Annotated in this window: 49 protein-coding genes (1 of these 49 running past the window's edge); 27 read left to right on the forward strand and 22 right to left on the reverse strand. The window is 66.5% G+C overall.

The window, feature by feature from the left end; all coding sequences use genetic code 11:
- Positions 1–99: 99 nt before the first annotated feature.
- Complete coding sequence (locus tag N7590_RS07115; RefSeq protein WP_164241460.1) at positions 100–645, reverse strand: WG repeat-containing protein; 546 nt, start codon at positions 643–645, stop codon at positions 100–102.
- The gene (locus N7590_RS07120) at positions 642–2,348 is read right to left on the reverse strand and encodes an alkaline phosphatase (RefSeq protein WP_164241461.1); all 1,707 of its coding nucleotides are present in this window, start codon (positions 2,346–2,348) and stop codon (positions 642–644) included. The genes N7590_RS07115 and N7590_RS07120 overlap by 4 nt, the downstream gene beginning before the upstream one ends.
- A gap of 153 nt (positions 2,349–2,501) precedes the next feature.
- Here N7590_RS07120 and N7590_RS07125 point away from each other — a divergent pair, with 153 nt between their 5' ends.
- Positions 2,502–3,836, forward strand: coding sequence for a dicarboxylate/amino acid:cation symporter (locus tag N7590_RS07125; protein WP_133935241.1), 1,335 nt, complete (start codon positions 2,502–2,504; stop codon positions 3,834–3,836).
- 196 nt (positions 3,837–4,032) lie between these two features.
- Here the strand turns inward: N7590_RS07125 and N7590_RS07130 are convergent, their stop codons facing one another.
- Together N7590_RS07130 and N7590_RS07135 are read right to left on the reverse strand one after the other, a co-directional pair.
- Positions 4,033–4,740: a C40 family peptidase gene (locus tag N7590_RS07130; RefSeq protein WP_230078916.1), complete on the reverse strand. Its 708-nt coding sequence runs from the start codon at positions 4,738–4,740 to the stop codon at positions 4,033–4,035.
- A 197-nt stretch (positions 4,741–4,937) separates the two neighbouring features.
- Positions 4,938–5,477 (reverse strand): C40 family peptidase, encoded by a 540-nt coding sequence (locus tag N7590_RS07135; protein ID WP_053509406.1) that lies wholly within the window; start codon positions 5,475–5,477, stop codon positions 4,938–4,940.
- 111 nt (positions 5,478–5,588) lie between these two features.
- On the opposite strand from N7590_RS07135, the gene N7590_RS07140 reads away from it, so the two are divergent.
- The 7 genes from N7590_RS07140 to N7590_RS07170 all read left to right on the forward strand — a co-directional run bounded on the left by N7590_RS07140 (position 5,589) and on the right by N7590_RS07170 (position 12,234).
- Positions 5,589–6,071 carry a peptidylprolyl isomerase gene (locus N7590_RS07140; RefSeq protein ID WP_008266927.1) on the forward strand — a complete coding sequence of 161 codons (483 nt, stop codon included), beginning with the start codon at positions 5,589–5,591 and terminating at the stop codon, positions 6,069–6,071.
- Positions 6,072–6,170: 99 nt separating this feature from the next.
- Entirely contained in the window at positions 6,171–7,415 is a 1,245-nt protein-coding gene (locus tag N7590_RS07145; protein WP_053509365.1) for a DUF418 domain-containing protein, read from the forward strand.
- Between the two features lie 3 nt (positions 7,416–7,418).
- Positions 7,419–8,669, forward strand: a complete 1,251-nt coding sequence (locus tag N7590_RS07150; RefSeq protein WP_164241462.1) for an FAD-dependent oxidoreductase — start codon at positions 7,419–7,421, stop codon at positions 8,667–8,669.
- The gene (gene gorA, locus N7590_RS07155; protein ID WP_164241463.1) at positions 8,666–10,024 is read left to right on the forward strand and encodes a glutathione-disulfide reductase; all 1,359 of its coding nucleotides are present in this window, start codon (positions 8,666–8,668) and stop codon (positions 10,022–10,024) included. Before N7590_RS07150 ends, gorA begins: the two co-directional genes overlap by 4 nt.
- A gap of 186 nt (positions 10,025–10,210) precedes the next feature.
- Positions 10,211–11,131 carry a DMT family transporter gene (locus N7590_RS07160; RefSeq protein ID WP_049457775.1) on the forward strand — a complete coding sequence of 307 codons (921 nt, stop codon included), beginning with the start codon at positions 10,211–10,213 and terminating at the stop codon, positions 11,129–11,131.
- Positions 11,128–11,466, forward strand: a complete 339-nt coding sequence (locus tag N7590_RS07165) for an MGMT family protein (protein WP_230078917.1) — start codon at positions 11,128–11,130, stop codon at positions 11,464–11,466. The genes N7590_RS07160 and N7590_RS07165 overlap by 4 nt, the downstream gene beginning before the upstream one ends.
- A 93-nt stretch (positions 11,467–11,559) precedes the next feature.
- The gene (locus N7590_RS07170; RefSeq protein ID WP_008267505.1) at positions 11,560–12,234 is read left to right on the forward strand and encodes a rhomboid family intramembrane serine protease; all 675 of its coding nucleotides are present in this window, start codon (positions 11,560–11,562) and stop codon (positions 12,232–12,234) included.
- A 170-nt stretch (positions 12,235–12,404) separates the two neighbouring features.
- On the opposite strand, the gene N7590_RS07175 is transcribed toward N7590_RS07170, so the two are convergent.
- The 9 genes from N7590_RS07175 to N7590_RS07215 form a co-directional block, all read right to left on the reverse strand.
- Entirely contained in the window at positions 12,405–13,988 is a 1,584-nt protein-coding gene (locus N7590_RS07175; RefSeq protein WP_164241464.1) for an NAD(P)/FAD-dependent oxidoreductase, read from the reverse strand.
- Between the two features lie 76 nt (positions 13,989–14,064).
- Positions 14,065–14,559 (reverse strand): VOC family protein, encoded by a 495-nt coding sequence (locus N7590_RS07180; RefSeq protein WP_053509374.1) that lies wholly within the window; start codon positions 14,557–14,559, stop codon positions 14,065–14,067.
- A 125-nt stretch (positions 14,560–14,684) separates the two neighbouring features.
- On the reverse strand, positions 14,685–16,694 hold the full coding sequence (locus tag N7590_RS07185) for a M13 family metallopeptidase (protein ID WP_164241465.1): 2,010 nt from the start codon (positions 16,692–16,694) through the stop codon (positions 14,685–14,687).
- 159 nt (positions 16,695–16,853) lie between these two features.
- The gene (locus N7590_RS07190) at positions 16,854–18,956 is read right to left on the reverse strand and encodes a M13-type metalloendopeptidase (protein WP_053450416.1); all 2,103 of its coding nucleotides are present in this window, start codon (positions 18,954–18,956) and stop codon (positions 16,854–16,856) included.
- A gap of 194 nt (positions 18,957–19,150) precedes the next feature.
- Complete coding sequence (locus N7590_RS07195) at positions 19,151–19,981, reverse strand: hypothetical protein (protein WP_279935275.1); 831 nt, start codon at positions 19,979–19,981, stop codon at positions 19,151–19,153.
- 135 nt (positions 19,982–20,116) lie between these two features.
- Positions 20,117–22,126, reverse strand: coding sequence for a prolyl oligopeptidase family serine peptidase (locus tag N7590_RS07200; protein ID WP_239544277.1), 2,010 nt, complete (start codon positions 22,124–22,126; stop codon positions 20,117–20,119).
- A gap of 107 nt (positions 22,127–22,233) precedes the next feature.
- Positions 22,234–25,143, reverse strand: coding sequence for a TonB-dependent receptor (locus N7590_RS07205; protein WP_053509378.1), 2,910 nt, complete (start codon positions 25,141–25,143; stop codon positions 22,234–22,236).
- A gap of 466 nt (positions 25,144–25,609) precedes the next feature.
- Positions 25,610–28,432 carry a TonB-dependent receptor gene (locus N7590_RS07210; RefSeq protein WP_053509380.1) on the reverse strand — a complete coding sequence of 941 codons (2,823 nt, stop codon included), beginning with the start codon at positions 28,430–28,432 and terminating at the stop codon, positions 25,610–25,612.
- Positions 28,433–28,793: 361 nt separating this feature from the next.
- Positions 28,794–31,601, reverse strand: coding sequence for a TonB-dependent receptor (locus tag N7590_RS07215; RefSeq protein ID WP_053509382.1), 2,808 nt, complete (start codon positions 31,599–31,601; stop codon positions 28,794–28,796).
- A gap of 213 nt (positions 31,602–31,814) precedes the next feature.
- Here N7590_RS07215 and apbC point away from each other — a divergent pair, with 213 nt between their 5' ends.
- Both apbC and dcd read left to right on the forward strand, forming a co-directional pair.
- The gene (gene apbC / locus N7590_RS07220) at positions 31,815–32,669 is read left to right on the forward strand and encodes an iron-sulfur cluster carrier protein ApbC (RefSeq protein WP_006459367.1); all 855 of its coding nucleotides are present in this window, start codon (positions 31,815–31,817) and stop codon (positions 32,667–32,669) included.
- A 78-nt stretch (positions 32,670–32,747) separates the two neighbouring features.
- Entirely contained in the window at positions 32,748–33,320 is a 573-nt protein-coding gene (gene dcd / locus N7590_RS07225; protein WP_006459366.1) for a dCTP deaminase, read from the forward strand.
- A gap of 75 nt (positions 33,321–33,395) precedes the next feature.
- On the opposite strand, the gene N7590_RS07230 is transcribed toward dcd, so the two are convergent.
- The 4 genes from N7590_RS07230 to N7590_RS07245 all read right to left on the reverse strand — a co-directional run bounded on the left by N7590_RS07230 (position 33,396) and on the right by N7590_RS07245 (position 35,504).
- A complete protein-coding gene (locus tag N7590_RS07230) occupies positions 33,396–33,563 on the reverse strand; it encodes a DUF5668 domain-containing protein (RefSeq protein WP_005410498.1) in 168 nt (55 codons plus the stop codon).
- Between the two features lie 15 nt (positions 33,564–33,578).
- A complete protein-coding gene (locus tag N7590_RS07235; RefSeq protein WP_006459301.1) occupies positions 33,579–34,001 on the reverse strand; it encodes an HIT family protein in 423 nt (140 codons plus the stop codon).
- A complete protein-coding gene (locus N7590_RS07240; RefSeq protein WP_053509384.1) occupies positions 33,998–34,669 on the reverse strand; it encodes a dienelactone hydrolase family protein in 672 nt (223 codons plus the stop codon). Before N7590_RS07240 ends, N7590_RS07235 begins: the two co-directional genes overlap by 4 nt.
- A gap of 160 nt (positions 34,670–34,829) precedes the next feature.
- Positions 34,830–35,504: a S24 family peptidase gene (locus N7590_RS07245; protein WP_164241467.1), complete on the reverse strand. Its 675-nt coding sequence runs from the start codon at positions 35,502–35,504 to the stop codon at positions 34,830–34,832.
- A 448-nt stretch (positions 35,505–35,952) separates the two neighbouring features.
- On the opposite strand from N7590_RS07245, the gene rimO reads away from it, so the two are divergent.
- Entirely contained in the window at positions 35,953–37,314 is a 1,362-nt protein-coding gene (rimO, locus tag N7590_RS07250) for a 30S ribosomal protein S12 methylthiotransferase RimO (protein ID WP_006459296.1), read from the forward strand.
- Positions 37,311–38,138 (forward strand): DUF3025 domain-containing protein, encoded by an 828-nt coding sequence (locus N7590_RS07255; RefSeq protein ID WP_164241468.1) that lies wholly within the window; start codon positions 37,311–37,313, stop codon positions 38,136–38,138. Before rimO ends, N7590_RS07255 begins: the two co-directional genes overlap by 4 nt.
- Before the next feature lie 114 nt (positions 38,139–38,252).
- Here N7590_RS07255 and greB read toward each other — a convergent pair whose 3' ends face one another.
- Positions 38,253–38,759, reverse strand: a complete 507-nt coding sequence (greB, locus tag N7590_RS07260) for a transcription elongation factor GreB (RefSeq protein ID WP_049458814.1) — start codon at positions 38,757–38,759, stop codon at positions 38,253–38,255.
- Between the two features lie 79 nt (positions 38,760–38,838).
- Entirely contained in the window at positions 38,839–40,344 is a 1,506-nt protein-coding gene (locus tag N7590_RS07265; RefSeq protein ID WP_053509390.1) for a helicase HerA-like domain-containing protein, read from the reverse strand.
- 124 nt (positions 40,345–40,468) lie between these two features.
- On the opposite strand from N7590_RS07265, the gene N7590_RS07270 reads away from it, so the two are divergent.
- Both N7590_RS07270 and N7590_RS07275 read left to right on the forward strand, forming a co-directional pair.
- A complete protein-coding gene (locus tag N7590_RS07270; protein ID WP_279935280.1) occupies positions 40,469–42,076 on the forward strand; it encodes a transglycosylase SLT domain-containing protein in 1,608 nt (535 codons plus the stop codon).
- A gap of 22 nt (positions 42,077–42,098) precedes the next feature.
- Positions 42,099–42,446 carry a ribonuclease E inhibitor RraB gene (locus N7590_RS07275; RefSeq protein ID WP_053509394.1) on the forward strand — a complete coding sequence of 116 codons (348 nt, stop codon included), beginning with the start codon at positions 42,099–42,101 and terminating at the stop codon, positions 42,444–42,446.
- A 90-nt stretch (positions 42,447–42,536) separates the two neighbouring features.
- On the opposite strand, the gene asd is transcribed toward N7590_RS07275, so the two are convergent.
- Together asd and N7590_RS07285 are read right to left on the reverse strand one after the other, a co-directional pair.
- Positions 42,537–43,379: an archaetidylserine decarboxylase gene (asd, locus tag N7590_RS07280; RefSeq protein WP_053450406.1), complete on the reverse strand. Its 843-nt coding sequence runs from the start codon at positions 43,377–43,379 to the stop codon at positions 42,537–42,539.
- Positions 43,376–44,026: an SCO family protein gene (locus tag N7590_RS07285; RefSeq protein WP_053509398.1), complete on the reverse strand. Its 651-nt coding sequence runs from the start codon at positions 44,024–44,026 to the stop codon at positions 43,376–43,378. Before N7590_RS07285 ends, asd begins: the two co-directional genes overlap by 4 nt.
- Before the next feature lie 122 nt (positions 44,027–44,148).
- Here N7590_RS07285 and prmB point away from each other — a divergent pair, with 122 nt between their 5' ends.
- The 8 genes from prmB (at position 44,149) to N7590_RS07325 (ending at position 52,288) form a co-directional block, all read left to right on the forward strand.
- Positions 44,149–45,078 carry a 50S ribosomal protein L3 N(5)-glutamine methyltransferase gene (gene prmB, locus N7590_RS07290; protein ID WP_053509400.1) on the forward strand — a complete coding sequence of 310 codons (930 nt, stop codon included), beginning with the start codon at positions 44,149–44,151 and terminating at the stop codon, positions 45,076–45,078.
- The gene (gene aroC, locus N7590_RS07295; protein ID WP_164241470.1) at positions 45,075–46,178 is read left to right on the forward strand and encodes a chorismate synthase; all 1,104 of its coding nucleotides are present in this window, start codon (positions 45,075–45,077) and stop codon (positions 46,176–46,178) included. The genes prmB and aroC overlap by 4 nt, the downstream gene beginning before the upstream one ends.
- Positions 46,171–47,208, forward strand: coding sequence for a D-glycerate dehydrogenase (locus N7590_RS07300; protein ID WP_164241471.1), 1,038 nt, complete (start codon positions 46,171–46,173; stop codon positions 47,206–47,208). The genes aroC and N7590_RS07300 overlap by 8 nt, the downstream gene beginning before the upstream one ends.
- Before the next feature lie 92 nt (positions 47,209–47,300).
- Positions 47,301–48,329: an aspartate-semialdehyde dehydrogenase gene (locus N7590_RS07305; protein WP_164241472.1), complete on the forward strand. Its 1,029-nt coding sequence runs from the start codon at positions 47,301–47,303 to the stop codon at positions 48,327–48,329.
- Positions 48,330–48,433: 104 nt separating this feature from the next.
- Positions 48,434–50,443, forward strand: a complete 2,010-nt coding sequence (locus N7590_RS07310; RefSeq protein WP_164241473.1) for a FimV/HubP family polar landmark protein — start codon at positions 48,434–48,436, stop codon at positions 50,441–50,443.
- 26 nt (positions 50,444–50,469) lie between these two features.
- The gene (locus N7590_RS07315) at positions 50,470–50,832 is read left to right on the forward strand and encodes a VOC family protein (protein WP_053450400.1); all 363 of its coding nucleotides are present in this window, start codon (positions 50,470–50,472) and stop codon (positions 50,830–50,832) included.
- Positions 50,833–50,864: 32 nt separating this feature from the next.
- Entirely contained in the window at positions 50,865–51,635 is a 771-nt protein-coding gene (gene truA, locus N7590_RS07320; protein ID WP_053450399.1) for a tRNA pseudouridine(38-40) synthase TruA, read from the forward strand.
- On the forward strand, positions 51,632–52,288 hold the full coding sequence (locus N7590_RS07325; protein ID WP_006458876.1) for a phosphoribosylanthranilate isomerase: 657 nt from the start codon (positions 51,632–51,634) through the stop codon (positions 52,286–52,288). Before truA ends, N7590_RS07325 begins: the two co-directional genes overlap by 4 nt.
- A gap of 46 nt (positions 52,289–52,334) precedes the next feature.
- On the opposite strand, the gene N7590_RS07330 is transcribed toward N7590_RS07325, so the two are convergent.
- Entirely contained in the window at positions 52,335–53,222 is an 888-nt protein-coding gene (locus tag N7590_RS07330; RefSeq protein ID WP_164241474.1) for a LysR family transcriptional regulator, read from the reverse strand.
- Between the two features lie 97 nt (positions 53,223–53,319).
- Between N7590_RS07330 and trpB the strand changes: the two genes are divergently transcribed.
- The 5 genes from trpB to glmM form a co-directional block, all read left to right on the forward strand.
- Positions 53,320–54,537, forward strand: a complete 1,218-nt coding sequence (gene trpB / locus N7590_RS07335) for a tryptophan synthase subunit beta (protein ID WP_279935285.1) — start codon at positions 53,320–53,322, stop codon at positions 54,535–54,537.
- A complete protein-coding gene (locus N7590_RS07340; protein WP_053511613.1) occupies positions 54,534–55,223 on the forward strand; it encodes a hypothetical protein in 690 nt (229 codons plus the stop codon). The genes trpB and N7590_RS07340 overlap by 4 nt, the downstream gene beginning before the upstream one ends.
- Position 55,224: 1 nt before the next feature.
- Complete coding sequence (gene trpA / locus N7590_RS07345) at positions 55,225–56,034, forward strand: tryptophan synthase subunit alpha (protein ID WP_053511614.1); 810 nt, start codon at positions 55,225–55,227, stop codon at positions 56,032–56,034.
- 214 nt (positions 56,035–56,248) lie between these two features.
- Positions 56,249–57,124, forward strand: a complete 876-nt coding sequence (gene accD, locus N7590_RS07350; RefSeq protein WP_005410473.1) for an acetyl-CoA carboxylase, carboxyltransferase subunit beta — start codon at positions 56,249–56,251, stop codon at positions 57,122–57,124.
- Positions 57,124–57,671 carry the 5' portion of a phosphoglucosamine mutase gene (gene glmM, locus N7590_RS07355; protein WP_164241475.1) on the forward strand. Its footprint extends 814 nt past the window's final position, so 548 of the gene's 1,362 nt are visible here — the first part of the coding sequence; its start codon is at positions 57,124–57,126; its stop codon lies beyond the right edge, outside the window. Before accD ends, glmM begins: the two co-directional genes overlap by 1 nt.

The raw sequence follows: 57,671 nt of genomic DNA on the forward strand, positions 1-57,671 counted from the left end.
CCCACACCGGCCCGCCAAACCCACAGAAAACCAGAGCCGCTTTGGCTGTTGCTGTTGCTCTGGCCTGCAGCAGGTGCAGGGCGCAGCCCTGCCGAATCCCTACTTCACTCGACGACCCGAACGGTCGATGCGGAACCGCTCTCCGCCTTCCATCGGGGTGTGCCCATCCGCATCCGGCGTGCCCCGACGGCATCCGTTGCAGACCTCGGCCACGCCATCGCGGAACGGCCAGCCGAAATCGAAGGTGCCCGGAACCGCCTGACGGAACTTCAGATCGAAGTAGCCCACGCGGTTGCCGACGCGGGCCCGCAGCAGGCCCTCCTGCGGTGTCTCCGGCCCGTTGTCCCAGGTCAGCACCGGCAGGCTGCGGCCCTTGCGGTTGACGTAATGGAAACCCTGGTCGGCATACACCACGGCCAGGCCGTGGTCGTCGAAGTTCAGGTCTTTCAGCGTGTCGGGGTGGATCCTGGGCCGGTGATCGACCACCTCGCAGTTGGGCAGCGGCCACAACCCGTGCTCGTCGGTGAGCAGCTTGCAGGCCGGTGCCTGTGCCAGCGCAGTGCTGCTGGCCAGCATGCCGAGCAGGACCACCGACCGCGCGAGGCGGCCGCTGGCGGGGGCAGGGCGGGCCTGCCGCGCGATCACTTGGCCTCGGCCTTGCGCTCGAAGGCGGTCGGCGCCGGCAGCTGCACCGGCACGCCCTTGTCGTCGCAGGTGCCGGCCTGGCACAGGCGTTCGCGCAGGGCCGGGGTGGCCTGCACGATCATGTGGTAGATCGCGTTCTGTTCCAGCGTGCCGCGGATCGCCTTGCTGCCCGGGCCACGGGCCCAGATGCCGACGTCCTCGCCACCGTGCGATTCGGACTTCATCGGCACCAGCGCTTCCTGCATGTAGTCCGGGTGCTCGGTGTCGACCTCGCGCAGGTTCGGGCGGCCATTGGCCGGTTCGAAACTGCTCGGGTTGTGCGGGTAGCGCTTGGCGCCGGCCGGCTGCTGGTTGCTGGCGCCGGTGTGCCCCGGACCATTGGCGTAGGTCAGGGTGGTGTACGGCTGGCCGCTGCCGTCCAGCGCGTAGTCCAGCTTGCCGGCGCCGTCTTCGCCGCCCTTGTCCTTCACCTTGCCCAGGATCGGGTTGCCGCGTGCCGGGTAGCCGACGAAGTTCAGGGTGTGCGAGTGGTCGGCGGTGACGATGATCAGGGTGTCGTCGGCCGAGGTCAGTTCGTTGGCCACGCGCACCGCGTCGGACAGCGCCACGGTCTCGGTCAGGGCACGGTAGGCGTTGCCGCTGTGATTGGCGTGGTCGATGCGCGCGCCCTCGATCATCAGCACGTAGCCCTCCTGGTGCTTGGCCAGGTTCTTGATCGCCGCGGCGGTCAGTTCGGCCAGGCTCGGCTCGCCGCCCGGATCCTGCGGGCGCTCATACTCGTAGCGCATGTGGTCCGGCTCGAACAGGCCGAGAATGGCCGGTGCATTGGCGGCGGCGGCCAGCTGCTTGCTGTTCCAGACGTAGGCACCCTGCGGGTGCGCCTGCTGCCATTCCTGCACCAGGCTGCGGCCGTCCAGGCGCTGGCCGACCTTGTCGTCATACTCCGGGTCGCGCTCTTCCACGGTGGTGAATTCACTGCGACCGCCGCCGAGGGCGACCAGCGGGCCACGGCCATAGCGCGAGGTCGACAGCAGCTGCTGGGCGATGTCCTTGCAGCCGGCCGCCTTGGCCGCTTCGGTCAGGTCGGTGTCGTTTTCCCAATTGCGCTCGGGCGAGTTCGCGTAGGTGGCGGCGGGGGTGGCGTGGGTCAGGCGTGCGGTGGACACCACGCCGGTGGCCAGGCCGGCGCTGTCGGCCAGCTGCAGCCAGGTCAGCAGGCCCTTGGACAGGCTGTCGGCACAGTCGGTGCGGCTGCCGGCGCTGACGCCGATCGCACCCATGTGGGTCTTCACGCCGGTGGTGATGGCGGTCATGGTGCCGGCCGAATCCGGCGTCTGCGAATCGGTGTTGTAGGTCTTGCTGAACGCCGTGGCCGGGAAGCGCTCCCAGGACAGCAGGTTCTCTTCGCCCGAACCGCCCTTCTGCTGGCCCTCGTAGATGCGCGAGGCGGCCACGGTGGTCAGGCTCATGCCGTCGCCCAGGAACAGGATGACGTTCTTGGCCTTGCCGGACATCGCGCCGTTGGCGGCCGCCTGGGCGGCACCGCTGCGGTACCACCACTGCGGGGTCTCACCGGCCGGGTGGGCGACGGGATCGACGGCGACCTTGAGGCCGGCCGGGGCAGAGGCGGGGGGGGTGCTGGCGCAGGCGCCCAGCAGCAGGGTGGTGGCGCAGGCGGCCAACAGGGAGACGGAACGGCGCATGGACGCTGGGATCTCACAAACTGTAACGGGACGTTCATTATGCCCGGCCCCGCAAGGCACGCCGATGACACACTGATTTGCCGGCCGGGCGGTCGTTCTGCCGGCCGCCTTGGGCTATCGTTCCAGCATCCCTTCTTCCCCTCTGGATTGCCTATGAAGCTGGTCTCTGCCTGGCTGCGGATTCCATTCTGGCAGCGCGTGGTCGGTGGCTTCGTGCTCGGCGCGCTCGCCGGCTGGGCGCTGGGCCCGGCCGCAGAAACGTGGTTCGGCCCGCTCGGCGAGCTGTACGTCACCCTGATCAAGATGATCGCGGTGCCGCTGGTGTTCTTCGCGGTCATCAATGCGATCTCGTCACTGCACGGCCAGAAGTCGGTTGCCGCGCTCAGTGGCCGCACCTTCCTGTGGTTCGTGATCACCGCCGCGCTGGCGGTGTGCGTCGGCCTGGGCGTGGGTACCGTGCTGCAGCCCGGCGCCGGTGGCCTGCAGCTGTCGATGGCCAGCAACTACGTGCCGCGCGAAGTGCCCAGCGTGGTGCAGGTGCTGCTGGACGTGGTGCCGGCCAATGTCTTCTATGCGCTGTCCGGCATCGGCACCAAGGTCAATGCGGCCGGTGAAACCGTGCTGGCCGCCGGTCGCGGCTCGATCCTGCCGGTGATCTTCTTCGCAGGCCTGGTCGGCTTTGCCATCGTCAAGCTGGGCGAGAAGGTGACCGAGGCGCGCAAGCTGGTCGGCCAGATGAGCGACATCATGATCCAGGTGACCCGTTTCGTGCTGGAAGTCACCCCGATCGGTACCTTCGGCCTGATCGCCGGCCTGGTCGGCAGCTACGGGTTCGAGAAGCTGCTGCCGCTGGGTCATTTCGTACTGGCACTGTACGTGGCCTGTGCCCTGCACATCGTGGTGGTCTACAGCGCGCTGCTGCTGGCGCACGGCCTGAACCCGCTGAAGTTCTTCCGTGGTGCGGCACCGGGCATGCAGGTGGCGTTTGTCAGCTCGTCCAGCTTCGCGGCGATGCCGGTGGCGCTGCGCTCGATCACCCACAACCTGGGCGTGAACAAGGACTACGGTTCGTTCGCGGTGCCGCTGGGCGCCAGTATCAAGATGGATGGCTGCGGCGCGATCTACCCGGCGCTGTGCGCGGTGTTCATCGCGCAATACAGCGGCGTGCCGCTGACTCCGGAGCAGTACGTGGTGGTGCTGATCGCCTCGGTGCTGGGCAGCTTCGGCACCGCCGGCGTGCCGGGCACCGCAGTGATCATGGCCACGGTGGTGCTGAGCGCAGCCAACCTGCCGCTGGAGACCATTGGCTACCTGTATGCCATCGACCGCATCCTGGACATGATGCGCACGATGACCAATGTGACCGGCCAGATGCTGGTGCCGGTGATCGTGGCCAAGGAAACCGGCCTGCTGGATCAGGCGGTGTACGACAATCCGTCCGGCAATGTGGGCGTGGACGACCCCGACCCGACACCACCACGCGGCTGAGGTTGCGTAGCGATGAAAGGCCCGCCCTGACCGGCGGGCCTTTTGTTTGGCAGGCGGCTGATGCGGTACCGACCAACGGTCGGTACCCACCGGGGGGGGCCGGCGCCTATCCGTTATTGCGGGCCCAACAAAAAAAAGCCGCTGCAGGGCAGCGGCTTTCTCGTGTCAGGCGGCGCGGTCGCGCCAACCGGTCAGGTCAGAGATCGACCCGGCGGGCCTGCATGAACTTGTTGCCCCAGTAGCCACTGAGCAGGGTGTCCACGCGCACGTCCTTGCCCGAGCTCGGGGCGTGCAGGAAGCGGCCGTCACCGACGTAGATGCCGACGTGGTCCACGCGGCCCTTGCGGCCGAAGAACACCAGGTCGCCAGCGGCCAGCGCGGTGCGGTCGTTGATCAGTTCGGCGTTGTCATCGTGGGCCATCTCGCGCGAGACGCGCGGCAGCTCGATGCCGAGGGCGGAGCGGAACACGTAGCCGACCAGGCCACTGCAGTCGAAACCGCTGTCCGGGTTGCTGCCACCCCAACGGTACGGGGTGCCCAGCAGGGTCATCGCACGGCGCAGCAGCGACTGCACCTTGCCGTTGTCGGCGGCGGTACCGACAACGCTGCCATTGGCGGCGCTGCTGGTGTCGTAGTTGGCGAGCAGGCGGCTGAGATCGCCGGCCACCACGGCCGAGCGGTCCATCAGCGGAATGGTGTCGTTGGCGGCCAGGTGCGGCAGCAGGGCGGCCAGGGTCGCGCTGGCGGCGGCATCGACGCGGCTGCGCTGCGGAGCGGCAGCCTCGGCCTTGGCGGCCGGTCGGGCGGGGCTCTCGGCCACCGGGGCCGGCGTCACATCGGAACGATTCGGAGCAGTCTGCGACCATGCCGGAAGGCTGGTCAGACACAGTGCCAAGCCAAGCAACAGCGGGCGGGCACTACGTGAAGATACGGAAGTCTGGCCTTCGCTTTTCAGGTCGTCAGTCGTCACGCGTCGGTCACAGGAAAAAAACGATGGGGCATCATGCCTTGTAAAAGCGTCAATAAGTTAAAAATTCCGTTAGTAATCCGTTAGTTCTATAGTGATGTGCGTCACAGTTTTGAGCATATCGCCTGTTCATTTTAGCGAAGGACACGTTTCGCGCCGGTGTAGTGGTCCTTCCAGTAGGGCCCGCTGAGCGAGTCGAGCCGGACGGTGCCGCCGGTGCTCGGCGCGTGCACGAAACGACCTTCGCCGACATAAATGCCGACATGGGTGACGTTGCCGCGGCTGCCAAAGAACACCAGGTCGCCGGTCGCCAGGCGCTGTGGGTCGATCTTCGGGCCCTGTACCGCCGCCAGGTCACGCGAGGTGCGCGGCAGCTTCAGGTCCAGCATCTCGCGGTAGACATAGGCGACCAGACCGCTGCAGTCGAAGCCCGAATCGGGGGTGTTGCCGCCGTAGCGGTAGGGCGTACCGACCAGGCTGATGGCACGCATCAGCACCGAGTTGGCGGCCTCGGGGTTGTCCGGCACGGTCTTGGGCCAGTGGGCGGTCGGCGGGGGGGCCGAGGGCCGGGTGGCCTTGCCGCCGCCACAGGCGGTCATCAGCAGGGGCAGGGCCAGCAGCAGGGCCGGGGCAAGGAGCCGGCGCAGGCCGGACGAAACTGGCGTGATGTGCATGATCTCCGGATAATGCGCCACCTTGGATTGGCCGTCATGATGGCGGCGTCCCCGCCGGGCGACAACCCGCCCCAACCCGCCTGCCTCCGGCAGATCCAGACAGAGTTGCGCATGAAGATCGAAAAAGACCGCGTTGTCCGCTTCCACTACACCGTTTCCGAAGTCGGCCAGGAGCCGATCGAATCGTCCAAGGACCGCGGCGAGCCGCTGGCGATCCTGATCGGCCACGGCAACATCATTCCGGGCCTGGAAAACGCCATGATGGACAAGGAAGCCGGCGCGACCTTCAGCGTCGACGTCACTGCGGCCGACGCCTACGGCGAGCGCCGCGAGGGCCTGTCCCAGCGCGTGCCGAAGAAGCACTTCGGCAACACCAAGCTGGCCCCGGGCCAGCAGGTCGTGCTGCAGACCAACTTCGGCCCGCGTGCGGTGACCGTGCAGAAGGTCGGCATGAGCGTGGTCGACGTTGACCTGAACCACCCGATGGCCGGCAAGGACCTGCATTTCGACGTGGAAATCGTCGATGTGCGCGAAGCCGGCCAGGAAGAGATCGATCACGGCCACGTCCACGGCGACGGCGGCCACCACCACTGATCGCAGCGCGATCGTGATGGCAGCAACGGCCCGCTTCGGCGGGCCGTTGCGTTTCTGGAACACGGCGCGGGCCTCCATGGCGCGTGGGCCGGCGGCATAATGGCGGACCTGCCCGACGGATGCCCCGTGAACGCCGCTTCTCCCTCCCTGCAGCCGATGGCTTCCGGCGAACGCATCGCCGTGCTGGACATCCTGCGTGGTGCCGCCCTGCTGGGCATCCTGCTGATGAACATCGAGGCCTTCAGTGGCCCGTTGGACCTGGCGTTCACTGGCATCGACGTGCACTGGCAGGGCATCGACTACTGGGCCGATGCCTTTGTCTATGTGTTCGTGCAGGGCAAGTTCTTCACCCTGTTCTCGCTGCTGTTCGGCGCCGGCTTTGCGGTGATGGCGCAGCGCGCCGACGTGGCCGGACGCAATTTCACTCCGTTCTACCTGCGCCGCAGCGCCGGGCTGCTGCTGATCGGCCTGTGCCACGCGCTGCTGGTTTGGTCCGGCGACATCCTGGTGATGTACGCGCTGATCTCGCTACCGTTGCTGGCCTGCCGCGAGGCACCGCGCAGCTGGCTGCCGTGGATGGGCGTGATCGTCTACCTCGGCGGCGTGGCGATGATGCTGCTGGTCGGCGCGATGGTGTCGATGGCCTCGGCCGAAGAGGTGCAGGGTATGCTCGGCGAAGCGCAGCAGAGCATCGCGCTGCAGCGTCAGGTATACGGGCAGGGCAGCTGGGCGCAGGCCACCGTGCAACGCTTGAGCGAGTTCGGTACCTCGATGGGCGCGCTGCTGATCACCGGCCCGGAAGTGCTGGGCATGTTCCTGATCGGCAGCTGGTTCGCCGGCAGTGGCGCGCTTGCCGCGCCGGAGCGCTTCCCACGCCTGTACGCTTCGCTGCGCTGGATCGCGCTGCCGCTGGGCCTGCTGGTCACGGTGCTGGGTGTTGCCTGGAAACCGTACCTGGCACCGGGTGCTTACGATCTGCCGGTAACAGCCGCAATGGCACTGGTGACGATCGGCGGCCTGCCGATGTGCCTGGGCTACCTGGCGTGGATCGTGCACTGGCACACGCGGCTGGCATGGCTGGCGCCGGTCGGCCGCATGGCGTTGACCCACTATCTCGGCCAGTCGTTGCTGTGCACCTGGGTCTTTTACCACTACGGACTGGGCAGGTTCGAGATGATGCCGCGCAGTGTGCAGATGCTGTTCGCGCTGCTGCTGTTTGCCGTGCAGGTCGGTATCTCGCACGTGTGGCTGCGCCACTTCCGCTTCGGACCCATGGAATGGTTGTGGCGTGCGATGACCTACCGGCAGTGGCCGCCGATGCGGCGCGGAGCCGGGCTGGGCTGATCGATGCCGAGGGCGCGCGAGGACGTGATCGTGGTCGGCGCCGGGGCCATCGGCCTGGCCAGTGCGCTCGCGTTGCGCGCGCAGGGCCGGCAGGTGCGCGTGATCGACCGGGGGCGCGTCGGGGGCGCGACGTCGCATGGCAACTGCGGCACCATCACCCCCAGCCACGCACCGCCACTGGCGGCGCCCGGGGTGCCGCTGCGCGCGTTGCGCTGGATGCTCGATCCACGCGCGCCGCTGTACGTGCGTACGCGGCTGGATCCCACGCTGTGGCGCTGGCTGCTGCAGTTCGGCGCACGCTGCAATGCCCGCCGCTGGCTGCAGTCCACGCGTGCACGTGGCGCACTGCTGGATGATTCGCGGCGGCGCCTGGCCGAGTGGGTGCAGGCACATGCGCTTGACTGCGAATTTGATGCGCGCGGGCTGGACTACGTGTTCGGCGATGCACGCAACTTCGACCACCATGTGGCTGAATGCGAGGCACTGAACGCGCAGGGCATCGCCACGACCTGCATTGGTGGTGGCGACTATGCGCGCGCGAATCCGGCCTTCCACGATCGCCTGGCCGGCGCGATCCATTTTCCTGGTGACGCGCAGCTGCGGCCGGATCGCTACACCGCCGAGCTGGCACGCGTGCTGCGCGCGCAGGGCGTGGTGATCGACGAGCAGATGGACGTACAGGGATTCAGCGATGACGCACAGGGCGTACGCGTGCAGGCGGGTGGGCAGTCGCTGGCCGCGCGCGAGCTGGTACTGGCCACCGGGCCGTGGTCGCGGCACTGGGCCCGGCAGCTGGATCTGCGCGTGCCGATCCAGCCTGGCAAGGGCTACTCGCTGACCTGGTCGCGGCCGGCGCTGGTGCCGCAGCGGCCGGTGGTGCTGAAAGATCATTCCGTGTTCGTGATCGCCTGGCGCGAAGCGCTGCGGCTGGGCGGTACCATGGAATTCGCCGGTGCCGATCCAAGCTTGCGCGCGACCCGCCTGCGCGCGCTGCAGCAGGCCGCCGACCACTACCTGCGCGCGCCACGCGGTGCGCAGCTGCAGGAGCAGTGGTGCGGTTGGCGACCCATGAGCGTGGACGACGTGCCGTTGATCGGCCGTGCGCCCGCGCATCCTCACGTCTGGCTTGCAGCGGGGCATGGCATGCTCGGCATCAGCACGAGCGCCGGCACCGGCCAGCTGATCGCCGATCTCGTCTGCGGCCGCACCCCAGCGATCGATCCTGCCCCTTACCGACCCGAGCGATTCCGATGAGCACTGCACCCTATGATTACGACCTGATCGTCCTTGGCGGCGGCTCCGCCGGCCTGGCCGGTGCGATCCGCGCCGCGCAGCATGGCAAGCGGGTGGCAATGCTGGAGCCGGGCGAACTCGGCGGTACCTGCGTCAATGTCGGCTGCGTGCCGAAGAAGGCGATGTGGCTGGCGGCCGACCTGCACGAACGCATCGGCCTGGCCAGTGCGATGGGCTTCGATGTCGAGGCCCGCCCGGCGCTGTCGTGGAAGGAACTGGTGATCCATCGCCAGGCCTACATCAGCAACATCCACACCAGTTACCACAAGCGCCTGGACGAGACCGGCGTGGTGCGCATTCCGGCGCGCGGCCACCTGCTCGATGCGCACACGGTGGCCTGCAGCGATGGCGTGCGCTACAGCGCCGAGCACATCCTGATCGCCACCGGCGCGCACCCGCTGCGGCCGGACATTCCGGGCGCCGAACTGGGCCTGGTGTCTGATGACTTCTTCGATCTGCGTGCGGCACCGGCCGAGGTCGCGATCATCGGCGGTGGCTACATCGCGGTGGAACTGGCGGGCCTGCTGCAGGCGCTGGGCAGCCGCGTGAGCCTGCTGGTGCGCGGCAAGCGCCTGCTGGAACGCTTCGACTACGAGCTGACCGATCAGCTGGCCGAGAACCTGAAGCAGCAGGGCGTGCGAATTCATTTCGACTACCGCCTGCGCGAACTGCAGCGCGATGGCGAGCGCGTGCGCGCCTTCGGCCACGACGGTCCGCTCGACAGCGTGTTCGATGCGGTGTTCTTCGCCACCGGCCGGCGCGGAAACAGCCGTGATCTGGGACTGGAGGCACTTGGCATCGGCATCGGCGAACACCAGCAGGTGCAGGTGGATGAGTGGCAGACCACCAGCGTGCCGAGCGTGCATGCCGTGGGTGACATCGCCGGCAGGGTCGGCCTGACCCCGGTGGCAGTGGCGGCATCGCGGCGGCTGATGGACCGCCTGTTCGGTGGCCGCCCGCAGTCGAAGATGGACTACGAGAATGTGGCCAGCGTGGTGTTCTCGCACCCGCCGTTGGGCGCGGTGGGCATGAGCGAGGAAGAAGCGCGCGCGCGTTTCGAGCAGGTGAGCGTGTACCACAGTCGTTTCCGCCCGATGCTGCAGGCGCTGGCCAATGGTACCCAGCGCAGCCTGTTCAAGATGGTCTGCGCCGGCCCGGAGGAACGGGTGGTGGGCATCCACCTGCTGGGTGAAGCGGCTGATGAAATCCTGCAGGGCTTCGCGGTGGCGGTGAAGATGGGCGCGACCAAGGCCCAGTTCGATGACACCGTGGCGATCCATCCGACCTCGGCCGAGGAAGTGGTGCTGATGCGCTGAGCCGGGCCGTTGTAGAGTCGAGCCATGCTCGGCTGCCGTGCGAAAGCAGTCGAGCATGGCTCGACGCTACAGAAGGCGGCATTCGGGCACGCTCAGCGCTACCGGGGCGGGCACCGGTCGCCCCCATGCGACAATGGCCGCCCCCACGCCTTCCCGGGCCGCCCCGCGCGGCCTGCCGTCGTCCTGATGTCCAGCCCTGCTTCCCGTATCGCCACCGCCTCCCCTCGCATCGCGCTGGGGGGCATTGGCCTGGCCGCGATCGGCGCCATCGCCGCCTCCGGCAAGGCAATCATCGTCAAGCTCGGGCTGCGCCACGGCGTGGATGCCACCACGCTGCTCGCGCTGCGCATGCTGATGGCATTGCCCCTGTTCGTGCTGATGGCGCTGTGGGCCGCGCGCCGGGCCGAGCCGTTGTCATGGGCCGACCGCGCCCGGGTGCTGTGGCTGGGTTTCACCGGCTACTACCTGTCCAGCCTGCTCGACTTCCAGGGGCTGCAGTACATCAGCGTGACCCTGGAACGGCTGATCCTGTACTTGAACCCGACCCTGGTGCTGCTGATCAATGTGCTGCTGGCACGCCAGCGACCCGGCCGATGGCAGGTCGGCGCGCTGGTGCTGAGCTATCTGGGCGTGCTGCTGGCGTTCGGCCACGACCTGCAGCGCGAGGGCGGGCAGATCATCATCGGCAGCCTGCTGGTGCTGGGCAGTGCGCTCAGCTACGCACTGTACCTGTTCGGCAGCGGCCAGGTGGTCGCGCGCATCGGTGCGGTACGGCTGACCGCCTACGCCAGCTGCGTGGCCAGCGTGCTGGTGCTGCTGCATTTCGCGGTCACCCATCCGCTGCCGCTGCTGTGGCAGGCGCCGGCGCCGGTGCAGTGGCTGTCGCTGGTCAACGCGACCGTGTGCACCGTGTTGCCGGTACTGGCGATCATGCTGGCGGTGCAGCGCGTGGGTTCGTCGCTGGCCGCACAGGTCGGTATGCTGGGCCCTGTTTCCACCATCGTGATGAGCCTATGGCTGCTCGACGAACCGATGGGGCCGGCGCAGATCGCCGGCACCGTGCTGGTGCTGATCGGCGTTCTGCTGGTGACCCGCCTGCGGCGCTGACGCCGGAGCAGGCGCGCGCGCGCATCCTGGCGGTGATCCGTGCGATTCCGGCGGGACAGGTGATGGGCTACGGGCAGGTGGCGATGCGTGCCGGCCTGCCCGGGCGGGCACGGCTGACCGCGCGCATCCTCGGCCAGAACGACGACCCGGACCTGCCCTGGCATCGCGTGCTGCGCTCGGATGGGCGCATCGCCATGGAAGAAGGCTCGGCCGGCTGGCACGAACAATCACAGCGGCTGCGCGCCGAAGGCGTGGTGGTGGAGAACGGCCGGGTGCGGATGCCGGCCACCGATCCGGCCGCGGCGCTGGATGCGGCGGTGTGGGGACCCGGCTGAGCGCGGCTGGCGACTGAACAGGCCGTGCCTGGCGGTCGCCAACAAGGCCGGGTGCTGCGGCTATGATGGAGGCCGATCCATGCCGGTGCTCCCATGTTCCCGCGACTGCCAACCGTCACCAAGGCCCTGCTGATCGCCAACGCGATCCTGTTCCTGCTGCAGCAGCCGTTCCTGCTCGGCATGCAGACCTTCGAGCCGTTCATGCTGCAACCGTTGCAGCAGGGCTTCGATGCGTTCTCGCCGGGCGGCAACTTCCAGCCGTGGCAGCTGCTGACCTATGGCTTCCTGCATGGCAGCTTCGGCCACCTGTTCTTCAACATGCTGGCAGTCTTCATGTTCGGTGCGCCGCTGGAGCAGACCTGGGGCGAGAAGCGCTTCCTGCTGTACTACCTGGTCTGCGTGGCCGGCGCCGGTGTCTGCCAGCTGCTGGTAGGAACCCTGCTGGAAAACCCGGCCACCGTGCTGGGTGCGTCCGGCGGAGTGTTCGGCCTGCTGCTGGCCTACGGCATGCTGTTCCCCAACCAGCGGGTGATGCTGCTGTTCCCGCCGATCCCGATGAAGGCACGGACCTTTGTGATCCTGTTCGGTGTGGGTGAACTGGTGCTGGGCATGACCGGCTGGCAGCCGGGCGTGGCCCACTTCGCGCACCTGGGCGGCATGCTGTTCGGCTGGTTGCTGATCCGCTACTGGCGCGGGCAGCCGCCGTTCAACAAGCGCCGCCCGCCGGGCCCACCGAATCGACCGAACCACCTGCGCAGCGTCAAATGATCCGAAGGATCATTTGACGCTGTAGGTGCCGACCGTTGGTCGGCACACCTTGTCCCACGCGGGTAGGTGCCAACCTTGGTTGGCACGCTTTGAATGGGATCATTTGACGCGGTAGATGCCAACCTTGGTTGGCGTTCGCTCTGCCGCTCTGTGCCAACCAAGGTTGGCACCTACCCATCCTGCAACACCACCTGCGCGGCATTGTGCCCCGGTGCACCGGTAACGCCGCCGCCCGGATGGGTGCCCGAACCGCACAGGTACAGCCCGGGCAGGGCGCCGCGGTAGCCGGCCTGGCCGACCATCGGCCGCGCCGAGAACAACTGGTTGACACTGAGCGCACCGTGGAAGATGTCGCCACCGATCAGGCCGAAGGTCCGTTCAAGATCCAGCGGTGACAGCACCTGGCGGCCCAGCACGCTGCCGGCGAACCCTGGCGCATAGCGTTCGACGGTGGCGATCATCAGGTCGGCTACGGTGTCCCGATGATCATCCCAGTGGCGGCCGTCGGGCAGCACCGGTGCCACGTGCTGGCAGAACAGGCTGGCCACATGCTGCCCGGGCGGTGCCAGCGAATCGTCCAGCGTACTCGGAATCAGCATCTCCACGATCGGTTCGCGTGACCAGCCCTCGCGGCGCGCATCCAGCCAGGCGCGGTCCATGTAGTCCAGGCTGGGCGCCATGATGATGCCGGCGCTGAGGTGATCGCCGGGGCCGGGCAGGGCGCGGAACTCCGGCAGCCGCGACAGCGCCACGTTCATCCGGAACGTGCCGGACCCGCAGCGCCAGTTCGCCATGCGTTCGCGTGTGGCGGGCGGTACGTGCGCCGGTTCCAGCAGATGTTCGTAGAGCAGTTTCGGGTTGACGTTGGCGATCACCGCGCGTGCGCGCAGGGTTTCGCCGTTGGCCAGTTCCACGCCCACCGCGCGGCCCTGCTCGATCAGAATGCGCTGCACGCCGGCCTGCACGCGCAGTTCCGCACCGGCCGCGCGCGCCGAGGCGGCGATGGCCTGGCTGATCGCACCCATGCCACCGATCGCGTGGCCCCAAGCGCCCTTTACGCCGTTGCACTGGCCGAACACGTGGTGCAGCAGCACGTAGGCACTGCCCGGGGTATACGGGCTGGCGTAGTTGCCGACGATGCCATCGAAACCGAACAGCGCCTTGATCGGCTCGCTCTGGAACCAGCGATCCAGATACTCCGCTGCCGACAGCGTGAACAGGTCCAGCAGTTCCTGCCGCAGCGAGGGATCCAGCGTCGACAGTTCGCGCCCGAGACGACCCATCTGCCACAGGGCGGGCAGGGCACGCCAACCACCTGCAACGCCAATATCCGGCGGTGCGCGCAGGGCCCACGCGCGCAGGACGTCGGCGAAGATCTCCAGACGTGCCTCATATTCAGGCAGGCGCTGCGCATCCCGCTCGGAGAACTTCGCGACCTCGGCCTGGGTGCGGCCCGGTGCCGACAACAGATAGCGGCCATCCGGCAGCGGCAGGAAGTTGTTGGCCGGACGCGCGACGATGCGCAGCCCATGCGCATGCAGTCGCAGGTCGTCGATCACCTTGGGCTGCAGCAATGACACCGTGTACGACGCGACCGAGTTGCGGAAGCCGGGATGGAATTCCTCGGTGACCGCCGCACCGCCGAGAACGCCCCGACGTTCCAGAACCAGCACCTTCTTTCCGGCGCGCGCCAGATAGGCCGCGCAGACCAGGCCGTTGTGGCCACCACCAACGACGATCGCATCCCAGGTCATCAGCGCCTCGGAAAAAGGGGACGGAGGGGATCAAGTCGCAATTCGCATTGCAGCGCAGGCAGTGGGGGAAAACGACTTAATCCCCTCCGTCCCCTTTTTTGATCGCCGCCTCAATGGTGGCGATGTCGATCTTCTTCATCGGCATCATCGCGTTGAAGGCGCGCTTGGCCAGCGCCTTGTCCTGGCTGGTCACCGCTTCGATCAGCATGCGCGGGCTGATCTGCCAGGAGATGCCCCAGCGGTCCTTGCACCAGCCGCATTGGCTCTCCTGGCCGCCGTTGCCGACGATCGCGCTCCACAGGCGGTCGGTCTCGGCCTGGTCTTCGGTCTGGATCTGGAAGGAGAACGCTTCGCTGTGCTTGAACGCGGTACCGCCGTTGAGGCCGACGCAGGGAATGCCACAGACGGTGAACTCGACGGTAAGCACATTGCCTTCCTTGCCGTCGGGATAGTCACCGGGCGCGTGATGCACGGCGGTCACCGCGCTGTCGGGCAGGATGCTGGCGTAGAAGGTGGCGGCCTCGAGCGCGCCGTTGTCATACCAGACACAGATCGTGTTCTTGTGTGCCATGTCGGGCTCCACGATGGACGAGGCAGCAGCGATAGCATGCCCGGTGTTAACCCCGGATCGTGCTGCACCCGCAAAAAAAAAGGGCGCCCGAAGGCGCCCCCTGTGTTACCGGTTCATCAGCAGGCTCAGCGCCAGACCTTGATCTGCTCGGCCTCGCTGCGCTGCATCGGCTGGCCGGCCTTGCAGCTGAAGGTGGCACCGAAGGCCGGCAGGTTGGCCAGCGTGCCATTGCTGCGCCACAGGCCCGGCGCGCGGATGTCGGCGGTCAGGCGGCGCACGGCTTCGTTCGGCGACAGCTGCTGTGCCCACAGCGCCGACCAGGCGCGGAAGAAGCCCTGCTGCTGTGCCTGCTTGGCCTTCGGTTCCTGTGCGGTGTACGCGGCCCAGGCCAGTTCCAGGCCGGCGATGTCGGCCAGGTTCTCTTCCTGGGTGAGTGTGCCGTTGACTTTGGCACCCTTCACGCCCGGGAAATCATAGGCGCCGTACTGTGCGGCCACGCGGTTGCCGAGCAGGGTCCAGGCGGTCTTGTCGGCCGGGGTCCACCAGCTGCGCAGCTCGCCCTTGGCATCGACCAGTGCACCCTTGGCATCGATCGCACGGGTCAGCTCGTGGCCGACCAGGCCACCGAAGCTGCCGAACTTGTCGGCGGCGTCAGCCTTGGCGTTGAACACCGGGCCCTGCAGGATCGCGGCGGTAACGATCAGGCGGTTCTGCGCCAGGTCGTAGGCCAGCGACGGCTGCTGCGGCAGCACGTCCCAGCGACGGTCGGCGTTGCCCTTGCCGATGCGCTTCATTTCCTCGCGATGGCGCCAGGTCGAAGCGATCAGCATGTTGCCGCCGAACGAGCCACGGCCCATCGGCTGCACGCTGTAGTCCAGGTCGCGCAGCGGGGTGCCGATCTCGATCTTCAGCGCGGCCAGCTTGGCCTGCGCTTCGGTCTTGGCTTCGGCGCTCATCCAGCTGCTGTTCTTGACCGCCTCGATCTGCACTTCGCGGACCTTGTCGACGATCCACGCCGCCTGGCGACGGTCTTCGGCCGACAGGTAACGCGCGGCGTACTCGCGGCCGACCATCGGGCCGGCGGCCACGTTGATCGCATCCAGCACGTCTTCCCAGCGCTGCGGCGGCAGGGTTTCGCCACGCAGCACGCGGCCGCGGAATTCGAACTCGGCATCGCGGTAGGCCTTGGACAGGTACGGCGCCATTGCGTCACCCACGCGCCAGCGCAGGTAGGCCTTCCACTGGTCCGGCTTGAGCTTGGTGACCATGCCGTCGAGCTGCTTGAACAGGCTCGGGTCGGCCAGCGAGACCAGGTCGTCATCCACGCCCTGGGCCTTCAGGAAGGCATCCAGCTGCAGGTTGCGGTAGCGGCTGTTGAGCTCCTTGGTGGAGATCGGCGCGTAGTTGTTGAACGGATTGTTGATGCCGGCCAGCGACTGCGCGTTGCGCGCCAGCTCGGTTTCCAGCGCGATCACCGACTGCGATTCGGCATCCAGCTTGGCGGCCGGGGTGCCGGTCAGCGCCAGGATCTGCTTGACGTAGGCGCGGTAGCGACCCATCAGCGCCACGGTATCGGCGTCGGTACGGGTATAGAACGCCGGGTCCGGCAGGCCCATGCCGCCCTGCATGAAATAGCCGATGTGACGGTCCAGCGCCTTCAGGTCCACGTCGGGGCCGAAGTTGAAGGCCACCGGGATGCCGACCTGGTGCAGCGCGGCGATCGACGCCGGCACGTCCTTGGCCTTCTTGATGGCGTTGATGCGGGTCAGCAGCGGGGCGATCGGGTTGGAACCGTCGGCTTCCACCGCGGCTTCGTCCAGGCCGCTGGCCCAGAAGTCACCCAGCAGCTTCTGCACGTTGCCCTGCGGCGACTTCATCGCGGCATCGAGCAGTTCGCGCTGCTGCTGGCGGCTGCGATCGACCAGCTGTCCCAGTGCGGTGGTGGCACCGGTCTGCGGTACGGGGTTGGCCTTCAGCCAGCCTGCGTTGGTGGCGTCGTAGAAGTCGCTGCACTGGGCACTGACAGCCGGGGCGCGGGCGGCCTTCTTCTTGGCGGCGGCAAACGCATCGTGGGTCGGGACCAGGGTCGCCAGGCTGATGCCCAGGGCGATGGCAAGCGGACGGAAGTTGGGCATGTGGAACGAATCCGTGATGGATTGAGGGCGCGCGCACTATAGCAAGCCGGGCATCGACGCGGCATGCAGGCATCACGCTGCGTTCGCAGGGCGCCGCCAAAAAACAAAGGCCCGGGAAATCCCGGGCCTTTGCAGGTCTGCCGCAGCGTCAGCCGTGGCTTACCAGATCACCACCTGCTGTTCGCCAGCGCGGGCCATCGGCGAACCGGCCTTGCACTGGAACGCAGCGGCGAAGGTCGGCAGGTTCGACGGCGCACCCATGGCGCGGAACTGCGCCGGGGCATGCGGGTCGGTGGCCAGGCGGACCTTGGCGTTTTCCGGGGTGTACTTGGTGCGCCACACGGTGGCCCAGTTGAAGAAGAAGCGCTGGTCGCGGGTGAAGCCGTCGACCTTCGGATCTTCCTTGCCGGCGGTGGCCTTCTGCAGGGCGTCGTAGGCGGTGGCCAAGCCACCCAGGTCGGCGATGTTCTCGCCCAGGGTCAGGTGGCCGTTCACGGCCTGGCCGTCGACCTTGTACTGGTCGAACTGCTTGACCAGCTTGCCGGTCAGGCCTTCGAAGTTCTTCTTGTCGGCCGGGGTCCACCAGTCTTCCATGTTGCCGGTCGGCCCGAAGCGCGCGCCCTGGTCGTCGTAACCATGGGTCATTTCATGGCCGATCACCGCACCGATGCCGCCGTAGTTCAGCGCGTCGTCGGCCTTCGGATCGAAGAACGGCGGCTGCAGGATGGCGGCCGGGAACACGATCTCGTTCTGCAGCGGGTTGTAGTACGCATTGACCGTCTGCGGGGTCATGCCCCACTCGGTCTTGTCCACCGGCTTGCCGATCTTGGACAGGTTGAACTTGTAGTTGAACTCGCTGGCCGCGCGCACGTTGCCCAGGTAGCTGTCGCGCTGGGTCTGCAGGCCCGCCCAGTCACGCCACTTGTCCGGGTAGCCGATCTTCGGGGTGAAGGTTTCCCACTTGGCGATGGCCTTGGCCTTGGTTTCCTCGCTCATCCAGCTCAGGCCCTGGATGCGTTCCTTCAGCGACGCAGCCAGGTTCTTCACCAGTTCTTCCATCTTCGCCTTGGCTTCCGGCGAGAAGGCGACCTTCACATACAGCTGGCCGAAGGCTTCGCCGGCATCGTTCTCGATGGTGCCCAGCACGCGCTTCCAGCGCGGCTTCTGTTCCTTCTGGCCGTTGAGGGTCTTGCCGTAGAACTCGTAGTTCTCCTGCACGAAGGCGTCGGCCAGGTACGGCGAAGCGCTGTCCACGGTGTGGAAGCGCAGGTAGGCGCGCCATACCGACGGATCGGTGTCGCCCAGCGCCTTGCTCACCTCCTCATGGAACGCCGGCATGGCCAGCGAGAACTTCTCCGGCGCGGCCACGCCCTGCGACTTGAAGAACTCGGTCCAGCTGAAGTTCGGGGTCAGCTTGTCGGCGTCGGCCAGGGTGACCGGGTTGTAGAACAGCTCGACGTTGCGCGACAGCTCGACGCGCGACTTGGAGGCCTTGGCCAGGCGGGTTTCGAACTTGACCACGTCCTCGGCCTGCTTGGCCGCATCGGCCGCGGCGACGCCGGACAGTTCCAGCACCTTGGCGACGTGCGCCTGGTAGGCCTTCAGCTTGTCGGCGTTCTTGGCATCGGTGTAATAGGTGGTGTCCGGCAGGCCCAGGCCGCCCTGGCTGGCGTAGGCCATGTTCACGGCCGAGTTCTTGAAGTCGGCTTCGGCGCCGAAGCCGAACAGCACGTTGTCGCCCTTGGCCGCGCTGGTGCGCAGGTAGTTGGCGATGGCGGCCTTGTCCTGCAGGCCGTCGATCGCGGTCAGGTCGGCCTTCAGCGGCTCGATGCCCTGCGCGTTGATCTTGGCTTCGTCCATGCCGGTGGCCCACAGGTCGCCGACGATCTTCTCGATGTGGTTCGGGTTCTTCACCTGCGCGACCTGCTCGGCCAGCTGGTGCTGCACCGCCACCGAACGCTCGTCGAGGATGGTGAAGGCGCCCCAGCTGGTGCGGTCGCCCGGAATTTCATTGGCGGCCAGCCACTTGCTGTTGACGTAGTCGCCGAAGGCGCCACAGGCGTCCTTGCTGGTATCCAGGTCGCTGGGCTGGAAGGCGTTGTAGGCCGGCAGCTTGCTTTCGTCCAGGGTGTACTGGGTGGCCTGGGCGGGGGCCGGCGTGGAGGCAGTGGCGTCCTTGGCCGGGGCCTCAGTCTTGCCGCAGCCGACCAGCGCGGCCGAAACGGCCAGGGTCAGCAGCACGATCTTGGGAGTACGGGTCACTTGAATGGCCTCCAGGCCGAGTGAGTCAGGGAAGGGCCGCAGGGCGGCCGTGGGCCGAACGATACGCCGCCAGCCTGCCCCGCAAGGGTGTCGAAGGTCATGGCGCTTGGCAAGGGTGCCTGTACAGGCACCGGTAGGGCAGCAACCGGGCAGGATCGGCACACTGGCCGCGCCTGCCCGCGCTGGCAGGCGGGTCAGTGTTGTCCCGGGATCGGTAGCGGCTGAGCATCGTCGGTCTTCGGCTCCGGGGCATCCGGCTGCGGAGCCACCTCCGGAATGCGGGACGGGCGGCCGGTTTCCGCAGGCAGCTGTGTCACGCTGCCGACGTCGACACGTGCCACCCGCGGCGTCGACCAGATGGTGTCCTGCCACTGGCGGTACTGCGCGGGATCCCAATAGCGGCTGTCGTAGAACTTGGTGCCATCGATCTGTTCGGTGGTGCCGTTCGGACCGGGCACGAGGATCTTCACATTGCCAGCAAAGCCGGTGCGGCTGCCGGTCATGCGCTTCTGCTCGCGGCGCATGGCCAACGCCAGGCGGGGTTCCGCAGCGGCATCGCCGAAGCGCGCATAGACGGCTTCGCCCTCGGTCACCGCCTGGACCTGCTCGGCCTCGCTGAGTGCGGCCCAGTAGCGTTCACGCAGCTCGAGGAAGCCCTTGTAGCCACGCTCCGCAGCGAGATCCATCCAGGCATAGGCCAGTGGGCGGTTCACCGCGGTGCCCGTGCCGTTCCACAGCATTTCGGCAACCATTGCCTGTGACACCTTGTCGCCGTAGAAGCCCGCACGCTGGAAGAAGCCGAAGGCCGCCTGCAGGTCGTTGGCACGTTGCTTTTCCATGCCCAGCATGCGGAAGCGCAGGTCGGGATGGCCATTGAGGAATCCTGCGCTGATCAGCAGCGGGTCTTCGGTGGGATCGGACGGCAACGCCGAAGGTGCCTGGGTGGCCGGAGGCGCGGCGAGCGACGTGACAGGCACAGCCAGCGCGAGCAGCAGCGGTGCCAGCAGCGAGGAGCGGGATTTCATGTTCATCTTTCCTTGATCGAATCGTAGAGGCCCATGGATGAAAGGTCCTTCCAGTGCGGGACACTCTGCATGCGGCGTTGGTCACTATGCCAAAAGCAAGGGGGAGGGGGCGGGCGGCCCCCTCCTCCCGGTGCGCTAGGGGCTGCTGGCCCCGGCAGCGGCGCCGCTGCCGATATGGCGACCAAAGAAGTCCAGCATCTTCGTATACAGGTTCACGCGTGCCGGCACCTCGTAGAAGCCGTGCATTTCGCCAGACTGGATGATCACGCCCTCCGGGGCATTGCCGACCTCGGTGAGGGCCTTGGCCATCAGCTCGGTCTGCTCGGGCACCGCACGCACATCACGCGCGCCGGCGGCCAGGAACACCGGAATCTTCACTTCTGCGGCGCGGCGGGCCGGAGAGGCCTTGGTCCACTCGGCGACGTCGGTGCCATGGGTTCGACGCAGGTAACGCAGTCCGGATTCGCGCTGCGGAATGTCGCCCTTCTTGAACAGCATGTCCACGTCGTATACGCCGACGTAGCCAAAAGCGCACTTGAACAGGCCAGGCTCACGGATCGGCGCCATCAGCGCCGAGTAACCGCCGAAGCTGCCGCCGTAGATGCACAGTCGATCCTTGTCGGCCACGCCCTGGTCGATCGCCCAGTGGGTCGCATCGAGGATGTCGTTCTGGATGCCGTCGGCCCATTGCTTGTGGCCGGCTTCCTCGAAGGCCTTGCCATAGCCGCCCGAGCCACGGAAATTGACCTGCAGCACCGCGTAGCCGCGGCTGGCCAGCAGCTGCGCTTCGGGATTGAAGCCCCAGTTGTCGCGCGGTCCGATCGGGCCGCCGTGCGGGTTGACGATCATCGGCAGGCGCTTGCCTTCGCTTCCCTTGGGCAGGGTCAGATAGCCGTGCAACTGGCGGCCGTCGCGCGCCTGGACCGTGAACGGTTTGACCGTGGCCATGCGCTTCGGATCGAGCCAGTCGCGTCCCTGCAGCAGGAACCGAGCCTGGCCGCTGGCGCGGTCGAACAGGTACAGCTCGCCCGGATTGGTGTCGCTGTACACCGAGAGCAGGATCTTGGCGCCATCGTCGGTATAGCTGGAAAACTGCACCATCTGCCCGGGGAACGCGTTGGCCAGCGACTGGTACAACGCCGCATCCGGATGGTCGTCCTGGACCAGCGTGACCTTCGGGCTGCCGGCCTGATTGACCACGCCGATCAGCTGCTTGTCGTCGGTGCTCCACATCAGCTGCGAGACTTCGGTGACCGGGTCCTGGAACAGTCGCTTGAACTGGCCGGTGGCCGTATCCAGCGTACCCACGGCGGCCGGTGCCTTGCCATCATCCTGCTCAGCGTAGACCGTGCCGTCAGCGGTGGTGCGCAACACGCGCAGGTGCTGGCCATCGGACTTGGATGCGTTGATCAGCGTCCAGTTGCTGCCATCGCGCCGATAGAGTTCGCTTCGTTCATCGTATTCGCCGCTTTCGTCGCGGCTGGAACTGCACACGGCGAAACGCGGCTCCTTGCCGGCATCCAGTGCGATATCGCAGTTCTCCTTGGGCGCGCGTGCCAACGGGGTACGCCGGCCGCTGATGGTGTCCACGCTGACCACCTGGGTCCCCGCGCCCTCGGACGAGCGCGGGTAGCGCACCTGCATGATCACGTTCTGGTCATCGCCGCGCAGGGTATCGAGCAGCGAGTACGATTCGTTGCCCACGCTCTTGCTGCGTTGGGTGGCATCGCGGGTGCCGTAGAAGATTACCGGCCGTGCCTGGCTGCCGTCGGCGTTGACGGCGAACCATTCGCCGGTGGGGAAGGGCTGCGCATACCCGCCCTGCTTCTTCACGGCATTGAACATCAGCCGCTGGGGAGAGATCCAGTGGAACGCACCGACACTCTTCTTGTCGGGCAGCTGGTTGACCTTCAGTACCTTCAGATCGCTGGTGCGCAGGATGGTCAGCACATCCTGTTCGCCCAGGTCGACGCTGATTGCCAGGTAGTCGCCATTGGGCGAGATCCGGGCGGAATTGAACGTCGCGTGCTTGACGAAGTCTTCGATCGAGTAAGGCGTGGACGACGGCGCGGCAAACGTGGCCGGTGACAGCAGCGCCGCCATGGCAATGGCAAGTGGGGTGAACAGCTTCGACATCTTCTGCATGGGCAGGTTCCTTGTCCGCTGCGGTGATCGCGTTCACCGCATTCAAAAAAAGGAAAGCCCGGTACATGCCCGGGCTTTCCATCCGTGCTTACATCATCAGCAGATGATCAGAACTTGTACTGCAGGCTCATGTAGAAGCGACGGCCCAACGGGTCGGCGCCAATGAACGGGTCATAGAACGGATAGGCGATACGGCTGTTGTCCTTGCGGTACTGGTTGTCGAACACATTGACCACCTGGAAGGTTGCCAGCACGTTCTCGCCGAACTTCTTGCCAACGCTCAGGTTCCACAGGAAGAACGGCGGCAGGCGACGCGGATAGTAGCCACCCGCGCTGTTGGTACCGGAGGTGTCGAGGCTGCTGAATGCCGAGCCGTAGCGGGTACCGAACACGGTGGTTGCCCAGTCACCCTTGGACCAGGTGACGCTGCCGCGGGCGCGGCTGCGTTCCGGGTTCCAGTACTCCGGCGGCAGATCGCGGTAGTCGATCAGCGGCTCTTCCTTCAGCTGCTTGTACTTGTTGGTCAGGGTCAGCGAATAGCCCAGGTCGAAGTTGAAGCGACCCCAGCGATCGGTATCCAGGTTGTATTTGTAGCTGGCATCGATGCCGCTGGTGTCCTGCAGCGCGGTGTTGATGTAAGCATTGTTGATGCGGCTGATGCGGCCGTTGTCCGGAGCGTCCGGCTGGTTGACGCGGGTGATCAGGGTCGACAGCTGCGAGCACAGCGCAGCGCTCGGCATCGGGCGAGACGGGTCGCTGGTGCTGCCCAGGCGGCAGGCGGCGTCGGCGCGCAGCAGGTAGTCGTTGCTGAGCTGCGCAGCGGCGTCTTCCAGGCGGATGCGGTAGTAGTCAACCGTCAGCGACATGCCATCGGTCACGTCCCACACGAAGCCCGCGCCCCACGACTTGCCCTTTTCTTCGGTCAGGTTGGGGTTGCCTGCCACCAGGGTCTGTACCGAGTACTTGGTCGGATCGTTGGCGGTGGCATTACATGCAGCACGGGTACGCGGACCCTGTGCTGCGCCGGCACCGGTACCCGAGCGGCACGCATACTCGTCGAGCTCGGTGGTGTAGGACGCCGCACCCTGTGCGTAGATCAGCTGCATGTCCGGGGCACGGAAGCTGGTGGCGTAGCTGCCGCGCACCAGCAGGTTGCTGAACGGACGCCATTCCAGGCCGAGGTTGTAGGTGGTGGCCGCATCGACCGACGAGATGTCGTCGTACTTGTCATAGCGGGCCGCGGCATTGGCGCTGAGGCTGCTGAAGATCGGCACGCGGAATTCCGCACCAATGGCGTAGCGGTCGCGGGTACCGTGGGTTTCGCCCGAGCTGGTCAGGTTGTAGATGGTCTGGTTGTCGATCGGACGCAACTGATCGGTGCGCGGATCGCTGACCATGTCCATCTTCTGCCGGTTCCATTCCAGCACGCCCGCGAAGCCGAGGGCGCCAGCCGGCAGATCGAACAGATCGCCACTGATGTTGAAGTTGGCGTTGGCGACGCTGGTCTCCGAGCGGTTGATCACGCGCGTGGAGAACGAGCGATAGATGTCCGGCGTGATCGGCGACGTCCAGCGATCCTGGTTCAGCGCGTAGACCGGGTAGATCGCATTGCCGGTGGTACCGCCGGTGGAGTTGACATAGCCCAGGCGCGAACCCAGGAAGTAGTCATGCACGGCCTGTGCGAGCAGGCGCGGACGATCCATCTTGTAGTCGTAGTAGCCGTAACCTGCGCTGGCTTCCCAGTCGAAGCGATCGGCGAGGTTGCCACGGACACCGACGTTGAAGTCGTAGGTGTATTCGTCATACAGGGTGCTGGCTGCTTCGTTGCCGCCCAGCTCCTGCGGAGTGAAGATGCGCTGCAGCGACACCAGGTCCTTCAGGTTGGGATCCCAGAAGTACTGGGTGGCTGCACCGGTACGGGTCTGGTTGAAGCGGTCGCCCGACGTCGCCCAGAACTCGGTACCCGCGCTGGCCTTGGCCTTGGTGGTGTAGTAGTTGACGCTGGCGAAGCCCTGGGTGGTATCGGTGAAGTCGAAGGTGCCGTAACCGTAGGCCGAGTAGAACTGGCGCTTGTTGGAGATAGAACGGGCGGAGTTGCTGGTGTATGAGCCGCAGTACTTGCCGCGGGACGCGGTGGTGACCGTGTCGAACCCCAGTGCTTCACACTTCTCTGCGCCCGGATACAGGGCGTTGTGGTTGAGCGGGCCGTTGGCGTTGGCCACGCCACGAATGACGGCCATCGAAAGGTTCGGGGTCGCCGCACTGCCCAGCGGGCCTTCGCGCAGGTCGGACAGCCACTTGCGCTGGCTGGCGAACACCGGCTCGCGGTCGCTGTACTGCAGCGCCCACACCGCGCTCCAGCGGTCACCGGTACGGCCACCGGTCAGTTCCACGTTGACCGTGTCACCGCCGCCTTCGGCAGTCGTGCCGGCGGTCACGCGCACCAGGTTGCCGTCGTAGTGCTCACGCAGCACGATGTTGACCACGCCCGCCACGGCGTCGGAACCGTAAATGGCCGATGCACCACCGGTCAGCACTTCCACGCGCTCGACGATGCTGCTCGGGATCGAGTTGATGTTGGCGACGTTGTTGTCGCGGTTGTACGGCTGCGGGTACTGCGCCGGGCGGCGGCCGTTGACCAGGGTCAGCGTGTAGCCGGGGCCCAGGTTGCGCAGGTTGACCACCTGGGCATTGGGGGTGAAGCCGGTAACGGCCAGGTCGCCGGTGAAGGACGACGTGGTGTTCTGGGTCAGCGTCTGCAGCATGTCACCGACGGTCTGGAAACCTTCGCGGTCGATGTCGGTGCGGGTGATCACGGTCACCGGCGCCGGGCCTTCGACATCAGAGCGCTTGATGCGTGAGCCGACCACCGAGACGCGGTCGAGATTGGTTGCGTTCTTGCCGCCTGCTTCGTTGCCAGCTTCCTGGGCGAAGGCCGGAGCGATGCCGGTGGCCAGCAGGGCCGTGGTGAGCGCAAAGCTCAGCGGGTGGCGGCTGAGCGCCTTGCGGATGGTCATGTGTAGATCCCCTGATGAATCAAACATCGGTCGGCTCCCTGGAGGCTTGCCGCCGTCCCTGATGGGCTGTTGCCCACTTCTCACCGGCTTCACAAGCCGATGAGCCAAAGTTAACACAGACTTAACTTGACCTGTCAACTGTTCATGCGGCCGTCATGAAGCCAAGGTAGGCAAAGCCTTGATTTCTCCGCATTTTCTTTGCAACTCATTGATATGAAAGAAGTTGCAAGGACTTCCTGAACGGGCGGCATGGACCGTCGCTTGCTTGGATGCGGGAACGTTTCGTTCAGGGAGCAGCAGGGAAAAGGGGCCGCTGGCAAGAAGACTCGCGCCTTGGGCAGGGGGCAGGGCGGGTAGACGGTCTCTGTCGCCACCCGGTACGAACAGTGATGCACTGCGCACTTGCCGGGTGCAGGAAAGGGTAGACCCCGCCGAAGCGGGGTCTACCCTGGCACGGCAGGGGGCCTTACTTCGCGCCGAAGTCGTACTGCGCCTGCACGTAGATCGCGCGCCCGTAGGCGTTGTACAGGGAGTTGTTGTACGGAACGTCGATGTTGCCGGCGTAGGAGTGCTGCTGATTGTCCGGCACCTTGTTGAACAGGTTGTTGACCATCAGCGAGAACGTCAGGTTGTCCATCGCGCGGTAGTTCACGCTCAGGTTGTACGTGGTGTACGAGCCCCACTTGCCGGCCTTGTAGCCGGAGGTCGGGTCAACGTAGTCGTAGCCCCGTCCCACGTAGGACATGTAGTTAGGCGTGCGGCCGATGTAGTTGAAGTACAGCGTGGTGGTGAACCTGTCGATTGCCCAGCCCACCGAGCCGTCGGCCCGGACCTTGGCATAGGAGTCGTACACCCACATCGCATACGGGTTGCCCAGCAGGTCCAGGAACGGGTCGTTGAGCTGCGGCTGCAGTTCACGCTTGAGCATGTTGGTGTAGTTGCTGGAGAACTGCAGCGAGCCGAAGCGGCCGATGTCCTGCACGTACTTGAAACTGGCGGTCACCGCTTCCAGGTTCTGCCGTGCCACGTTCAGCTTCGGCGTGTAGATTTCCTCCAGCGCGCCGGTGGCATCACGGGTAACCCAGTTGGCCACATCCTCGCAGGTGGCACCGGCGGTGTTGGACAGGCCGTTGCGGCAGTAGTACTCGGCCAGCAGCAACTGGTCGGAACTGAGGGTGTTGACCTCGTTCTTGATCTTCCAGTTGTAGTAGTCCAGCGACACTGACAGATTGCTGATCGGCGCCCAGACCAGGCCCGCGTTCCAGACGTCGGCAGTGATCGGCTTCAGCTCCGGATTGCCCGACTGGGTGCCGAACACCGACACGCTGCCGTAGCGGCAATCGACCGTGTTGGACGGATCGAAACCGAGCTGGCCGCAGCGGTAGTAATCCTTGGAGCCGTTGGCGTAGTAGCCGCTCTTGCCCTGGAAGGCGTCGGGCAGGGAGGGTGCGCGGAACGCGGTGCCGTACTTGCCGCGGACCAGCAGGCTTTCAAACGGACGGAACTCCAGGCCGATGCTGTAGGTCGGCTTGTCGACGGTATGCCCGGCAATCTTGAAGTTGTCGTAGCGACCGGAGGCGGTGACCGTCAGCATGTCATGCAGGGGCAGGCGCAGTTCGCTGGTGACGGCGTAGTTGCTGCGATGGCCGTTGCCGGCCACCGAGGTGGTACCGAATACCGTGCCGTCGGTCAGGCGTACATCCGGCGTGTAGTCCCAGCCTTCACTGCCGCCCTCGACAACCGCAGCGAAGCCGGCGTCGCCGCCGGGCAGCTTGAACAGCGAACTGTTGGTGAGCTGGGCGCGGGTCTGGGTCTGCCAGGTGCGGCTGCGGCTGGTGGTGAAACCGGTGAAGCTCTGGAAGGCGCCCTCCGGCAGCTTCGAATAGAAGGCACCCCAGTTCGGGTTGTAGATGTTGTAGCCGTCGTCGGTCTCACCCAGCACCGGGCCCAGCACGTTGTCGGCGAACCAGTTGTTGATCGGGTCGTTCCAGCGCGCGTAGCCACGCTCGTTCAGCTTGTACTCGCCGCGGGTGATGCTGGCCTCGTAGTCCCAGTTGCTGCCGATCGCACCGCGTGCGCCCAGCGTGACCTGGTAGGACTTGCTGCGGTCGGTATTCATGATGTCGCGGTAACCGCCACCGCCGATGTCTTCGGGGGCGAACACGCGCTGCAGGCCGAGATAGCGGCCACTGGACTGATCGAAGAACGGACCCATGCTGATGTCCGTGCCCCAGTAGTTGTAGCCGGAACCGGTGTTGTACTTGACGGTCTCGTAGCTGTAGAGCACATCGCCGAACAGCTGCAGGTTGTCATTTACATCGTAGGTCAGCGCCGAATAGAACTGGCTGCTTTCCTTGCTGTTCTTGATCGTCTTGTAGCCGGCGCCGAACGCTGAGCCGCAGGACTGGCCTGCCCGGCGCGTGCCTAGGATGGTGGTGCCATCGAACTGCCCGGCAACGCTGGCGCAGTTGCTCGGATCCATCATCAGGAAGTCATCGGTGTCAGCATCGAAGACCAGGAAGTCGTTCGAGGGCAGCTGGCGGGTATAGCCGCGCGGATTGTTCTGCTTGGTGATGTCGCGCTGGTAGCCCCAGATCGGGTTGGTCTTCTCGTACTGCACGTTGACCAGCGCGCGGAAGCGATCATCGCGGCTGTTGAAGCCATTTGCCCCGCTCACCCGGAAGCTGGCGCCGCCACCATCCGAATAGGCGCCGCCACGGACATTCAGCGTGCCGCCGTCCATGCGCTCCTTCAGGATGATGTTGACTACGCCGGCAATGGCGTCCGAACCGTACAGCGAGGACTGGCCGCCCGGCAGGACTTCGATGCGGTCGACGATATCGATCGGGATGCCGCTGATGTTGTTGAACGCGTCGCTGCCGTTGTACAGCGCCGGGTAGGACAACATCGGGCGGCCATTGATCAGGTACTTGGTGTAGCCCGGGTTGAGGCCGAACATCCCGGCCGCTTCGGCGCCCTGGGTGAACGATGCGGAGGTCTGGCCGCCCTGCAGGCCGCCAGTAGTGAGCGAGGACTGCTGCAGCACTTCGGCAACGCTGGAGAAGCCGCGCGCCTGGATCGCCTCGGCGCTGATGGTCAGCACCGGCGTCTGGTTTTCGATCTGGGTCTGCGGGATCAGCGAACCGGTGACGGTGACCCGGTCGAGGTTGGTGGCTGCACTCTTGCTGTCCTGCGCGAGCGCGCCGGTGCTGGCGCTGGCAAGGAACAGGCCGCTGAGCACGGCGCAGGTGAGCGGATGGCGTGGGAACAAGAAGCGACTGCGAGACATGCGATTACTCCGTGTGATCGTAAGAACGCGTTTCCCCTTCCCGGGGCTCGATTTATGTCCGGCCGCTCTGCAGGCATGCGGGGCGGTGTGCCTGAAACCTAACATGGGCTTAACTTGAAATGCGCAGATGTGTAACCGCATTTGACTGGCTTTGTCACAGTTCTGTAGATGTGTTCTTTGAAAACAACAATTTGCGGATGTTGTACTGTTTTGCTGAATCTGGCGAAATGAATGAATGCAAAATGATCGGTCATTAACAATCGGGACGCCCTTTCATTTTCTGACCGGTTTTCCCAGGCAAAAAAAAAGGCCCCGCCGAAGCGGGGCCTGGTCCAGACACGAAGTCCGGAAAACGACGGGATCAGAAGTTGTACTTGACCTGGGCCGAGATCTGGCGGCCGTAGACGCTGTAGAAGCCGTCATTGAACGGGGTCGATTCGTTACCCGGGTAGTTGTAGCGCTGGCCTTCCGGCAGCTTGTTGAACACGTTGTTGACCATCAGCGACAGCACCAGATCGTCCTGTGCCTGGTAGTTCATGCTCAGGTTGTAGGTGGTGTACGAACCCCACTTGCCTGCCTTGGCGCCGGAAGAGTGGACGTAGCCGTAGCTGCGGCCGGTGTAGGCCAGGTAGTTCGGGGTGCTGCCGACGTAGTTGGCATACACGGTGGTGGTGAACTTGGCGATGTTCCAGGCCACCGACAGATCGCCACGGACCTTGGCGAAGTTGTCGTAGTACCACATGTTGTACGGATCGCTCAGCAGATCGAGCTTGGCGGCGCCCGGCATCGGCTGCACTTCACGCTTGAGCATGTTGGTGTAGTTGCCGGAGAACATCAGCGAGCCGAAGCGGCCGATATCCTGCTGGTACTTCGCCGCCACGGTCACCGCTTCCAGGTTCTGGCTGGCAACGTTCAGCTTCGGCGTGTACACGCGGGTCAGGTTGCCACCGGCATCGCGGGACACCCAGTCGGTCACGTTCTGGCAGCTGGCCGAGGTGTTGTTCGGCAGGCCGTTGCGGCACTGGTACTCGGCCAGCAGCAGCTGGTCGGTGCTCAGGGTCTTGACCTCGTTCTTGATCTTCCAGTTGTAGTAGTCGGCCGACAGCGAGAAGTTGCTCACCGGGGCCCACACCACGCCTGCGCTCCACACGTCGGCGGTGATCGGCTTCAGGTCCGGGTTGCCGGACTTTTCGCTGTACACCGAGGTGGTCTTGTAGAAGGAGCAGGCCTCGTCACGCAGCGCGTAGCCCAGCTGGCTGCAACGGTAGTAATCGTTCTGGCCGGACGAGTACGAGCCGCTCATGCCCTGGAACGCATCGGACAGGGTCGGTGCACGGAAGGCGGTGCCGTACTTGCCGCGCAGCAGCAGGCTTTCGATCGGACGGAATTCCAGGCCGATGCTGTAGGTGGCCTTGTCGACGGTCTTGTCGGCAATCTTGAACGCGTCATAGCGGCCCGAGGCGCTGACGGTCAGCTTCTCGAACAGCGGCATGCGCAGTTCGCTGGTGACCGCGTAGTTGCTGCGGTGACCGGCGCCGGCGACGGCGGTGGTGCCCCACACGTTGCCATCGATGAAGGCCTGGTCCGGCGAGTAGTCCCAACCTTCGCTGCCACCTTCCAGGACGACGGCCAGGCCGGCGTCACCGCCCGGCAGGCTGAACAGCGAGCCGTTGGTCACCTGCACGCGACCCAGGTTCTGCCAGGTCTTGCTGCGGTGGGTGCCGTAGCCGGTGAAGCTGGCGAACTGGTCCGGGGTGATCGGCGAGTAGAACGCAGCGTAGTTCGGGTTGTAGATGCCGAACGTGGCGGTCGGGTCCTTCGGATCGGTGTAGGTGCCCAGGCGCGGGCCCAGCACGGTCTGGCCGAAGAAGTCCTCGATCTTGTCCTTGAAGCGCACGAAGCGGTTCTGGTCCAGGCGGTATTCGCCGCGGGTGAAGCTGGCGCTGTAATCCCAGTCGCCGACCATGCCCTTGCCGCCCAGGGTGACCTGGTAGGCGCGGCTCTCATCGGAGTTCAGGATGTTGTTGTAGTGGCCCGGGCCGATTTCTTCCGGTGCGAAGGCGCGCTGCAGGTTGACGACCTTGCCGATGCCCTGGTCATAGAAGCCACCCATGACCGACTTGGTGCCCCACCACAGGGCGCTGGAGCCGGAGGTGAACTCGGTCTTTTCCTTGCTGTACAGCACGTCGGCGAACAGCTGGAAGTTGTCGTTCACGTCGAAGGTCATCGACGAGTAGAACTGGCCGCTGTTCTTGCCGTTCTTCAGGGTCTTGTAGCCGGCGCTGTACACCGAACCGCAGGACTCGCCCGAGGTGCGCTTGCCGACAACGGTGGTGCCGTCGTACAGGCCTGCGACGTTGGCGCAGCGGCTCGGATCCATCATCAGCAGCTTGTTGTCTGCGTTGGTGATGACGGCGAAGTCGTTCGACGGCACCTGTGCGGTGTAGCCGACCGGGTTGTTCTGCTTGGTGATGTCACGCTGGTAGCCCCAGATCGGGCTGCCGTTTTCGATCTGCACGTTGACCAGCGCGTGGAAGCGGTCGTCGAACGCGTTGAAGCCCTTGGCTGCGCTGAAGCGGATGTTGCTGCCGCCGCCTTCGGTGTAGGTGCCGCCACGGACGGTCATCGTGCCGCCGTCCATGCGCTCCTTCAGGATGATGTTGACCACACCGGCGATGGCGTCCGAGCCGTACAGCGAGGACTGGCCACCCGGCAGCACTTCGATGCGCTCGACGATGTCGATCGGAATGCCGCTGATGTTGTTGAAGGTGTCGCTGCCGTTGTACAGCGCCGGATACGAGAGCATCGGGCGGCCGTTGATCAGGTACTTGGTGTAGCCCGGGTTCAGGCCGAACATGCCGGCTGCTTCGGCGCCCTGGGTGAACGAACCCGAGGTCTGGCCGCCCTGCAGGCCGCCGGTGGTCAGCGACGACTGCTGCAGCACTTCAGCAACGCTGCTGAAGCCGCGGGTCTGGATGTCTTCGGCGGTGATGGACATCACCGGGGTCTGGGTTTCAACCTGGGTCTGCGGGATCAGCGAACCGGTGACGGTGATCTTGTCCAGGTTGGTCGCCTTGTCCTGGGCCATTGCCGGGGCGGCGGCCATCAGAGCGGAAATCAGGGCGACGGCGAGCGTGTTGCGACGTGCGGTGTTGCTTACGTATTTCATGTAGTTCCAATAGAGAGCAGAAACAAAAATCGGCACTGCGCATGCGCCATCGTGCGTGCTGGAGACCAGCCCCGCAGCCCAAAACAGTGCTTCAGGAACGTAACATGAACTTAACAATCTGTGCACGAATCCGTAGCAATCCTGAATTTCAGTCAGGCTACGTCCAGCTTGTATGATGTTGGGTTATCCCCCCTGATTCCGCTGGTGCCCGTTGTGAACAGTTCTCTCCGCCGTCCCCATGCCAGCCAGGTCCAGAAGGGGCTGACGCCGCATGCCCGCATCCGCAACGTGATCGCGGTTGGTTCGGGCAAGGGCGGCGTCGGCAAGTCGACGACCGCGGTCAACCTGGCCGTTGCGCTGCAGCAGTTGGGTGCGCGTGTAGGCGTGCTGGATGCGGACATCTACGGTCCCAGCGTACCGGCCATGCTGGGCCTGTCCGGCCGTCCGGAAAGCCCTGACAACAAGAGCATCGAGCCGCTGCGCGCGTTCGGCGTGGATACCATGTCGATCGGCTACCTGATCGAAGAGGACACGCCAATGATCTGGCGTGGCCCGATGGCCACCTCGGCGATGACCCAGCTGTTCAACGACACCCTGTGGGATGACCTGGACTTCCTGCTGATCGACCTGCCGCCGGGCACCGGTGACATCCAGCTGACCCTGACCCAGAAGATCCCGCTGGCCGGTGCGGTGATCGTCACCACGCCGCAGGACATCGCCACGCTGGATGCGAAGAAGGCGCTGAAGATGTTCGAGAAGGTCGAAGTACCGGTGCTGGGCATCGTCGAGAACATGGCCGTGCATACCTGCAGCAACTGCGGGCACGTCGAGCACCTGTTCGGCGAAGGCGGTGGCGAGCGCATGGCGGCGCAATACGGCGTGCCGCTGCTGGGCTCGCTGCCGCTGCAGATCGGCATCCGCGAGCAGGGCGACGCCGGTACCCCGATCACCGTCGCCCAGCCCGATTCGGTGCCGGCCCAGGCCTATCGCCATGCCGCACAGCGCCTGGTCGAGGAAGTCGGCAAGCGCCCGCGCGCGTCGATCCCGATCCTGTCTTCGCTGCTGTAAGTGCCTGCGCAGGGGCCGCCGGCCACGCCCGGCCCCCTGCTAGAATCCTCGCGCCCCCTCGCATTCCCAGGACAAAGCATGAGCATCAAGAGTGACCGTTGGATCCGCCGCATGTCCGAGCAGCACGGCATGATCGAGCCGTTCGAGGCCGGGCAGGTCAAGCAGGCCAACGGCGAGCGCATCGTCAGCTATGGCACGTCCAGCTATGGCTACGACGTGCGCTGCTCGCGCGAGTTCAAGGTGTTCACCAACATCAACTCGACGATTGTTGACCCCAAGCACTTCGACCCGGGCAGCTTCGTGGATATCGTCGGCGACGAGTGCATCATCCCGCCGAACAGCTTCGCGCTGGCCAGGACCGTCGAGTACTTCCGCATCCCGCGCGACACCCTGGTGGTGTGCCTGGGCAAGAGCACCTACGCGCGCTGCGGCATCATCGTCAACGTGACCCCGCTGGAGCCGGAATGGGAAGGCCACGTGACCCTGGAATTCAGCAACACCACGCCGTTGCCGGCGCGCATCTACGCCAACGAGGGCGTGGCCCAGATGCTGTTCTTCCAGGCGGCATCCGATGACGTCTGCGAAACGTCGTACAAGGATCGTGGCGGCAAGTACCAGGGCCAGACCGGCGTGACCCTGCCGCGGACCTGATGACGGTGGGCCGTTTGTGGAGCCGAGCCATGCTCGGCTCTACATGAAAGAAGGCGGCGCAATGCGCCGCCTTCGTCATTTTCCGCGACCGAACAGCATGGCGATGCCGACGCCCACCAGCGCCACCGGCCACCAGGTCAGCAGCAGCTTGGACAGGTTCAGGTGCGTCCAGCCGAGGTTGCTGGCAAGCATGAACAGGCCGATCAGGATCAGCAGGATGGCGGCAACGAGGTTGAATCGCATCGGGTCGGCGAAGGCTCAGGAGTGGGCCGGATATCCTAGCCGGTCCTTCCAGTAGGCGACATGCTGGTCCAGTGCCGACGGCTCGTAGCGGTGTGCCGGGCCGCTGCCCCAGACCGGGCCCGGCCAGGCCGGATCGCCGTCATGGCGGCCGATCACGTGGAAATGCAGCTGGCGCACGATGTTGCCCAGCGCGCCGATGTTGATCTTCTCCACGCCGTCGGCGCCCTTCAGGGCCTTGCAGGCGCGGTTGAGCTCGGTGCGCAGCTTGTCCTGCTGCTCGCCGTCCAGCTCGATCCACTCGGTCACCCCGGCCAGGCGCGGTACCAGCACCAGCCAGGGGAATCGTTCGTCGTTCATCAGCCGCACTTGCGACAACGGTCCTTCGGCCACCAGCACGCTATCGGTGGCCAGGCGTGAATCGAGTTCGAATTCGCTCATCCAAGATGCTCCGAGAAGAAGTCCAGGGTGCGTTGCAGCGCCAGGGCGGCGCTGTCTGGATCATACGCATGTCCGACCTCGCGGTTGAAGGCATGATCGGCCGGATAGACGAAGGTGGCCATCTGCGGCAGCTTCTCGCGGTGGGCCTGGACCGCCTCCGGCGGGATGCTCTTGTCCTGGGCACCGAAGTGAAAGATCACCGGGGCCTTGGGCGTCTCATCGAGGAACTGCACGTTGCGCGCACCGTAGTAGCTGACCGAGGGCAGACCCAGGCGCACTGCCGACAGCATCGCCACGGTACCGCCCCAGCAGTAGCCGACCGTGCCGACCTTGCCGTAGGGAGCAAGCCGGGTTGCCGCGGCGCGGACCACTTCCAGTGCCTTCTCCATGCCCAGCGCGGTAACCCGTTCCAGGCCGACCTTCACGCCCTCGGGGCTGTAGGGGAGGGCGTCGGGGTCGGCATCGGGGCCGTCGACCAGGTCGAAGAACGACGGCGCCAGCACCGCGTAGCCCTCGGCGGCGAAGCGCTCGGCCACGCTGCGGATGTGCGGGTTGGCGCCGAAGATTTCCTGCACCACCACCAGCCCGCCACGCGGGGTGCCTTCCGGCAGGGCCTGCCAGGCCCGTACCGGGCCGTGATGGGTATCCAGGGTGATCCACTCGGCCATCGTCATCTTCCTCGTTGCAGGGAACAGGACTGCATTGTCGGCGCTGCGCGGGTTAGCGGCGTGTCAGCGGCTGTGCGGGATCGGGCGGCTGGCCGTTCAGAGCGAGGTCGCCAAGCGCGATGCTGGAAGCGGCATCGGCGGCAGTGACTTCCCATGACACTCAGAACTTGCGAAACCCCGCATGGACCAGCGCCTTGCCAAGGATGCTGACCTTGCCGGGCTCGGGGCGATAGGGCGGGAAGTCTGTATTCACGCTCACCACGTAGAGGCCATCGCCCCGCTTCTGCAGCATCTTGATCTGCGTTTCGCCGCCAAGGGTGATGAGGTAGTAATCGTCACCGTCAAAGTGATCGAAGCTGGTATCGATCCAGACGATGTCGCCATCTTCCAATTTTGGCCGCATCGAGGGGCCGCGACCGGTGATGATCTGGATGCGTCCAGGCGGTGGCAGGAAGCCCAGCTTCCGTCGCACTTCCCATTCGGCAACCTCGATCGTTCTCATGACCTCGGGTGTGTCGTAGTTGGCACCCGTGTCTGCTTCCAGGACGTTGAAACGAACGTATCCCGGAGACGGTTCCATCTCGCCAATCGCCGGCTTGCCATCTGCAATGGAGCCTGTGGGCAGCATCGTGCCGTTACCGGTAGCAAGCCAGGATTCACTGACACCCAGCACCTTGGCCGCCGCCAAGAGGTTCGCGCCACGCAGAAATTTTGCCTTTCCACTGAACCAGTTGTGGACGCTCGGTGCGGAAACGCCGACCTCTCGAGCCAAATGGGCCTGGGTGATCTGGGCATGTCCGAGTGCACGGACCAAACGTTCAGAAAGAGTGCTCATTAGGAAAGACTAATTCTTAACTAATTAGGAGTAGCTATTGACGAGAAAATTAGATGTGTCTAATTTTCGGGTTATGAAAAATCCTAGTGCTTCTACCGTCATCGATCGCCTGGGAGGGACCGGCAGCGTGGCCCGCCTATGCGAGGTGAGCTCCGCTTCCGTGAGCCAATGGCGCTTGAATGGCATACCGCCTGCAAGGCGACAGTTCCTGCAATTGTTGAGGCCCGAAGCCTTCCGCGAAGAAGACGATGGTGACCGTCGTTCCATACCGCCGGACGACGCGTGGTACACGCTCAGGCGGTAGGGTGCCGAACGGGCAGGGAATCAGCCCTCGTGTCGTTCAGAGGTGGCACAACAACCCCGGTATACTGGCGCCCTTTCAGGCCCCGGCCCCCAGGAACCCCTGCCACGCCGGCAGGGGCCCAGGCCCCCAGAGTCCCGCGATTCCATGTCCCAGCTGAACCCCAAAGTCGGCTTCGTCAGCCTTGGCTGCCCGAAGGCCCTCGTCGATTCCGAGCGCATCCTCACCCAGCTCCGCTCGGAGGGCTACGACATCGTCCCGTCCTACGATTCGGCCGACGTGGTGGTGGTCAACACCTGCGGCTTCATCGATTCGGCAGTGACCGAGTCGCTGGACGCGATCGGCGAGGCGATGAACCAGAACGGCAAGGTCATCGTCACCGGCTGCCTGGGCAAGCGCCCGGAGCAGATCCGCGAGGCGTACCCGAACGTGCTGGCGGTGTCCGGCCCGCAGGACTACCAGAGCGTGATGGAAGCGGTGCACGAAGCGCTGCCGCCCAAGCACGATCCGTTCGTGGACCTGGTGCCCGACTATGGCATCAAGCTGACCCCGCGCCACTATGCCTACCTGAAGATTTCCGAGGGCTGCAACCACAAGTGCAGCTTCTGCATCATCCCGTCGATGCGCGGCAAGCTGGTCTCGCGCCCGGTCGACGAGGTGCTGCGCGAAGCCGAGCGCCTGGTGCGTGGCGGCGTGCGTGAACTGCTGGTGGTGTCGCAGGACACCTCGGCCTACGGCGTGGACGTGAAGTACGCCGAGAAGATGTGGCGCGACAAGGCCTACCAGACCCGCCTGAAGGCGCTGTGCGAAGGCCTGTCCGAGCTGGATGCGTGGGTGCGCATGCACTACGTCTACCCGTATCCGCACGTGGACGAAGTCGTGCCGCTGATGGCCGAGAACCGCATCCTGCCGTACCTGGACATCCCGTTCCAGCACGCCAGCCCGCGCATCCTGCGCCTGATGAAGCGTCCGGGCGCGGTCGAGAAGACCCTTGAGCGCGTGCAGAACTGGCGCCGCATCGCGCCGGACATCACCGTGCGTTCGACCTTCATCGTCGGCTTCCCGGGCGAGACCGAGGCCGAGTTCGAAGAGCTGCTGTCGTTCCTCGACGAAGCACAGCTGGACCGCGTGGGTGCGTTCGCCTACTCGCCGGTCGAGGGGGCCACTGCCAACGATCTGCCCGACGCCGTGCCAGAGGAAGTGAAGCAGGAACGCCTGGCCCGCTTCATGGAGAAGCAGGCGCAGATTTCCGCCGCGCGCCTGGAAGCCAAGATCGGCACGGTGCAGCAGTGCCTGGTCGATGCCATCGAAGGCGACATCGCCGTGGCCCGTTCCAAGGCCGATGCGCCGGAGATCGACGGCCTGGTGCACATCCAGAACGCCGACCAGGTGCCGCTGCGCGTAGGCGAGTTCGTCGATGTGGAGATCACCGAGAGCGACGAGCACGACCTGTACGGTGATGCGCTGGCGGCCGCCACCCGCCCGGCGTTCGATCTCAAGATGTTGTGACCGCCGCCGCCGGTGGCAACGGCGGTCCCCGGCGCTTCGTGCCGCCGCCGCGTGCGGCGGTCGATCCGCAGGCATTCAGGCATCCGCTGTTTGGCGGGCTGCATGACTTCCGTGATCTGCTGGACGGCACTGCATGGCCGCCCATCGCTGCGCTTGATGCGCGGCTGGAATTGCCCGGCAAACGCCTGGTTGAACAGGATGCCGCGTTGCTGGCCGACGGTCTGCACTACGAGGTGCGTATCGCGCAGGGGCGCATCGCCACCCGCGCCGACAACTGGCATGACCTGTTCAATGCACTGGTGTGGGCCCGTTTCCCGCAGCTCAAGCAGGCACTCAACGCGCAGCAATGCCGGCATATCGAGACAATGCCGCCGGGCCAGCGCAACCGCGCGCAGGCAGCACTGACCCAGTTCGATGAAACCGGCGTGATCGTGCGTGTGTGCGATGACACGTTGCTTGCGGCATGGGATGGGCATGACTGGCCTGCATTGTTCGAGCCAACACGCTGGCACAGCGGTGACATGGCCATCGCTGCGGTATTCGGCCATGCGCTGATGGAACAGGCACTGCTGCCGGGCCGCCTGCTGGTGGGCAAGTGCGTGGTGGTGCAGGGGGATGATGATGATCGCTGCATCGCCGAGGTGGCCGCGGCCATCGGCGAGGGCAGGGCGATCACCGATCCAGCGCAGCTGCGGCCGCTGCCGTTGGCGGGCATTCCCGACTGGCATGAAAGGCAGGATGCCGCCTTCTACGCCGACGCCGACTACTTCCGTCCGCTGCGTGCCGGCCGCGCGTACCCGCCGCCGTTGCACGCGGCCCAGTAGAGTCGAGCTCGCTCGACTGCCCCGTTGCGTAGCGTCGAGCTTGCTCGACTGGCTGCAGGTGTAGTCGAGCAAGCTCGACTCTACAACGGCAACGCAGTCGAGCATGGCTCGACTCTACAACGGTGCGTATTCCACCCCGATCACCGCGAAGGTGAACTGCCCGCCGGGCAGCTCCACCGAAAATTCATCATCCAGCCGCTTTTTCAGCAGCGCCCGCGCCAGCGGCGAATCGATGCTGATCCAGCCCAGGCCGGCGTCGGTCTCGTCTGGGCCGACGATGCGATAGCGGCTGGTGTCGCCGCTGTCGACATTCTCCAGCTCCACCCAGGCGCCGAAGAACACCGCCTGCGGATCGGTCGGGGTGGTGTCGACCACGCGCAACGCTTCCAGCCGCTTGGTCAGGTAGCGCACGCGGCGGTCGATCTCGCCCAGCTGCTTCTTGCGGTAGGTGTACTCGGCGTTTTCCGAGCGGTCGCCTTCTGCAGCGGCTGCCGCCAGTGCCTTGACCACCTCCGGCCGTCGCACCCGCCATAGCTCGTCCAGTTCGGCCTTCAGCCGGGCGTGGCCGGCGGCGGTGATCAGCGCGGTGCTCTTTTCTGCGGGGGGACGCCAGCGGGACATGCAGTACGACTTCTCTTGCGATGGGGAACGGGCGCGTCGCACCAGGCCTGGCGCGACGCGCGGAAACAGCAGGTGATCCTCAGCGCTTGCCGCCGAAGATGCCGCCCAGGATGCCACGCACGATCTGGTTGCCCAGCTTGGTGCCGACGGTGCGCGTGGTCTGCTTGGCCATGGTCTCGATCATGCCCTGGCGGCGCTTGGTGCCGAAGATCGCATCCCTGATCGACTGGCCGAAGCCTCCTTCCTGCGCCTCGTCCTGCTCGCGGCTGCGTGCGGCAGGGGCCTGCGCCTGCTCGGTCGCCTTCTGCGCGCGCTGCGCCAGCAGCTCCGCTGCCGACTCACGGTTGATCGCGGTGTCGTAGCGGCTGCCGACCGGGCTGCCGGCGCGCACCTGGGCGCGTTCGGCGTCGGTGATCGGCCCCATCCGGCAGCGCGGCGGCGCGATCATCGTCTGCTGCACCGGCATCGGTATGCCCTTGTCCTGCAGCGTGGAGACCAGCGCTTCACCGGTACCAAGCTGGCTGAGCACCTTGGCCACGTCCAGTTTGGGATTGGGTACGAAGGTTTCGGCCGCGGTCTTCACCGCCTTCTGGTCACGCGGGGTGAACGCACGCAGCGCGTGCTGCACCCGGTTGCCGAGCTGGCCGAGGATGTTGCCCGGCACGTCATCGGGGAACTGCGAGCAGAAATACACGCCCACGCCCTTGGAACGGATCAGGCGCACGACCTGCTCGATGCGCTGCACCAGCGACGGCGGCGCATCGTCGAACAGCAGGTGCGCCTCGTCGAAGATGAAGACCAGCTTCGGCTTGTCCAGGTCGCCCACTTCCGGCAGCTGCTCGAACAGTTCCGACAACAGCCACAGCAGGAAGGTGGAATACAGCTTGGGCTTGAGCACCAGCTGGTCGGCGGCGAGGATGCCGATCATGCCGCGGCCGTCGTGATTGACCCGCATGATGTCGGCCAGCTCCAGCGCCGGTTCGCCGAAGAAGTGCTCGCCGCCATCCTGGGCCAAGCGCAGCACCGAGCGCTGGATCGCGGCGATCGACTGTGCGCTGACCAGCCCGTATTCGGTGGAAATGTCCTTGCGTTCCTCGGCCACCAGGCCGAGCAGGGCACGCAGGTCGTCCATGTCCAGCAGCAGCAGGCCACGGTCGTCGGCCAGCTTGAACACGATGTCGAGCACGCCGGCCTGGGTGTCGTTCAATTCGAGGATGCGCGACAGCAGGGTCGGGCCCATTTCGCTGACGGTGGTGCGCACCGGATGGCCGAGCTTGCCGTAGAGATCCCAGAAAATGGTCGGGCTGGCGGCCGGGGCATAGTCGGCCACGCCGATCTCTGCGGCACGCTGCAGCAGGTTTTCGGCACCGGTGCCGGGCACGGCCAGGCCGGATACATCGCCCTTCACATCGGCCAGGAACACCGGCACTCCCAGCCGCGAGAAGCCTTCGGCCAGGGTCATCAGGGTCACCGTCTTGCCGGTGCCGGTGGCGCCGGCCACCAGACCGTGGCGGTTGCCGAGTTTCGGCAGCAGGGTGACGGCAATATCGTCGGTAATGCCTTTGCCGAGCAGAATCGGATCCATGGTCCAGCCCTTAGTAGTGAATAGCCCAATGTTAACGGGCAGGGATGACGGTCCGAAGGTCCGGCTTGCCCCGACCTTGGCGGCGCCGCTACTCTGCCTGCCTGTTTCGCACACAGTGCCATCAATGCCCGTTTCTGTCCTGATTTCCCGCGGTTGGCCGCTGCTGGCCCTGGCCGGCCTGGTTTCCCTGGCGCCTGACGCCCATGCGCAACGGGTCTCGGCCCGGGACAAGGTGAAGGTCGATGCGCTGCAGCAGCGCATGACAGCCGCCGAGAAGCGCTACAGCGACGCGCTGCTGCTGGTCGCCAATGCCGACCCCAAGGGCAGAAACGAGGCCGACGCCGCGCTGGAGGACATGGAAGATGTCCTCAACGACTGCGTGAAGCAGAAGGGCTGCCAGATGGGCACGCTGCTGGCCAGCTACAAGCGCCTGCTCAAACATGACGCCGATGCGGCGGCCAGCGATGACGTGGCCGATGAGGGCGGCGACCGCCTGGAAGCCGACCCCGACCATATCGGTCCGCTCACCGCAGACGTACCCGAGGCGGCCCGCGCCGCCGCACTGCTGAACGACAAGCGGCACGCCTTCGACACGATGGTCGAGTACAACCCGGCGGTACAGGCCGGCATCCGCCGCTGGCTGACCGACATGCGCCCGGCGCTGCTGACCAGTTACGAGAACTACCAGAACCTGCGCGCGGTGATGTGGCCGGAGTGGGAAAAGCGCGGGCTGCCCGAGGCGCTGCTGTTCGGCATCATGGCCAAGGAATCCAACGGCCGCGTGCATGCCTCCTCGCGCGCGGGTGCCGCCGGCCTGATGCAGTTCATGCCGGCCACCGGCCGACGCTTCGGCCTGGGCCCGGACGGCACCGGTTTCGACACGCGCTTCGATGCGCGCAGCGCTGCCGAAGCCAGTGCCAGTTACCTCAACGAGCGCCTGCGCGAGCTCAACAACAACGTGGAAATGTCGGTGGCCGCCTATAACGGTGGCGAAGGCCGCGCCGCGCGGGTGTTCAAGCAGAGCGGCGGCCAGAGTTTCTGGACCGACAGCGTCTACAACCAGTTCCCCGGCGAGACCAAGGACTATGTGCCGATGGTGATCGCGGCGGCCTGGATCTTCCTGCACCCGCAGCAGTACGGCGTGGAGTTCCCGAAGATCAGCGCGCAGCCGGCCACGCTGCGGCTGGCCAAGTCCACCACCATCTACGAACTGACCATCTGCCTGGGCAGCCACGGCACCCGCGATGGCTACATGCGCGCGCTGCGCAATCTCAATCCGCGCTATGAAGCCGATGGCTGGATTCCGGCCGGCACGCTGATCAACGCCACTACCCGCATCGCCGGCCTGTACCAGCGCAACTGCGTCAGTGGCCCGCGTGCGGACCTGGCCCGCACCCTGATCACCGCCGACCTGAACGCGGCGATCAAGCGCCCGACCGCGGCCAGCTACACCGGCAGCGTGGCGGTGGGTGGTGTGGTGCCGGTGGCCGATGCCGCAGCCTCGACCAGCGTGCCGACGACACCCGTGGCGGCGGTGGCGACCCCGCGCCCGGCGCCCGCCCGGGCAAAGCCGGTGCGCAGCCACAAGGTAGGCAAGGGCGAGACCCTGGGCGCCATCGCGGCGAAGTTCCAGTGCGACGTGCCGACCCTGGCCCGCGCCAACGGCCTGAAAGCCCCCGCCTACAGCCTGCGCCACGGCCAGACGCTGAAGCTGCAGGGCTGCGACAAGTAATCCCACGACCCCTGGAACCCGCATGGACCTCGAAGACACCCGCAACCTGTTCGCCAACCTCCGCGAGAACACTGACTGGGACATCAGCGGCCCGTTGCTGTGGGGCTATTTCTTCGTTCACTCGACCGCCGAGCCGCTGCAGGCCCTGGCCGACCACCTGCAGGCGCAGGGCTACAACTTCGTCGAACTGTTCGAGCAGGAGCCGGAAGAAGGCGACGCGCCGTTCCATGTGCTGCACGTGGAGCGCGTGGAGATCCACGACGAAGCTTCGCTGGACCGCCGCAACCAGGAATTCGCGGCCCTGGCCACCGAAAAGGGCGTGGAAGACTACGACGGCATGGACGTCGGCCCGGCCCCGGCCCTGCAGTAACGCGCGTACGGTAGTGCCGGCCGCTGGCCGGCAATGCTCGACGCGTTGGATCAACGGAGATGCCGGCCGGCGGCCGGCACTACCGAAGCCTCAGCGCAGCGTGGCCAGCGCCTGGCCCAGCTGCACCGGGCTTTCAGCGCCCAGCTGCGGGGCGAACTCGGCCACGCCGGGCGGCAGCAGCACGATCACGGTCGAGCCATAGTTGAAGCGCGCCATCTCGGCGAAACGCTCCAGCCTGATGCCCTGGCCGCGGTAGTCCTTGCGGGTGATGCGGTCGCCATAGGCCGGGATCTCTTCGCCGCTCCATACAGTTTCCACGCCGGACACCAGCAGCGCACCGACCATCACGCTGACCATCGGGCCGAAGCTGGTGTCGAAGTGGCAGACCAGGCGCTCGTTGCGCGCGAACAGGCGTGGCACGCCGTTCACTGCGGCCGGGCCGACGCTGAACAGGCGGCCCGGCACGTGCACGGTTTCACGCAGGGTGCCGGTCCAGGGCATGTGCACGCGGTGGTAGTCGCGCGGCGACAGATAGACGGTGGCATATAGCCCGTCGTTGTAAGGCTTGGCATCCTCGTCGCTGCCCAGCAGCTCGGCCGCGGTGAACGACTGGCCCTTGGCCTGGAAGATGCGGCCGGCCTCGATCTTTCCCAGCTGGCTGATGCGGCCGTCGGCCGGCATCACCAGGCTGCGCGGATCGGCATCGGCCACCCGCGCGCCCGGCTTCAGCGCACGGGTGAAGAACTGGTTGAAGGTGGCATAGCTGCGCGGGTCCGGGTTGGCCGCCTCATCCAGGTTGACGTTGAACTTGCGGGTGACCGTGTCGATCAGCCAGCGTGACACGCGCGGGTCGTCCGAGTACGCCAGCGAACGCGCCATCGAGGACAGCAGACGGTGGGGCAGGACGTACGTCAGGGCGGTGGTGAGACTCATGGGGCGGTTTTCTCGGTCAGCTTCTGCAGGTCGCGGGCGATCGCCGGCGCGTTGAACGGGGGGCGCACCAGGCCGGCGAGGCGGCCCTGCGGGTCGAGCACGGCCAGGCTGGCCGAATGCTCGACGGTGTAATCCTCGGGGTTCTCGTCGAAGTGCTTGCCCGGCACCTTCTGGAACACAAAGCCCAGCGAGGTGGCGAAGCGCTCCAGCGAGGGAACGTCGGCGGTGGCGGCCAGGGTGTCCTTGTGGAAGCCGTGCACGTATTCGCCCAGGCGGATGGCGCTGTCGCGGTCGGGGTCGACCGAGATGAACAGCACGCGCGGGCGCAGGCTGTCGGGCAGGGCCTCCCACTGGTTCTGCGCGCCGGCCAGCTCGGCCAGGGTGGTCGGGCAGACGTCGGGGCAGAAGGTGAAGCCCAGGAACACCAGGGTCCAGTGGCCCTTCAGCTCGCCGGGAATGAGCCGGGTGCCGTCGGATTGGGCCAGGTTGAAGTCAGGCAGTTCACGCGGTTGCGGATACAGGGTGATCGCTTCGGTAGCCGGGGCGTTGGCCGGCGGCTTCGGCGCGAACACCTGCTGGGCGGCCAGCAGGCCGAGCCCCGCCGCCAGGGCGATCAGCAGGATGATGCCGGCGTTGCGATTGAACATGGGGGCTCCCGCGCGAAATGGGCTCCATCATACCGGCTGCGGCCCGATCGTTTCCGCCGCAACGGATGCCGCCGCGGGCGCCAGCCCCTATAATCGGGGGCCACTTTGCCCGCAGTACCGCCATGACCGCTGAAACGGCCGCCGAACTCCACACGATCATCGATCTGATCCGCTACGGCACCAGCCGTTTCAACGAAGCCGGGCTGACCTTCGGGCACAGCTATGACAACGCGCTGGACGAGGCCACCCAGCTGGTGCTGCACAGCCTGCACCTGCCGCACGACCTCGGCCCGGCGTACGGCCAGGCGCGGCTGCTGCAGGCCGAGAAGCTGCGCGTGCTGGAGCTGTTCCAGCGCCGCATCGACGAACGCATCCCGGCCGCCTACCTGACGGGTGAAGCCTGGTTTGCAGGCTTGAGCTTCAAGAGCGACAAGCGCGCGCTGGTGCCGCGCTCGCCGATCGCTGAACTGATCGAATGCGGCTTCGAGCCGTGGCTCGCCGGCCGCGACGTGTACCGTGCGCTGGACCTGTGCACCGGTTCGGGCTGCATCGCTATCGCCATGGGCCACTACTATCCGAACTGGCAGGTGGACGGCGTCGACCTGAGCGACGACGCGCTGTCGCTGGCTGAAGAAAACCGGGAGCGGCTGCAGGCATACAACGTCAACCTGGTGAAGTCGGACCTGTTCAATGGCCTGTCCGGCCGCCACTACGACCTGATCGTCACCAATCCGCCGTACGTCACCAACGACGAGACCGATGCGCTGCCGAAGGAATACTCCTACGAGCCGGACATGGGCCTGCGTGCCGGCGACGACGGCCTGGATCTGGTGCTGAAGATCCTGCGTGACGCGCCGCTGCACCTGAGCGAAGACGGCCTGCTGATCTGTGAAGTGGGCGAGTCCGAACAGCATCTGATCAAGCTGCTGCCGGAAGTCGATTTCGCCTGGATCGAATTCAAGGTCGGCCAGATGGGCATCTTCGCGGTCGAATGCCGCGAGCTGATCGCCCACAGCGCGCGCATCACCGAACTGGCGGCGCAGCGCCCGTGAGTTCCAATTCGTTCGGCAAGCTGTTCACCGTCACCACGTTCGGCGAGTCGCACGGGCCGGCCATCGGCTGCGTGATCGATGGCTGCCCGCCGGGGCTGGCGCTGGACGCGGCCGAATTCGCCCACGACCTGCAGCGCCGCGCCACCGGCAAGAGCCGGCACACCTCGGCGCGCCGCGAGGCCGATGAGGTCGAGATCCTGTCCGGCGTGTACGAGGGCCTGACCACAGGCACTCCGATCGCGCTGCTGATCCGCAACACCGACCAGCGCAGCAAGGACTACGCCAACATCGGCCAGCAGTTCCGGCCGGGCCATGCCGACTACAGCTACTGGCACAAGTACGGCATCCGCGACCCGCGCGGTGGCGGCCGTTCCTCGGCGCGCGAGACCACCATGCGCGTGGCCGCCGGCGTTGTCGCCAAGAAGTGGCTGGCCGAGCGTTTCGGCGTCACCGTGCGTGGCTACCTGTCGCAGCTGGGCGACATCACCCCGGCCGGCTTCGACTGGGCGGCGGTGGAAGACAACCCGTTCTTCTGGCCGCACGCCGCGCAGGTGCCCGAGCTGGAGGCGTACATGGATGCGCTGCGCAAGTCCGGTGATTCGGTCGGCGCCTGCGTGGACGTGGTCGCCGACAACGTTCCGCCGGGTTGGGGCGAGCCGATCTACGGCAAGCTCGACGGCGAACTCGCCGCCGCGCTGATGAGCATCAACGCGGTGAAGGGCGTGGAGATCGGCGACGGTTTCGCCAGCGCCGCGCAGAAGGGCACCGAGCATCGTGACCTGCTGACCCCGCAGGGCTTTGCCAGCAACCATGCCGGCGGCATCCTCGGCGGTATTTCCACCGGCCAGCCGGTGGTCGCTTCGATCGTGTTGAAGCCAACCTCCAGCCTGCGCCTGCCGGGCCCGTCGCTGGACACCGCGGGCAACGTGGTGGAAGTGGTCACCACCGGCCGCCACGATCCCTGCGTCGGCATCCGTGCCACCCCGATCGCCGAGGCGATGGTGGCGATGGTGCTGATGGACCAGGCGCTGCGCCATCGTGCGCAGTGTGGCGATGTCGGCACGATCACCCCGCGCATCCCCGGGCAGATCGATGGCTGACACGCGGCCGACGGTGTGGGTGAGCCAGCCGCTGATCGATGCGGCCATCGCGCCGCTGCGCGATCGCGTGCAGCTGCGCGTCACCGACACCGTTACCGCCTGGTCGCCGCAGCAGATCACCGAGCGGCTGGCCTCAGTCGACGGCGCGATCATCACCCTCAACGAGCGCATCGGCGCGGCCCAGGTGGCCGATGCCGCGCAGTTGCAGGTGATCGCCAACGTCGGCGTCGGCTACAACAACCTGGATGTCGACGCGCTCAGCGCGGCCGGCATCCTCGCCAGCAACACCCCGGACGTGCTCACCGAGACCACGGCCGACCTCGGTTTCGCCCTGCTGATGGCCACCGCGCGCCGCATCACCGAATCCGAGCGCTGGCTGCGTGAAGGCCAGTGGCAGCAGTGGTCGTTCCAGACCATGCTCGGTGCCGACATCCACGGCAGCACGCTCGGCATTCTCGGCATGGGCCGCATCGGCCAGGGCATCGCCCGCCGCGGCGCACTCGGTTTCGGCATGAAGGTGCTCTACCACAACCGCTCGCAGCTGCCGGCCGACACCGAAGCGGCGCTGGGTGCCACCTACGTGGACCTGGATACGCTGCTTGCGCAGTCCGACCACCTGCTGCTGGTGCTGCCGTACACCCCGGCGTCGCATCACCTGATCGATGCCGCCGCGCTGGCGAAGATGAAGCCGTCGGCCACGCTGGTGAACATCGCCCGTGGCGGCCTGGTCGATGAGATCGCATTGGCCGATGCACTGGCCAATGGCCGCCTGGCGGCGGCCGGCCTGGATGTGTACGAGGGCGAGCCGGCAGTGCGCCCGGAACTGCTGGCGCTGCGCAACGTGGTGCTGACCCCGCACATCGGCAGCGCCTCGCTGGCCACGCGAACGGCGATGGTACAGCTGGCCGTGGATAATCTGGTTGCCGGGCTCGGCCTGGACGGCGATCCGTCGCGCATGCCGAGCGCGATCAACGCTGACGCGGCGATGGCCGCGCGCGTGACTCTGGGCAAAAAAACCGGGAAACGATAGGGAACCTCCGCGCGCCCCGCTTGAGGAGGTTCCCCGAACCCTGCTGTCGTGCGTGATTTTTCCCATCCCCGTTTTCGTGAGAGTTTCCCCCCATGAGCAATGCACAGCGCAGTTTCCACGTCGCCGTCGTCGGTGCCACCGGCGCGGTTGGCGAGACCATGTTGTCGATCCTTGAAGAACGTGATTTCCCGGTTGGTAGCCTGAGCGTCCTGGCCTCCGAGCGTTCGGCCGGTGGCGAGATCGAGTTCAACGGCCAGAAGGTCACGGTGCAGGACCTGGCCACTTTCGACCCGACCGGCGTCGAGATCGCCCTGTTCTCGGCCGGTGGCAGCGTGTCGAAGGAATACGCGCCGAAGTTCGCTGCCGCCGGTGCGGTGGTGATCGACAATTCTTCGGCCTTCCGTTACGACGACGACGTGCCGCTGGTGGTATCCGAGGTCAACCCGGAACAGGTTGCCAACCGTCCGCGCGGCATCATCGCCAATCCGAACTGCTCGACCATGCAGATGCTGGTGGCGCTGGCGCCGCTGCACCGCAAGTACGGCATCGAGCGCATCAACGTGTCCACCTACCAGTCGGTGTCCGGTGGTGGCCGTTCGGCGATGGAAGAGCTGGGCAAGCAGACCGGCCAGCTGCTCAGCTTCCAGGAAATCGATCCGCAGCGCTTCCCGGTGCAGATCGCCTTCAACCTGATCCCGCACATCGACGACTTCCAGGACAACGGCTTCACCAAGGAAGAGATGAAGCTGGTCTGGGAGACCCGCAAGATCCTCGGCGACGACAGCATCCTGGTGAACCCGACCGCAGTGCGCGTGCCGGTGTTCTACGGCCACTCCGAATCGGTGGCGATCGAGACCCGCGACAAGGTGACCGTGGCCGAAGCGCGTGCGCTGCTGGAGCAGTCGCCGGGCATCGAAGTGGTGGATCGCCACGAAGCGGGTGGCTACCCGACCCCGGTGACCCACGCTTCGGGCACCGACGCGGTGTACGTCGGTCGCATCCGTGAGGACCTGTCGCACCCGCGCGGCCTGAACCTGTGGATCGTCTCGGACAACGTGCGCAAGGGCGCGGCACTGAATGCCGTGCAGCTGGCCGAGCTGGTCGCCGCCGAACAGCGCTGAGCAGCGCGGTTGCTTCACCGGTAGTGCCGGCCGCTGGCCGGCATTGCCGCAGGTCGTCCATCGGTGGGTGCGGACCTTGGTCCGCACGCTTTATAGTGTCGCCCATGAATAAACGGGCCAGGGGCGCAATGCGCCCGCTCAGCTATCTTTCCGCCGCGCTGCTGGCCCTGGCCAGCAGTTCGGCGCTCGCCCTGGGGTTGGGCGACATCCGTGTCCTGTCCAAGCCGGGCCAGCCCTTGCTGGCCGAGATCCCGGTAGTCTCGGCCGACCCGTCCGAGCTGGAAAACCTGCGTGTGGCGCTGGCTTCGCCGGTCACCTTCGAGCGCGTCGGCCTGCAACGGCCGACCGGCCTGGTCAGCGAACTGCAGTTCGAACTGACCCGCAACGCGCAGGGCAGGGCGGTGGTGCGGGTGACCTCGCAGGCGCCGGTCGAGACGCCGTCGCTGAGCTTCCTGATCGAGGCCGACTGGGGCCAGGGCCGGCTGGTCCGCGAATACTCGGCGCTGGTCGATGCGCCGTCCAGCGCACTGGCCGTGGCCGAGCCGGAGATCGTCGCACCGGCTGGCACCCTGTCCAATACCATTGCCCGCGAGCCGGCAGCGGCACCTGTGGCAGAGGCGCCGGGCACGCCACCGTCCGCGCCGGCGCCCACGCCGGCACCCGCACCAGCACGGTCGCGTGCGGTGCCTCCACCGGTTGCGGCCATACCTGCCGATGGCAGCGTCACCGTGCAGCGCGGCCAGACCTTGTCGCAGATTGCCAGCGCGGTGGCGCGTGGCAACCAGGTCAGTCGTGATCGCGCGATGATCGCCCTGCTGCGCGCCAATCCCGAAGCCTTCATCCGTGGCAACGTGAACCTGCTCAAGCAGGGCGCAGTGCTGCGCATGCCAGGCAGCGATGCGCTGGCGGCGGTCGATGCTGCCGAAGCGGCTGCGCTGGTGCGCGAACACGCGGCGCAATGGCGCCAGGCACGCACCGTGCCGCAGCCGGCGGGTACCGTCGCAGCAGTGGCCAAGGCACAAACCACGAACGCAGCGTCCCCGTCGGGGGCCAGCGGCGCGCGGCTTGAAATCGCTCCGGCGCTGGCGTCCGACGCCGCGAAAGCGGGCACAACCACCGGCACCGCTGCCGGCAGTGAGGGTGACATGATGGGCAACGAGCAACTGCGCCAGGCGCGTGAGGACATCGCTACCCGCGATGCCGAGATCGGCGAGCTGAAGCAGCGCGTGGCCGACCTGGAGAAGCTGAAGGAACAGCAGCAGTCGCTGATCGCGATGAAGGACAACGACCTGGCTGCCGCGCAGCAACGCCTGGCCCAGGCGCCAGGCAGCCGCGACGCGGCAACACCGTGGTACTGGCTGGGCCTGCCCGTGCTGCTGCTCGCCGCGGCGGCAGCTTGGCTGCTGCGCCGGCGCAAGCCGTCACCGTTGCCGCCGCTGCGCGAAGAAGGCGATGCGGCTGGCCTGGCCGCGGCGGTGCCGGCGGGTGCGGCGCTGGATACGCTGGCCGAGCAGTCCTCGTGGTCGTCGGTGGTGTCCGACAGTGGCCGCCAGGAGCCCGCGATGCCGGCCTGGGCGACCGCAACCGAGGTGCAGGATGACGTGGCTGCCGAACCGATCGCCGACGTCGCCGCCCAGGCTGACTGGCAGGCGCAGACGCTGCGCGATGACGAAGTGGGGGAGCTGCCCGAGGCCGTGACCGATCTGCCGCGCTGGGACGAGCCGGTGCCCACGCAGGACGCCCCCGTGCCGGATGAGCCGGTCGCGCAGGCGGTCGCTGACGAGATCGCGGTGCCGGACTATGCGCTGCACGCCGAACAGCAGCCGCAGTTCCGCGGCGTGTTCGACCTGCCGGCCGAGCACCATGACAACGGTGATTCCAGCGGTGCGCCACACGACGCGATGGCCACGGCCGCGCACGAAGAACACACCGCGGCACCGGCCGGTGATGCCGGCTGGGCACCGCGTGCCGGCCAGGAGCGGCTGGAGCTGGCCATTGCCTATCTGGACCTGGGCGACGCGCAGACCGCGCGTACCCTGCTGCAGGAAGTCGCCGAGGGCGGCGATCTGCACAGCCAGGCGCAGGCGCGCGAGCTGTTGGCGCGCCTGCCGTGACCGAACCCGCTGACAAGGACCGTGCCATGAGCCGCGAGCGCCGCATCGATTACGTTGAATTCGCCTCCGCTGATCCGGCGGCCAGCCGCGCCTTCTTCGAGAAGGTGTTCGGCTGGTCGTTCGTCGACTATGGCGGCGACTACACCGCCTTCGACGATGGCCGCCTGCAGGGCGGCTTCTTCCGTGGCCAGCCGCAGCGCGCCAGCGATACCGGCGCACCGCTGCTGGTGCTGTATGCCGACCGCCTGGCGCCGATCGAGGCAGCGGTGCGTGACGCCGGCGGCGAGATCGTGCGCCCGGTGTTTTCCTTCCCCGGGGGCAGCCGCTTCCAGTTCGTCGAGCCCGGTGGCAACGAACTGGCGGTGTGGTCCGAACGCGACCCGGCCTGAGCGCCGCCCCACACGCAGCATCGAGGTAGCACATGCGTTACGCGCTTGGCGTCGAGTACGACGGCAGCGATTTCAGGGGCTGGCAGAACCTGGGCGAAGGTGGCCCCAGCGTGCAGGCCAGCCTTGAACTGGCCCTGTCGTCGGTCGCCGATGCGCCGTTGCAGGTGGTCTGCGCCGGCCGCACCGATGCTGGGGTGCACGGCCAGTGCCAGGTCGTGCATTTCGACACCGAGGTGGTGCGCGATCCGCGCGCCTGGATGCTCGGCACCACCACCCGCCTGCCGCGCTCGATCGCGGTGCGCTGGTGCGTGCCGGTGGCCGATGATTTCCACGCCCGTTTTTCCGCGCGCGCGCGCCGCTACCGCTATCGGCTGCTCAACCGCGAAGTGCGGCCGGCGCTGGGCCGGCAGACCCTGAGCTGGGAGCGGCGGGCGCTGGACGAGACCCTGATGCATGCCGCCGGCCAGGCCCTGCTTGGCGAGAACGACTTCAGTGCGTTCCGATCGGTGCAGTGCCAGGCGTTGCATGCGCGGCGTGAACTGCAGTCGCTGCAGGTCAGCCGCCAGGGCGAGGTGATTGAAGTGGCCGTGCAGGGCAATGCATTCCTTCATCACATGGTCCGCAATATCGTCGGTTCGTTGATCCTGGTGGGCAGCGGCGAAAAACCGGTGGAATGGATCGCCGAACTGCTGGCCGGGCGCGATCGCACCGTAGCCGGTCCCACCGCACCGCCGCAGGGCCTGGTGTTCCTTGGGCCCCTGTACCCCGACAACTGGCATCTGCCCGCCGAGGTCACGCTATGAGCCGCTCCTACTACCGCACACGCATCAAGTTCTGTGGCATGACCCGCGCCGGCGACGTCCGCCTGGCCGGTGAGCTGGGCGTGGACGCAGTGGGCTTCATCTTTGCCCGCGAGAGCAGCCGTCGGGTTGCTCCGGCCGAGGCGCGCGCGATGCGCCAGGCGATCGCGCCGATGGTCGACGTGGTGGCGCTGTTCCGCAACAACAGCAAGGAAGAGGTGCGCGAGGTGCTGCGCACGGTGCGGCCGACCCTGCTGCAGTTCCATGGAGAGGAAGACGAGAGCTTCTGCCGCAGTTTCAACATGCCGTACCTGAAGGCGATCGCCATGGGCGGGCGCGAAGAGGTCAACGCCCGTACCCTGCAGCTGCGCTACCCCAGCGCGGCGGGATTCCTGTTCGACAGCCACGCGCCCGGCGGCGGTGGCGGCACGGGTGTCGCCTTCGACTGGGGGCGCATCCCGACCGGCCTGCACCGCCCGTTCCTGCTGGCCGGCGGCCTGAACCCGGACAACGTCTACGATGCTGTGCTGGCCACGTTGCCGTGGGGCGTGGATGTCTCCAGCGGCATCGAACTGGAGCCGGGCATCAAGGATGGCTACAAGATGCGCACCTTCGTCGAGGAAGTGCGCCGTGCGGACTGCACAGTCCTGGAGTAACCGGAAACACTGCCTGCACCAGGTAACGCAGCTGGGCTGATCCCTGTCAGCCCAGCTGAGAACTGACCCATTCCGCCAGCGCACCCACCCGCGCATCGGCCGGGCCATCCGGCCATGCCAGCACCCAGAAGCCGCCGGTGGCGGTAAACCCCCACGGCGCGATCAACCGCCCCGCCGCCAGGTCCTCGGCCACCAGTGGCTCCGGTGCGATTGCCGGGCCCAGCCCTGCCACCGCTGCCTCCAGCAGGTAATACAGATGCTCGAAGGCGGTGCCCAGCTGCAGCTTCGAGGTGTCCAGATCATGTGCCCGCGCCCAGGCCGGCCATGCCTGCGGTCGTGAGCTGGTGTGCAGCAAGGTTTCCTGCAGCAGTGCCGAGGGTGGAACATGCCGCAGGCGTTGCGCCGCGGGGTGGGAGGGGGCCACCACCACGCCGACCCGTTCCGGCGCCAGTTCGCGTACCTGCCAGCCGCGTGGCCAAGGCCCTTGCGCCAGCAGCAGGACCGCATCCAGCGCCGCCTGCGCCTCGGTGAAGCTGCCATCCAGCGCCGACCACTGCAGGCGCACGCCGGGCAGGGCGGCCTGCAGCGCAGGCAGGCGCGGGATCATCCAGCGCGCCAGCACGCTGCCACTGCAGCCCAATACCAGAGCAGGAGATGCCGTTGGCCGCCGCAGTTCACGCACGCAGTCTTCAATGCCGGTGAACGCCTCGCTGCATGCCACCTGCAGGCGGCTGCCTGCGGCGGTCAGGCGCAGGCCGCGACCGGCACGCTGGAACAAGGCCATGCCCAGATGATCCTCCAGCAGCTTCAGCTGCCGGCTGACCGCACCGTGGGTGACATGCAGGTCCTGCGCGGCGCGGCCGACCCCGCCCAGGCGGGCGGTGGCCTCGAACGCGCGCAGCGCATTGAGCGGCGGAAGCGATGAGCTGCTCATGTGAGATTTCCTGACGGTATGCGCCAGATAATATCCATTTTCCGGTCATGACCCGTGCGCTAGAGTATCCACCTGTCTTGAACCACCGGTCGTATCCATGTCTGCCTCCCCCATTGCCGACTATCACGCCTTCCCGGATGCCCAGGGCCACTTCGGCCGCTATGGCGGCAGCTTCGTCGCCGAAACCCTGGTCGGCCCGCTGCAGGAACTGGCCCAGGCCTATGACCAGGCCCGCCAGGACCCGGCATTCCAGGCCGCCTACGACCGCGACCTGGCCCATTACGTGGGTCGGCCGAGCCCGATCTACCACGCCCAGCGCCTGAGCGACCATGTCGGTGGCGCGCAGATCCTGCTCAAGCGCGAGGACCTGAACCACACCGGCGCGCACAAGATCAACAACACCATCGGCCAGGCCCTGCTGGCCGCGCGGATGGGCAAGAAGCGCATCATCGCCGAGACCGGCGCCGGCCAGCATGGCGTGGCCAGCGCCACGGTGGCCGCACGGCTGGGCCTGGAATGCGTGGTGTACATGGGCGCCACCGACATCGAGCGGCAGAAGATCAACGTCTACCGGATTAAGCTGCTCGGCGCGACGGTGGTGCCGGTCACCTCCGGCTCGGCCACCCTGAAGGATGCGCTCAACGAAGCGATGCGCGACTGGGTGACCAACGTGCAGGACACCTTCTACATCATCGGTACCGTCGCCGGTCCGGACCCGTACCCGCGCATGGTGCGCGATTTCAACGCCATCGTCGGGCGCGAGGCACGCGAACAGATGCTGGCCGAGTACGGCCGCCTGCCCGATGCGATCACCGCCTGCGTCGGCGGCGGCAGCAATGCCATCGGCCTGTTCCATGCCTTCCTCAACGACCGACAGGTCGAGATCGTCGGCGCCGAAGCGGCAGGTGATGGCATCGGCACCGGTCGCCATGCGGCGTCGATCGCCGCCGGTCGCCCGGGCGTGCTGCATGGCAACCGCACCTACGTGCTGTGCGACGACGACGGCCAGATCATCGAAACCCATTCGGTCTCGGCCGGCCTGGACTATCCGGGCGTCGGCCCGGAGCATGCGTTCCTGGCCGATACCGGCCGCGCGCGCTACCTCGGCATCACCGATGAAGAGGCCCTGCAGGCGTTCCATCTGCTGGCGCACACCGAGGGCATCCTGCCCGCACTGGAATCCAGCCACGCGCTGGCGCAGGCGATCAAGCTGGCGCGCGAGCGTCCGCGCGACCAGATCGTGCTGTGCAACCTGTCCGGCCGCGGCGACAAGGACGTGCATACCATCGCCGCGCGCGAAGGCCTGGTGCTGTGAATTGCATGCTGCGCCACGGCGGGGCGTGGGTGCTGGCGGTCGGCCTGGGGGGTTGCGCGCCGCCCGATCCGCCGGTGCTGGCGCCGGCGCCGGCGTCCCCGGCGGCGATCGCCCCGGCACGCCAGATTGCCAGCAACGACGATGCTGCAGCACATCGTCCGATCGAAGACGCACCGTTGCCAGGCGCAGACGATGCCGCCGATGACGACAGTGCTCCGGCGGTGGTTTCGGTGGCCCTGGACCATGCCGGCGAGGTGCTGATCGGCCAGCCTTTCAGTGAACTGCAGAGCGAGGGGCAGTGGCACTCGGCCGGGCTGAGCGAGGCGACCTCCGGGCGCTGCGAGTATTACGAGCGCGGCACGCTGCCTGAAGGCGTGGCGATGATGGTGCAGGACGGTGACGTGGTGCGTTTCGACCTGGCGCCCATCGACGATTCGGGCCAGGTGGTGGTTCAGCCGGGGCCGTTCGGCCTGCACCTGGACATGCCGCGCGCGCAGGCCCTGCAGCTGCTGCCCAAGGGCGTCTCCGCCCAGCCTTATGGCAAGGATGTGGAGGCCGGCGAGACTCTGCTGTGGCAGGACCCCGGTTCCGACCTGGCGATCCGCGTGGAGATCGTCGACGGCACCGTATCCCGAATGTACTGGGGCGCCAGCGGCGCCGTTGACCTGATCGAAGGATGTACCTGACATGTCCGTATCCCGACTTGATGCCTGTTTCCAGCGCCTGCGCGAGCAGCAGCGCAAGGCGTTGATCCCCTTCATCACTGCCGGCGATCCCTCGCTGGAGGCTACCGTGCCGGTCATGCACGCACTGGTCGAGGCCGGCGCCGATGTGATCGAACTGGGCGTTCCGTTCTCCGATCCGATGGCGGACGGACCCACCATCCAGCGCAGCTCCGAGCGCGCGCTGGCGCGCGGTGCCGGCAGCCGTTACGTGCTGCAGGCCGTGGCGCAGTTCCGGGAGCGTGATGCGCAGACCCCGGTGGTGCTGATGGGCTACCTGAATCCGGTCGAGATCCATGGCTACGCAGCGTTCGCCGACGCCGCGGTGAAGGCCGGCGTGGACGGTGTGCTGCTGGTCGATCTGCCGCCTGAAGAAGCCGGTGATGCACAGCAGGCGTTCGAGGCCGCTGGCCTGGCGCTGGTCCTGCTGGCGTCGCCGACCACCAGTGAAGCGCGTGCCGACAAGCTGCTGGCCCTGGCGCGTGGCTACCTGTACTACGTCAGCTTTGCCGGTGTCACCGGTGCGTCCGAGCGGCTGGACAGCGATGCTGCCAGCGCCCGCCTGCAGGCACTGCGCGAGCGTGCCTCGGTGCCGGTCGTGGCGGGCTTCGGCATCAAGGACGCCGCCAGTGCCGCGGCAATGGCGCGGCAGGCCGACGGCGTGGTGGTAGGCAGCGCACTGGTGGCGGTGCTGGCAGAGGCGGGCTCGGCGGAAGACGCCGCGCAGCGCGCCGCAGCCTTCCTCGCACCGTTGCGGCAGGCGCTGGACGCGTGACGGTCGTGCCGGCCACGGGCCGGCATCCTCCGCACCCGCCTGCGTGCAGGGGCTGCCGGCCGGCGGCGGGCGCGCCCCGGACCTAAACGTACGTCCCAGCATGGTTTTTTCCAGCTGGCCCGGGCACCGCAAGGGGTGCACGGGCGGGGGCAGCGGAGCTAGACTGTCCGCCTTTGCGGCCCCCGGGCCGCCCTGAACGGAAGTGTCCTCCCGCATGAGTTGGCTCAGCAAGTTGATGCCGTCCGGCATCCGCACCGACAACACCCCCAGCAAGAAGCGCAGCGTCCCCGAGGGCCTGTGGGAAAAGTGCAGCAACTGCGGCAGCGCGTTGTACCGTCCTGAGCTGGAAGAGAACCTGGAGGTCTGCCCGAAGTGCGGCCATCACATGGCGATCCGTGCGCGCGCGCGGCTGGCGGCGCTGTTCGACGCCGACAGCACCACCGAGATCGGTGCGCGCCTGGGGCCGACCGACCTGCTCAAGTTCAAGGACCAGAAGAAATACAGCGAGCGCATCAAGATCGCGCAGAAGAACACCGGCGAGTACGACGCGCTGATCGCCATGCGCGGCCTGCTCAAGGGGCGTGCGCTGGTGGCTTCGTCGTTCGACTTCGCCTTCATGGGCGGCTCGATGGGCTCGGTGGTTGGTGAGCGCTTCGCGCTGGCTGCCGAAACCGCAGTCGAGATCGGCGCCCCTTACGTATGCTTCTCGCAGAGCGGCGGTGCACGCATGCAGGAAGGCCTGTTCTCGCTGATGCAGATGGCCAAGACCTCGGCCGCGCTGGGCAAGCTGCGCGAAGCCGGCCTGCCGTACATCTCGGTACTGACCCATCCGACCACCGGTGGCGTGTCGGCGTCGTTCGCGATGCTGGGCGACATCAACATCGCCGAGCCGCAGGCGCTGATCGGCTTTGCCGGCCCGCGCGTGATCGAGCAGACCGTGCGTGAGAAGCTTCCGGAAGGTTTCCAGCGCTCGGAGTTCCTGCTGGAGCACGGTGCCATTGACCAGATCTGCGACCGCCGCGAAATGCGCGACCGCCTGTCCGACCTGCTGGCGATGCTGGGCCGTCAGCCGGCGCCGGAGGTGGCTTGATGGGAAGCCGCAGGTACTTCGGTACTGACGGCATCCGTGGGCGGGTCGGCCAAGGGGTGATCTCGGCGGACTTCGTGATGCGCCTGGGCAATGCCCTGGGGCGCGTGCTGGTCGCCCAGCGCGGCCAGGACGGGCGCCGGCCGATCGTGCTGATCGGCAAGGACACCCGCATTTCCGGCTACATGTTCGAAGCGGCACTGGAAGCCGGGCTGGTCGCCGCCGGCGCCGACGTGCAGCTGCTCGGCCCGATGCCGACTCCGGCGGTCGCGTTCCTGACGCGTACCCTGGGCGTGGACGCCGGCATCGTCATCAGTGCTTCGCACAATCCGCACTACGACAACGGCATCAAGTTCTTCTCCGCCCAGGGCGAGAAGCTCGACGACGCCACCGAGCTGGCGCTGGAAGCAGCGCTGGATGTTCCGTTCGCCACTGCCGAATCGGAAAAGCTGGGCAAGGCGTCGCGCGCACGCGAGGCGGTCGGCCGCTACATCGAATTCTGCAAGGCCAGCGTGCCGCGCGCCTTCGACCTGCGCGGGCTGCGCCTGGT

The organism is Stenotrophomonas sp. GD04024 (assembly GCF_029837545.1).
Taxonomy (GTDB): Bacteria; Pseudomonadota; Gammaproteobacteria; order Xanthomonadales; family Xanthomonadaceae; genus Stenotrophomonas; species Stenotrophomonas forensis.

Excerpts from the sequence above, each read along its gene's own strand:
- N7590_RS07120 (WP_164241461.1), bottom strand. The coding sequence starts at position 2,348 with ATGCGCCGTTCCGTCTCCCTGTTGGCCGCCTGCGCCACCACCCTGCTG.
- N7590_RS07125 (WP_133935241.1), top strand. The coding sequence starts at position 2,502 with ATGAAGCTGGTCTCTGCCTGGCTGCGGATTCCATTCTGGCAGCGCGTG.
- N7590_RS07135 (WP_053509406.1), bottom strand. The coding sequence starts at position 5,477 with ATGCACATCACGCCAGTTTCGTCCGGCCTGCGCCGGCTCCTTGCCCCG.
- N7590_RS07140 (WP_008266927.1), top strand. The coding sequence starts at position 5,589 with ATGAAGATCGAAAAAGACCGCGTTGTCCGCTTCCACTACACCGTTTCC.
- N7590_RS07145 (WP_053509365.1), top strand. The coding sequence starts at position 6,171 with ATGGCGGACCTGCCCGACGGATGCCCCGTGAACGCCGCTTCTCCCTCC.
- N7590_RS07150 (WP_164241462.1), top strand. The coding sequence starts at position 7,419 with ATGCCGAGGGCGCGCGAGGACGTGATCGTGGTCGGCGCCGGGGCCATC.
- gorA (WP_164241463.1), top strand. The coding sequence starts at position 8,666 with ATGAGCACTGCACCCTATGATTACGACCTGATCGTCCTTGGCGGCGGC.
- N7590_RS07160 (WP_049457775.1), top strand. The coding sequence starts at position 10,211 with ATGTCCAGCCCTGCTTCCCGTATCGCCACCGCCTCCCCTCGCATCGCG.
- N7590_RS07170 (WP_008267505.1), top strand. The coding sequence starts at position 11,560 with ATGTTCCCGCGACTGCCAACCGTCACCAAGGCCCTGCTGATCGCCAAC.
- N7590_RS07175 (WP_164241464.1), bottom strand. The coding sequence starts at position 13,988 with ATGACCTGGGATGCGATCGTCGTTGGTGGTGGCCACAACGGCCTGGTC.
- N7590_RS07180 (WP_053509374.1), bottom strand. The coding sequence starts at position 14,559 with ATGGCACACAAGAACACGATCTGTGTCTGGTATGACAACGGCGCGCTC.
- N7590_RS07185 (WP_164241465.1), bottom strand. The coding sequence starts at position 16,694 with ATGCCCAACTTCCGTCCGCTTGCCATCGCCCTGGGCATCAGCCTGGCG.
- N7590_RS07195 (WP_279935275.1), bottom strand. The coding sequence starts at position 19,981 with ATGAAATCCCGCTCCTCGCTGCTGGCACCGCTGCTGCTCGCGCTGGCT.
- N7590_RS07200 (WP_239544277.1), bottom strand. The coding sequence starts at position 22,126 with ATGCAGAAGATGTCGAAGCTGTTCACCCCACTTGCCATTGCCATGGCG.
- N7590_RS07205 (WP_053509378.1), bottom strand. The coding sequence starts at position 25,143 with ATGACCATCCGCAAGGCGCTCAGCCGCCACCCGCTGAGCTTTGCGCTC.
- N7590_RS07210 (WP_053509380.1), bottom strand. The coding sequence starts at position 28,432 with ATGTCTCGCAGTCGCTTCTTGTTCCCACGCCATCCGCTCACCTGCGCC.
- N7590_RS07215 (WP_053509382.1), bottom strand. The coding sequence starts at position 31,601 with ATGAAATACGTAAGCAACACCGCACGTCGCAACACGCTCGCCGTCGCC.
- dcd (WP_006459366.1), top strand. The coding sequence starts at position 32,748 with ATGAGCATCAAGAGTGACCGTTGGATCCGCCGCATGTCCGAGCAGCAC.
- N7590_RS07230 (WP_005410498.1), bottom strand. The coding sequence starts at position 33,563 with ATGCGATTCAACCTCGTTGCCGCCATCCTGCTGATCCTGATCGGCCTG.
- N7590_RS07235 (WP_006459301.1), bottom strand. The coding sequence starts at position 34,001 with ATGAGCGAATTCGAACTCGATTCACGCCTGGCCACCGATAGCGTGCTG.
- N7590_RS07240 (WP_053509384.1), bottom strand. The coding sequence starts at position 34,669 with ATGGCCGAGTGGATCACCCTGGATACCCATCACGGCCCGGTACGGGCC.
- N7590_RS07245 (WP_164241467.1), bottom strand. The coding sequence starts at position 35,504 with ATGAGCACTCTTTCTGAACGTTTGGTCCGTGCACTCGGACATGCCCAG.
- rimO (WP_006459296.1), top strand. The coding sequence starts at position 35,953 with ATGTCCCAGCTGAACCCCAAAGTCGGCTTCGTCAGCCTTGGCTGCCCG.
- greB (WP_049458814.1), bottom strand. The coding sequence starts at position 38,759 with ATGTCCCGCTGGCGTCCCCCCGCAGAAAAGAGCACCGCGCTGATCACC.
- N7590_RS07265 (WP_053509390.1), bottom strand. The coding sequence starts at position 40,344 with ATGGATCCGATTCTGCTCGGCAAAGGCATTACCGACGATATTGCCGTC.
- N7590_RS07270 (WP_279935280.1), top strand. The coding sequence starts at position 40,469 with ATGCCCGTTTCTGTCCTGATTTCCCGCGGTTGGCCGCTGCTGGCCCTG.
- N7590_RS07275 (WP_053509394.1), top strand. The coding sequence starts at position 42,099 with ATGGACCTCGAAGACACCCGCAACCTGTTCGCCAACCTCCGCGAGAAC.
- asd (WP_053450406.1), bottom strand. The coding sequence starts at position 43,379 with ATGAGTCTCACCACCGCCCTGACGTACGTCCTGCCCCACCGTCTGCTG.
- N7590_RS07285 (WP_053509398.1), bottom strand. The coding sequence starts at position 44,026 with ATGTTCAATCGCAACGCCGGCATCATCCTGCTGATCGCCCTGGCGGCG.
- prmB (WP_053509400.1), top strand. The coding sequence starts at position 44,149 with ATGACCGCTGAAACGGCCGCCGAACTCCACACGATCATCGATCTGATC.
- N7590_RS07300 (WP_164241471.1), top strand. The coding sequence starts at position 46,171 with ATGGCTGACACGCGGCCGACGGTGTGGGTGAGCCAGCCGCTGATCGAT.
- N7590_RS07305 (WP_164241472.1), top strand. The coding sequence starts at position 47,301 with ATGAGCAATGCACAGCGCAGTTTCCACGTCGCCGTCGTCGGTGCCACC.
- N7590_RS07310 (WP_164241473.1), top strand. The coding sequence starts at position 48,434 with ATGAATAAACGGGCCAGGGGCGCAATGCGCCCGCTCAGCTATCTTTCC.
- N7590_RS07315 (WP_053450400.1), top strand. The coding sequence starts at position 50,470 with ATGAGCCGCGAGCGCCGCATCGATTACGTTGAATTCGCCTCCGCTGAT.
- truA (WP_053450399.1), top strand. The coding sequence starts at position 50,865 with ATGCGTTACGCGCTTGGCGTCGAGTACGACGGCAGCGATTTCAGGGGC.
- N7590_RS07325 (WP_006458876.1), top strand. The coding sequence starts at position 51,632 with ATGAGCCGCTCCTACTACCGCACACGCATCAAGTTCTGTGGCATGACC.
- N7590_RS07330 (WP_164241474.1), bottom strand. The coding sequence starts at position 53,222 with ATGAGCAGCTCATCGCTTCCGCCGCTCAATGCGCTGCGCGCGTTCGAG.
- trpB (WP_279935285.1), top strand. The coding sequence starts at position 53,320 with ATGTCTGCCTCCCCCATTGCCGACTATCACGCCTTCCCGGATGCCCAG.
- trpA (WP_053511614.1), top strand. The coding sequence starts at position 55,225 with ATGTCCGTATCCCGACTTGATGCCTGTTTCCAGCGCCTGCGCGAGCAG.
- accD (WP_005410473.1), top strand. The coding sequence starts at position 56,249 with ATGAGTTGGCTCAGCAAGTTGATGCCGTCCGGCATCCGCACCGACAAC.